The 57,671-nt window shown below is 59.9% G+C and carries 50 protein-coding genes and 1 pseudogene (2 of these 51 only partly in view); 22 read left to right on the top strand and 29 right to left on the bottom strand.

All coding sequences use genetic code 11. The annotated features are described in order from the left end of the window. Positions 1-915, top strand: partial view of a dienelactone hydrolase gene (locus GQX66_RS22895; protein WP_102718822.1) — the 3' portion only. Its footprint begins 123 nt before the window's first position; the window shows 915 of its 1,038 coding nt (coding positions 124-1,038); the start codon falls outside the window, past its left edge; the stop codon is at positions 913-915. A 4-nt stretch (positions 916-919) separates the two neighbouring features. Here the strand turns inward: GQX66_RS22895 and GQX66_RS22900 are convergent, their stop codons facing one another. Beyond that, positions 920-2,107, bottom strand: a complete 1,188-nt coding sequence (locus tag GQX66_RS22900; RefSeq protein ID WP_085745769.1) for an MFS transporter — start codon at positions 2,105-2,107, stop codon at positions 920-922. Between the two features lie 289 nt (positions 2,108-2,396). Continuing rightward, positions 2,397-3,983, bottom strand: a complete 1,587-nt coding sequence (locus GQX66_RS22905) for an ABC-F family ATPase (RefSeq protein WP_045121838.1) — start codon at positions 3,981-3,983, stop codon at positions 2,397-2,399. A 392-nt stretch (positions 3,984-4,375) separates the two neighbouring features. Between GQX66_RS22905 and lpxO the strand changes: the two genes are divergently transcribed. Then, positions 4,376-5,275 (top strand): lipid A hydroxylase LpxO, encoded by a 900-nt coding sequence (lpxO, locus tag GQX66_RS22910; RefSeq protein ID WP_102718826.1) that lies wholly within the window; start codon positions 4,376-4,378, stop codon positions 5,273-5,275. Positions 5,276-5,317: 42 nt separating this feature from the next. Here lpxO and GQX66_RS22915 read toward each other — a convergent pair whose 3' ends face one another. Further along, a complete protein-coding gene (locus tag GQX66_RS22915; protein WP_240871659.1) occupies positions 5,318-6,178 on the bottom strand; it encodes a Ku protein in 861 nt (286 codons plus the stop codon). A gap of 194 nt (positions 6,179-6,372) precedes the next feature. Here GQX66_RS22915 and GQX66_RS22920 point away from each other — a divergent pair, with 194 nt between their 5' ends. Together GQX66_RS22920 and GQX66_RS22925 are read left to right on the top strand one after the other, a co-directional pair. Continuing rightward, positions 6,373-6,714, top strand: a complete 342-nt coding sequence (locus GQX66_RS22920; RefSeq protein ID WP_102686228.1) for a hypothetical protein — start codon at positions 6,373-6,375, stop codon at positions 6,712-6,714. A gap of 50 nt (positions 6,715-6,764) precedes the next feature. Then, positions 6,765-7,910 carry a PQQ-dependent sugar dehydrogenase gene (locus GQX66_RS22925; RefSeq protein WP_085745766.1) on the top strand — a complete coding sequence of 382 codons (1,146 nt, stop codon included), beginning with the start codon at positions 6,765-6,767 and terminating at the stop codon, positions 7,908-7,910. Positions 7,911-7,915: 5 nt separating this feature from the next. Here GQX66_RS22925 and GQX66_RS22930 read toward each other — a convergent pair whose 3' ends face one another. Beyond that, positions 7,916-9,019, bottom strand: a complete 1,104-nt coding sequence (locus GQX66_RS22930) for a GNAT family N-acetyltransferase/peptidase C39 family protein (RefSeq protein ID WP_085745765.1) — start codon at positions 9,017-9,019, stop codon at positions 7,916-7,918. 92 nt (positions 9,020-9,111) lie between these two features. On the opposite strand from GQX66_RS22930, the gene GQX66_RS22935 reads away from it, so the two are divergent. Beyond that, positions 9,112-10,686: a RimK family protein gene (locus tag GQX66_RS22935; RefSeq protein WP_240871662.1), complete on the top strand. Its 1,575-nt coding sequence runs from the start codon at positions 9,112-9,114 to the stop codon at positions 10,684-10,686. Between the two features lie 7 nt (positions 10,687-10,693). Then, positions 10,694-11,617 carry a magnesium transporter CorA family protein gene (locus GQX66_RS22940; protein WP_240871667.1) on the top strand — a complete coding sequence of 308 codons (924 nt, stop codon included), beginning with the start codon at positions 10,694-10,696 and terminating at the stop codon, positions 11,615-11,617. Here GQX66_RS22940 and GQX66_RS22945 read toward each other — a convergent pair. Beyond that, positions 11,598-11,936, bottom strand: a complete 339-nt coding sequence (locus GQX66_RS22945; RefSeq protein ID WP_240871904.1) for a DUF2834 domain-containing protein — start codon at positions 11,934-11,936, stop codon at positions 11,598-11,600. The two genes, GQX66_RS22940 and GQX66_RS22945, sit on opposite strands and share 20 nt — an antisense overlap. Before the next feature lie 251 nt (positions 11,937-12,187). Here GQX66_RS22945 and ilvA point away from each other — a divergent pair. Beyond that, positions 12,188-13,177: pseudogene (gene ilvA, locus GQX66_RS22950) on the top strand (threonine ammonia-lyase, biosynthetic); the annotation flags it as partial. Between the two features lie 26 nt (positions 13,178-13,203). Here ilvA and eco read toward each other — a convergent pair. Beyond that, positions 13,204-13,689, bottom strand: coding sequence for a serine protease inhibitor ecotin (gene eco / locus GQX66_RS22955; protein ID WP_085745761.1), 486 nt, complete (start codon positions 13,687-13,689; stop codon positions 13,204-13,206). Positions 13,690-14,061: 372 nt separating this feature from the next. Between eco and GQX66_RS22960 the strand changes: the two genes are divergently transcribed. Next, positions 14,062-14,331, top strand: coding sequence for a DUF1652 domain-containing protein (locus GQX66_RS22960; protein WP_085745760.1), 270 nt, complete (start codon positions 14,062-14,064; stop codon positions 14,329-14,331). Here GQX66_RS22960 and GQX66_RS22965 read toward each other — a convergent pair. Together GQX66_RS22965 and GQX66_RS22970 are read right to left on the bottom strand one after the other, a co-directional pair. After that, the gene (locus tag GQX66_RS22965; RefSeq protein ID WP_064596409.1) at positions 14,328-14,726 is read right to left on the bottom strand and encodes a hypothetical protein; all 399 of its coding nucleotides are present in this window, start codon (positions 14,724-14,726) and stop codon (positions 14,328-14,330) included. The two genes, GQX66_RS22960 and GQX66_RS22965, sit on opposite strands and share 4 nt — an antisense overlap. A 90-nt stretch (positions 14,727-14,816) precedes the next feature. Continuing rightward, complete coding sequence (locus GQX66_RS22970) at positions 14,817-15,077, bottom strand: DUF2790 domain-containing protein (protein ID WP_085745758.1); 261 nt, start codon at positions 15,075-15,077, stop codon at positions 14,817-14,819. Here GQX66_RS22970 and GQX66_RS22975 point away from each other — a divergent pair. Both GQX66_RS22975 and GQX66_RS22980 read left to right on the top strand, forming a co-directional pair. Beyond that, positions 15,070-15,207 carry a hypothetical protein gene (locus tag GQX66_RS22975; RefSeq protein WP_240871668.1) on the top strand — a complete coding sequence of 46 codons (138 nt, stop codon included), beginning with the start codon at positions 15,070-15,072 and terminating at the stop codon, positions 15,205-15,207. The genes GQX66_RS22970 and GQX66_RS22975 overlap by 8 nt on opposite strands. 355 nt (positions 15,208-15,562) lie before the next feature. Beyond that, the gene (locus GQX66_RS22980) at positions 15,563-15,859 is read left to right on the top strand and encodes a hypothetical protein (protein WP_240871671.1); all 297 of its coding nucleotides are present in this window, start codon (positions 15,563-15,565) and stop codon (positions 15,857-15,859) included. A 61-nt stretch (positions 15,860-15,920) separates the two neighbouring features. Here the strand turns inward: GQX66_RS22980 and GQX66_RS22985 are convergent, their stop codons facing one another. Together GQX66_RS22985 and GQX66_RS22990 are read right to left on the bottom strand one after the other, a co-directional pair. Then, the gene (locus GQX66_RS22985) at positions 15,921-16,469 is read right to left on the bottom strand and encodes a hypothetical protein (protein WP_085745756.1); all 549 of its coding nucleotides are present in this window, start codon (positions 16,467-16,469) and stop codon (positions 15,921-15,923) included. Then, positions 16,469-18,454, bottom strand: a complete 1,986-nt coding sequence (locus tag GQX66_RS22990; RefSeq protein ID WP_240871674.1) for a type VI secretion system tip protein VgrG — start codon at positions 18,452-18,454, stop codon at positions 16,469-16,471. The genes GQX66_RS22985 and GQX66_RS22990 overlap by 1 nt, the downstream gene beginning before the upstream one ends. 362 nt (positions 18,455-18,816) lie before the next feature. Between GQX66_RS22990 and GQX66_RS22995 the strand changes: the two genes are divergently transcribed. After that, positions 18,817-20,118 (top strand): OprD family porin, encoded by a 1,302-nt coding sequence (locus GQX66_RS22995; RefSeq protein WP_240871676.1) that lies wholly within the window; start codon positions 18,817-18,819, stop codon positions 20,116-20,118. A 144-nt stretch (positions 20,119-20,262) separates the two neighbouring features. Here the strand turns inward: GQX66_RS22995 and GQX66_RS23000 are convergent, their stop codons facing one another. The 12 genes from GQX66_RS23000 to GQX66_RS23055 form a co-directional block, all read right to left on the bottom strand. After that, positions 20,263-20,883 carry a hypothetical protein gene (locus GQX66_RS23000; RefSeq protein WP_236188607.1) on the bottom strand — a complete coding sequence of 207 codons (621 nt, stop codon included), beginning with the start codon at positions 20,881-20,883 and terminating at the stop codon, positions 20,263-20,265. 44 nt (positions 20,884-20,927) lie between these two features. Beyond that, positions 20,928-21,866 (bottom strand): carbohydrate kinase, encoded by a 939-nt coding sequence (locus tag GQX66_RS23005; RefSeq protein ID WP_240871678.1) that lies wholly within the window; start codon positions 21,864-21,866, stop codon positions 20,928-20,930. Positions 21,867-21,879: 13 nt separating this feature from the next. Further along, positions 21,880-23,376 (bottom strand): xylulokinase, encoded by a 1,497-nt coding sequence (gene xylB / locus GQX66_RS23010; protein WP_240871679.1) that lies wholly within the window; start codon positions 23,374-23,376, stop codon positions 21,880-21,882. Between the two features lie 204 nt (positions 23,377-23,580). After that, the gene (locus tag GQX66_RS23015) at positions 23,581-25,053 is read right to left on the bottom strand and encodes a mannitol dehydrogenase family protein (protein WP_240871682.1); all 1,473 of its coding nucleotides are present in this window, start codon (positions 25,051-25,053) and stop codon (positions 23,581-23,583) included. A 16-nt stretch (positions 25,054-25,069) separates the two neighbouring features. Then, positions 25,070-26,173: a sn-glycerol-3-phosphate ABC transporter ATP-binding protein UgpC gene (gene ugpC, locus GQX66_RS23020; protein WP_240871684.1), complete on the bottom strand. Its 1,104-nt coding sequence runs from the start codon at positions 26,171-26,173 to the stop codon at positions 25,070-25,072. Between the two features lie 23 nt (positions 26,174-26,196). After that, positions 26,197-27,027 carry a carbohydrate ABC transporter permease gene (locus GQX66_RS23025; RefSeq protein WP_007957423.1) on the bottom strand — a complete coding sequence of 277 codons (831 nt, stop codon included), beginning with the start codon at positions 27,025-27,027 and terminating at the stop codon, positions 26,197-26,199. An 8-nt stretch (positions 27,028-27,035) separates the two neighbouring features. Continuing rightward, positions 27,036-27,962, bottom strand: a complete 927-nt coding sequence (locus tag GQX66_RS23030; RefSeq protein WP_039768250.1) for a sugar ABC transporter permease — start codon at positions 27,960-27,962, stop codon at positions 27,036-27,038. Positions 27,963-28,131: 169 nt separating this feature from the next. Next, entirely contained in the window at positions 28,132-29,442 is a 1,311-nt protein-coding gene (locus GQX66_RS23035; RefSeq protein ID WP_240871687.1) for a sugar ABC transporter substrate-binding protein, read from the bottom strand. 225 nt (positions 29,443-29,667) lie between these two features. Continuing rightward, positions 29,668-30,573: an AraC family transcriptional regulator gene (locus GQX66_RS23040; protein WP_011334055.1), complete on the bottom strand. Its 906-nt coding sequence runs from the start codon at positions 30,571-30,573 to the stop codon at positions 29,668-29,670. Between the two features lie 53 nt (positions 30,574-30,626). Beyond that, a complete protein-coding gene (locus GQX66_RS23045; RefSeq protein ID WP_240871905.1) occupies positions 30,627-31,502 on the bottom strand; it encodes a phospholipase in 876 nt (291 codons plus the stop codon). A 153-nt stretch (positions 31,503-31,655) separates the two neighbouring features. After that, on the bottom strand, positions 31,656-32,945 hold the full coding sequence (locus GQX66_RS23050; protein WP_240871688.1) for a glycosyltransferase: 1,290 nt from the start codon (positions 32,943-32,945) through the stop codon (positions 31,656-31,658). 165 nt (positions 32,946-33,110) lie between these two features. Further along, the gene (locus GQX66_RS23055) at positions 33,111-33,476 is read right to left on the bottom strand and encodes a response regulator (protein WP_085745746.1); all 366 of its coding nucleotides are present in this window, start codon (positions 33,474-33,476) and stop codon (positions 33,111-33,113) included. Between the two features lie 264 nt (positions 33,477-33,740). On the opposite strand from GQX66_RS23055, the gene GQX66_RS23060 reads away from it, so the two are divergent. From GQX66_RS23060 to GQX66_RS23080, 5 genes are read left to right on the top strand one after another with little or no spacing between them, the layout of a single operon-like run. Then, positions 33,741-37,232: a response regulator gene (locus tag GQX66_RS23060; protein WP_240871690.1), complete on the top strand. Its 3,492-nt coding sequence runs from the start codon at positions 33,741-33,743 to the stop codon at positions 37,230-37,232. Further along, on the top strand, positions 37,232-38,065 hold the full coding sequence (locus tag GQX66_RS23065; RefSeq protein WP_085603817.1) for a protein-glutamate O-methyltransferase CheR: 834 nt from the start codon (positions 37,232-37,234) through the stop codon (positions 38,063-38,065). The genes GQX66_RS23060 and GQX66_RS23065 overlap by 1 nt, the downstream gene beginning before the upstream one ends. Beyond that, positions 38,062-38,655 (top strand): chemotaxis protein CheB, encoded by a 594-nt coding sequence (locus GQX66_RS23070; RefSeq protein ID WP_085745744.1) that lies wholly within the window; start codon positions 38,062-38,064, stop codon positions 38,653-38,655. Before GQX66_RS23065 ends, GQX66_RS23070 begins: the two co-directional genes overlap by 4 nt. Next, the gene (locus GQX66_RS23075; RefSeq protein ID WP_085603811.1) at positions 38,649-39,863 is read left to right on the top strand and encodes a hybrid sensor histidine kinase/response regulator; all 1,215 of its coding nucleotides are present in this window, start codon (positions 38,649-38,651) and stop codon (positions 39,861-39,863) included. Before GQX66_RS23070 ends, GQX66_RS23075 begins: the two co-directional genes overlap by 7 nt. A gap of 44 nt (positions 39,864-39,907) precedes the next feature. Continuing rightward, positions 39,908-40,285 carry a response regulator gene (locus tag GQX66_RS23080; protein ID WP_007954537.1) on the top strand — a complete coding sequence of 126 codons (378 nt, stop codon included), beginning with the start codon at positions 39,908-39,910 and terminating at the stop codon, positions 40,283-40,285. Between the two features lie 13 nt (positions 40,286-40,298). On the opposite strand, the gene GQX66_RS23085 is transcribed toward GQX66_RS23080, so the two are convergent. The 3 genes from GQX66_RS23085 to GQX66_RS23095 form a co-directional block, all read right to left on the bottom strand. Further along, complete coding sequence (locus tag GQX66_RS23085) at positions 40,299-41,969, bottom strand: ATP-binding protein (RefSeq protein ID WP_085745743.1); 1,671 nt, start codon at positions 41,967-41,969, stop codon at positions 40,299-40,301. After that, positions 41,966-43,468 (bottom strand): ATPase domain-containing protein, encoded by a 1,503-nt coding sequence (locus tag GQX66_RS23090; RefSeq protein WP_240871692.1) that lies wholly within the window; start codon positions 43,466-43,468, stop codon positions 41,966-41,968. Before GQX66_RS23090 ends, GQX66_RS23085 begins: the two co-directional genes overlap by 4 nt. Before the next feature lie 126 nt (positions 43,469-43,594). Further along, complete coding sequence (locus tag GQX66_RS23095) at positions 43,595-44,650, bottom strand: tetratricopeptide repeat protein (protein WP_085745742.1); 1,056 nt, start codon at positions 44,648-44,650, stop codon at positions 43,595-43,597. Positions 44,651-44,842: 192 nt separating this feature from the next. On the opposite strand from GQX66_RS23095, the gene GQX66_RS23100 reads away from it, so the two are divergent. From GQX66_RS23100 to GQX66_RS23110, 3 genes are read left to right on the top strand one after another with little or no spacing between them, the layout of a single operon-like run. Continuing rightward, entirely contained in the window at positions 44,843-46,978 is a 2,136-nt protein-coding gene (locus tag GQX66_RS23100; protein WP_240871695.1) for an FUSC family protein, read from the top strand. Next, positions 46,968-47,168: a DUF1656 domain-containing protein gene (locus tag GQX66_RS23105; protein ID WP_085745740.1), complete on the top strand. Its 201-nt coding sequence runs from the start codon at positions 46,968-46,970 to the stop codon at positions 47,166-47,168. The genes GQX66_RS23100 and GQX66_RS23105 overlap by 11 nt, the downstream gene beginning before the upstream one ends. 4 nt (positions 47,169-47,172) lie before the next feature. Continuing rightward, positions 47,173-48,153, top strand: coding sequence for an HlyD family secretion protein (locus GQX66_RS23110; RefSeq protein ID WP_085745739.1), 981 nt, complete (start codon positions 47,173-47,175; stop codon positions 48,151-48,153). A 59-nt stretch (positions 48,154-48,212) separates the two neighbouring features. Here the strand turns inward: GQX66_RS23110 and GQX66_RS23115 are convergent, their stop codons facing one another. The 3 genes from GQX66_RS23115 to mexE are packed head-to-tail and all read right to left on the bottom strand — an operon-like array spanning position 48,213 to position 54,091. Next, positions 48,213-49,634: a TolC family protein gene (locus GQX66_RS23115; protein ID WP_102686206.1), complete on the bottom strand. Its 1,422-nt coding sequence runs from the start codon at positions 49,632-49,634 to the stop codon at positions 48,213-48,215. Then, the gene (locus GQX66_RS23120; protein WP_240871698.1) at positions 49,631-52,822 is read right to left on the bottom strand and encodes an efflux RND transporter permease subunit; all 3,192 of its coding nucleotides are present in this window, start codon (positions 52,820-52,822) and stop codon (positions 49,631-49,633) included. Before GQX66_RS23120 ends, GQX66_RS23115 begins: the two co-directional genes overlap by 4 nt. Before the next feature lie 15 nt (positions 52,823-52,837). After that, positions 52,838-54,091 (bottom strand): multidrug efflux RND transporter periplasmic adaptor subunit MexE, encoded by a 1,254-nt coding sequence (gene mexE, locus GQX66_RS23125; RefSeq protein ID WP_011334072.1) that lies wholly within the window; start codon positions 54,089-54,091, stop codon positions 52,838-52,840. 429 nt (positions 54,092-54,520) lie between these two features. On the opposite strand from mexE, the gene gcvA reads away from it, so the two are divergent. The 3 genes from gcvA to GQX66_RS23140 all read left to right on the top strand — a co-directional run bounded on the left by gcvA (position 54,521) and on the right by GQX66_RS23140 (position 57,121). Then, positions 54,521-55,426: a transcriptional regulator GcvA gene (gene gcvA, locus GQX66_RS23130; protein WP_240871700.1), complete on the top strand. Its 906-nt coding sequence runs from the start codon at positions 54,521-54,523 to the stop codon at positions 55,424-55,426. 75 nt (positions 55,427-55,501) lie between these two features. Continuing rightward, entirely contained in the window at positions 55,502-56,329 is an 828-nt protein-coding gene (locus tag GQX66_RS23135; protein WP_085745734.1) for a DMT family transporter, read from the top strand. Between the two features lie 30 nt (positions 56,330-56,359). Continuing rightward, positions 56,360-57,121 carry an SDR family oxidoreductase gene (locus GQX66_RS23140; protein ID WP_240871701.1) on the top strand — a complete coding sequence of 254 codons (762 nt, stop codon included), beginning with the start codon at positions 56,360-56,362 and terminating at the stop codon, positions 57,119-57,121. 37 nt (positions 57,122-57,158) lie between these two features. Here the strand turns inward: GQX66_RS23140 and GQX66_RS23145 are convergent, their stop codons facing one another. Then, a protein-coding gene (locus GQX66_RS23145; protein ID WP_240871702.1) for an AraC family transcriptional regulator crosses the window boundary here: on the bottom strand, positions 57,159-57,671 show its 3' portion. 456 nt of this gene lie beyond the right edge of the window; the window shows 513 of its 969 coding nt (coding positions 457-969); its start codon lies beyond the right edge, outside the window; the stop codon is at positions 57,159-57,161.

The raw sequence follows: 57,671 nt of genomic DNA on the forward strand, positions 1-57,671 counted from the left end.
CTCGACCTGCAACCGATGCGTGCCATCGCGTTCTATCCCTCCAGCGATCGCGAACACATGAGCCTGCTCGAAGGCTATTCGGTCGAGGCCGGCGAAGACACCAAAGTCGCCATCGGCCGCTTCCCGATGCTGATGCTGTCCCACGGCAACACCGGCACGCCACTGGCGCTGCACGATCTGGCCACGTCATTGGCACGCAAGGGCTTTGTGGTGGTGGCGGTGATTCACCCCGGCGACAACTCCAAGGATCACAGCCGCCTCGGTACGCTGAGCAACCTTTACGGCCGGCCGATCCAGATTTCCGAAGCCATTACCGCCACGTTGGGCGACCGCATGCTCGCGCCGTACGTGAATGCTGATCAGGTTGGCGTCATTGGTTATTCGGCAGGCGGCGAGACCGCGTTGATTCTGTCCGGCGCACAGCCTGATCTGGATCGTCTGCGCCGTTACTGCCAGGAACGCCCGGACGACCGCGACGCCTGCAACACCCAGGGTGAGTTGATTGTCGATCGCGACGATCTGCAACCGGTGGCCGATCCACGCGTGCATGCATTGCTGCTGATGGCGCCGCTGAGCCTCAAGTTTGGTCGTCACACCCTGGCCGATGTGCACGTGCCGGTGCTGCTCTACAGCGGTGACGGCGACAAACTGGTGGCCTTCGACAAAAACGCCGCCGCCCTGGCGCGCAAGCTGCCGACCGCGCCCGACTTCAAATTGCTGGCCGGGGCAGGGCACTTTGTGTTCATGGCGCCGTGCACCCAAGAGCAGATCCTCGCCATGCCGGCGCTGTGCACCGATGCCGATGGCGTGGATCGCGAAGACATCCATCGCAACTTGATTTCCGAGGCCGGGCGGTTCTTCTCCCACGCTCTGGGCAGGCCGACCCGCGCGGGGATGCAGACGGCGGATCAGTAAAGGCTCAGGCCATTGCCCGACGCTTGAGCCATAACGTCAGCGCCAGTCCGGTGACGGACAGCAGTGCAGCGATCAGGAAAATCCACGAATACCCCAGATTCAACGCCACCGCGCCCATCAACGGGCCGGCAATCGCCAGTGCGAGATCGAAAAACACCGCATAGGCACTCAGCCCGGCACCACGGCTGGAGTTGGGAACCTGCTTGATCGCTTCAACGCCCAGCGCTGGATACACCAGCGACAGACCGAATCCGGCCAGGCCTGCGCCGATCAAGGCGTACGCGGTCGAGGGTGCGAGCCACAGCAGCAACAGTCCGACGGTCTCGATGGCCATGCAGGCGATGGCGGACGCAAAACCGCCAAAACGTGCGATGGCTGAAATGAACAGCAGTCGCGACAGGATGAAGCACACACCGAATACCGTCAGGCAGTACGCCGCGCCGGTCCAGCCGCGATTGAGGTAATACAGGGTGATGAAGGTGGTCAGGGTGCCGTAACCGATGGAAGCCAGGCTCAGACTGGCGCCGAACGGTGCAATGCGTCCGAATACATTCCAGAACGGCAGGCGTTCGCCGCGCACCACCGGCACCGAAGGCTTGTTGCGGATCAGCAACAGGGCGCCAGCGGCCAATACCGAGAGCGCGATCCCGAGGCTGGTAAAGCCGTAGTCGGCCACCATCAGCACACCCAACGGCGCGCCGATGGCGATGGCGCCATAAGAGGCGATGCCGTTCCAGCCGATGGAACGGGCGGTATGTTCCGCCCCTACCTGACCCATGCACCAACTGATGGTGCCGACGCCGATCAATCCTTGCGCGATACCGAGCAGCAAGCGCCCGGCGATCAGGATGATCAGGCTCGTCAGCGGGAAGTCCTGCAGCAACGTAGAGACAAGCGTCAACAAGCCGCTGAGTACGATCCCCGACAAGCCGTAAACAATCGCCCGTTTGGTCCCGACGGTATCCGACATGCGCCCGGCCATGGGCCGACTGAGCAGAGTGGCCAGGTATTGCGAACCGATCACCAGCCCCGCGATCACGGCACTGAAACCCAGTTGTTCGTGCACGTAACCGGGCAGCACCGCAATCGGCAGGCCGATGCAGAGGAAGGCAATAAAGGTATAGAAAACGATGGAGACGATCTGCAGGGTGATCGCCATGGAGCTTTGCGGTGGCTGTTGCTGCGCAGACATGAGAACTCGTTCGCGGGCGGCGGTGGGAGAGTCCGCATCATGGCGTGGCGCTGAAATAAAAGAAAGCAGGCTAACTATCGTTTCCACGCACCACGCACCCACGTCCTCATGTTGATCGTTCCCACGCTCCGCGTGGGAATGCAGCCCGGGACGCTCTGCGTCCCATTCGAGAGCTGGAACACGGAGCCTCCCTTGAGGCATTCCCACGCAGAGCGTGGGAACGATCAGCAATGAGCAAAAAAAAGCCCTGTCACAAGGACAGGGCTTTCTGTTTACCGCTCGATTCGACTCAGAACACTACGCCTTGGCTGCGCAGGTAATCGTCGTAGGTGCCGCTGAAGTCGGTCACGCCGTTCGGGCTCAGCTCGATGATGCGGGTGGCCAGGGACGATACGAACTCACGGTCGTGGCTGACGAAGATCAGCGTGCCCGGGTAGTTTTCCAGCGCCAGGTTCAGCGCCTCGATCGATTCCATGTCCAGGTGGTTGGTCGGTTCGTCCATCACCAGTACGTTTGGCTTTTGCAGGATCAGCTTGCCGAACAGCATGCGACCTTGCTCACCACCGGAAATCACCTTCACCGACTTGAGGATCTCGTCGTTGGAGAACAGCATGCGACCGAGGGTGCCACGGATCACTTGCTCGCCCTGAGTCCACTGACCCATCCAGTCGAACAGGCTGACGTCGTCTTCGAAGTCGTGGGCGTGGTCCTGAGCGTAGTAGCCCAGCTCCGCGCTTTCGGTCCACTTCACTGTGCCTGCGTCCGGGGTCAGTTCGCCCATCAGCGTGCGCAGCAGGGTGGTCTTGCCGATACCGTTCGGGCCGATGATCGCCACGCGCTCGCCGGCTTCAACGGTGAAGCTGAAGTTCTTGAACAGGGTCTTGCCGTCGAAGCCCTTGGACATCTGCTCGATGGTCACGGCCTGGCGGTGCAGCTTCTTGGTCTGTTCGAAACGGATGAACGGGCTCACGCGGCTCGATGGCTTGACTTCGGCCAGCTGGATCTTGTCGATCTGCTTGGCACGGGAAGTGGCCTGCTTGGCTTTCGAGGCGTTGGCCGAGAAGCGGCTGACGAACGTTTGCAGTTCGGCGATCTGGGCTTTCTTCTTGGCGTTGTCCGACAGCAGTTGCTCGCGGGACTGGGTCGCCGCGGTCATGTACTCGTCGTAGTTGCCCGGGAACAGACGCAGCTCGCCGTAGTCCAGGTCGGCCATGTGGGTGCAGACGCTGTTCAGGAAGTGACGGTCGTGGGAAATGATGATCATGGTGCTGTTACGCGCCGTCAAAATCGTTTCCAGCCAGCGGATGGTGTTGATGTCCAGGTGGTTGGTCGGTTCGTCGAGCAGCAGCACTTCCGGATCGGAGAACAGTGCCTGGGCCAACAGAACACGCAGCTTCCAGCCCGGAGCCACTTCGGTCATCGGGCCGAAATGCTGTTCCAGCGGAATACCCAGACCCAGCAGCAGTTCACCGGCGCGGGATTCGGCGGTGTAGCCGTCCATCTCGGCGAACTCGGTTTCCAGCTCGGCCACGGCCATGCCGTCTTCTTCGCTCATTTCCGGCAGCGAGTAGATGCGGTCACGCTCGGCCTTGACCTTCCACAGCTCTTCGTGACCCATGATCACGGTGTCGATCACGGTGAATTCTTCGTAGGCGAACTGATCCTGGCGCAATTTACCCAGGCGAATGTTCGGCTCCAGCATGACCTGGCCACCGGACGGCTCGAGGTCGCCGCCGAGGATTTTCATGAAGGTCGACTTGCCGCAACCGTTGGCGCCGATCAGGCCGTAGCGGTTGCCGCCGTTGAATTTGACCGAAACGTTTTCAAACAGCGGCTTGGCGCCGAACTGCATGGTGATGTTAGCTGTAGAAATCAAAGGTTTTTCCTGCGAAGCGTGCTGAGTAGCGAGGGTGCAGCCGGAGCGCTTGGCCCGAGTCGAAGTGCGCTGAGGCGGGACAATCCCGTCATCAACCAAGGGGGGCGCGTAAAGTTTGGCGGCGATTGTACTGGTCTGGCTCTTTAAACGATAGGGCGGTGACATCCCGATTGCCGTTTGGCGCGATCGCGGGACAGTTTTTCACAGACGAGTGTTCACTATTGGTTACAAACTGTGGCTAAAATGCCATCCATTCACCCAATGCCTTGTCCGGCATGGGCTCAAGGATGCGCCACCGGGACGTTTTTTTTGATTTCAGACCACTGCCACAGACCTTGGGCCACAGCCCTGAAGGCGCGCAGTTTGCTCACTTCTGACGTGTGACGATTTCCGTGAAACTCATCATTGCCGCTGTATATGTCATTTCCATTGCATACGTTCATCTGCGTGGTCGCGTGCGCCACAAGCTCGGTCGACAACTTAGCGATCACTCTTCGTTTCTGGCACCGATCAACTGCTTCCTTTATCTGTTCTCGAAAAAGCCCAACACGCCGTATCTCGATCCGAAGGATTTTCCCGACCTGACTCCGTTACAGACCCACTGGGAAGAAATCCGCGAGGAAGGCCGCAATCTGCTGCGCGCCGGCGAGATCAAGCGCTCGAATCAGTACGACGACGTCGGTTTCAACTCGTTCTTCAAGACCGGCTGGAAGCGTTTCTACCTGAAGTGGTACGGCGACAGCCACCCGTCGGCACTGCAACTGTGCCCACGTACTACCGAACTGGTGCAGAGCATCGGCTCGATCAAGGCTGCGATGTTTGCAGAATTGCCGCCGGGCTCGAAACTGGTGCGTCACCGCGATCCTTACGCCGGTTCCTACCGTTATCACCTGGGCCTGGAAACGCCGAACGACGCCGGTTGCTACATCAATGTCGATGGCGAGAACTATCACTGGCGTGATGGCGAAGCGGTGATGTTCGATGAGACCTTCATTCATTACGCAGAAAACACCACCGACCAGAATCGCATCATTCTGTTTTGTGACGTCGAACGTCCGATGAAGTATCGCTGGGCAGCGGCGTTCAACGGCTGGTTCAGCCGTACCGTGATGTCGGCGGCCGGTGCACCGAACGACGCGGGTGACCGCACCGGTGGCATCAACCGATTGTTTACCAAAATCTACAAGATTCGACTGCGCGGCAAAGAGCTGAAGAAGCGCAATCGCAAGCTCTATTACATGGAAAAGTGGGCGATCTTCGGCGGACTGCTGGCGATCTTTATTCTGATCTGACGCATCGGGCGACTGTTGAAAGGCAGTCGCCCGATTTCATTTTCACGACGCTCTTTTGGTCTTCTTCGCTGGTGTTGCCTTGCTGGCGGTCTTCTTCGCCGGTTTGGCCGGGGCTTTCCCGCCGAGGCTGCGCTTGAGCAGTTCGGTCAGGTCGATAACATCGGCCGATTTGCGCTCTTCCTCACCGGAAACGGTTTCAACGTCTTCGATCTTGCCTTCATGGGCCTTTTTGTCCACCAGCGCCATGATCTTGTTCTCGAACTCGTCTTTGTAGTCCTCGGGCGTCCAGTCTGCCGTCATGTCTTCCACCAGCCGCTTGGCCATGTCCAGTTCACCCTTGGCCAACTGCGGTTTGGTCACTTCGCTGCCCAGTGCCAGCTCATCAAGGCTGCGCACTTCCTGAGGCCAGCGCAGTTTCACCAGCACCAATGCCGACTCCAGGGGCATCAACGCGGCCAGATACTGACGCGTGTGTAAAACCACACGGGCGAGGGCGACCTTTTGGGTTTTGCTCAGGGTTTCACGCAGAAGGGCGTAGACCTTGCCGCCGCGCTTGTCCGGGGCCAGGTAATAGGGCGTGTCGATGTTCTGCAACGGAATTTGCTCGCTGTCGACGAAGGCGAAGATGTCGATGGTCTGGGTCGAAACCGGGTGTGCCGAACGGATCTCTTCCTCGCTGAGCACCACATAGCGGCCTTTTTCGAACTGCACGCCTTTGACGATGTGCTCCTTGGTGACTTCCTTGCCGGTGACCTTGTTGACCCGTTTATAGCCGACCGGGTCCATGCTGCGGCTGTCGAGCCAGTCGAAATCGACGCCTTGGGACGAGGTCGCCGAAACCAGCGCAACGGGGATGTGCACCAGACCGAAACTGATTGCGCCTTTCCAGATTGCCCGAGCCATGGTGCTGTTCTCCGAGTGATGTTCGGGTGACCCGTGGCCCGGCGTAAAAGTTTCCGTTGTTTGCAGGGGGCGGCGGTAAACGGCAGGTCAAGCCGTGTTACATCTTGTTTAGCGGTGACGGGTTAACAAATCCGAACCCTCGGCGTAGCGTGGACTCGAAGGCTCTAATCCACGTGCATCGAAAGAGGCCGTTCATGAACCGTTTCCTGCTTGGCATTGCATTGCTCGCCCTCACTGGTGGTCTGGTTCACGCAGAGGGCGCAATCACGCATTCACCGTTGTTGCTGGCGCAAAGTCCGACCGGCAACAGCAACAACCCCTACAACAGCCCGATCCGCCGGGCCAACCCCAACAGCATGCAGGGCACCCAACCCAGCGCTCCGCCTGTTCGCGGGCCGAACACGGTGCCAGTGCCACGCCCGCCGACCCTGGAAAACCGCGGCATCGGCAATGGCCAGCCGCTGCGCTCCGTCCCGAGCACGCCACCCACCTTCATCCCCAATCCTCCAGCCCGTGACAGCGGGAGCAACCGTTGAATGGCAGAACCGCTTCTGTCAGCCCTTCACACGAACAAAAGGAATCGTGCATGTTGCGTAAAACCCTTCTGGCCGGCCTGTGTGCCAGTGCACTGATCACTAGCCCGGCGTTCGCTGCCGCTCCCAAAGAGCTGCAAAGCGAGCAGGGCACCCTCGAGGTCACAACGATTACCCAAGGGCTCAAGCACCCATGGGCCTTGGCGTTCCTGCCGGATCGCCAGGGCATGCTGGTGACTGAGCGCCCCGGTAACCTGCGTGTGGTAGGCGCTGACGGCAAACTGTCCGCGCCGATCACCGGTGTGCCGGACGTCTGGGCCAAAGGGCAGGGCGGATTGCTCGATGTGGTGCTGTCACCGGACTTTAAACAGGATCGCCTCGTGTACCTGTCCTATGCCGAGGGCGGCGGAGCGGGTGACAAAGCCGGAACGGCGGTCGGGCGCGGGCGTCTGTCGGACGACCTGAAAACCCTGAAGGACTTCAACGTGATTTTCCGTCAGGAACCGAAACTGTCGGTCGGCAACCACTTCGGCTCGCGACTGGTGTTCGACCGCGACGGTTACCTGTTCATTACCCTGGGCGAAAACAACGACCGTCCGACCGCGCAGGACCTGGACAAGCTGCAAGGCAAGGTTGTGCGGATCTACCCCGACGGCAAGGTGCCGGATGACAACCCCTTTGTCGGCCAGTCCGGCGTGCGCCCGGAGATCTGGTCTTACGGCCACCGCAATCCCCAGGGCGCCGCGCTCAATCCGTGGACCGGAACCCTGTGGGAAAACGAGCACGGCCCGCGCGGCGGCGACGAGGTGAACATCATCGAGCGCGGCAAGAATTACGGCTGGCCGCTGGCGACCCACGGCATCAACTATTCCATGCAACCGATCCCGGAAGCCAAGGGCAAAACCGCAGAAGGTACGGTAGGGCCGCACCATGTCTGGGAAAAATCCCCGGGCGTCACCGGCATGGCCTTCTACGATGCCGATCGCTTCAAACCCTGGCAGCACAACGTGTTCATCGGTGCGCTGGTGACGCAGGAGCTGATCCGTTTGCAGTTCGACGGCGACAAGGTGGTGCATGAGGAACGCTTGCTGGGCGAACTGAAGCAGCGGATCCGTGATGTGCGCCAAGGGCCGGACGGTTACCTGTATGTGCTGACCGATGAGTCCGATGGTTCGCTGTACAAGGTCGGACTCAAATAAATGCGTCATGCGGGCGAGCGGGCGTAAAGCACCACCGCTGCCCGCAACTTGCCGCGACCGAAGCGGCACATCTTCTCGAACTCCCCATGGCTGACCGGCACGTGCTGGCAGTCCATGGGCTGACGATGCTGACTGTGATCGACATCCGGGTCGTGCAGGTAGACGAAGTCTTCATCGCAGTCGGTGACGATCACCCAGTGCGGCGATTTGGACCGGGTCAGGCGATAGCTGCTGATCAGCACCAGGGGCTGACCGCCGTTGGTCAGCAATGCGGGCAAGTCCAGCGTTACGCCAATGACCTGATCGACGTCTGTGTCGTTCAGTTGCGCCATGAACTCGTCATGGACCAGGCGCATGACGTCTTTTTTATGCGCATCGCGCACGCCATCGAGAAACAGCGGCCCGCTCATGCTCAGTTGCAAACGCACTTTGAAACCCCGGCGCCAGGCTGCCAGTGCCAGACCTTGCGGGCTGCAACCGCCATGGCCAGCCGTCATGAACACCGTGGTTGCCTCGCGCCACAACTGCAATTCCTCGCGCCGCTCCAGCAAACGATCGGCCTGCAACGCACCCATGGCCATCAGCAGGCAGGCCGGGCCGCAGGTGAAGTCGGTAGTTTGTCGGTAATAGGGGACCTTGATGTTGCGTGAGTCGCGGTGCTGGAGAATGCGTTTCTCCAGACGCAGTGCGTCGGCGTGATCCTCGTAGTAGTCATGGATCAAGGCAAAGCGTCGGTAACCGTTGCGCTCGTACAGGGCGATGGCGGTGGGGTTGTCGGTGCGCACTTCCAGCCGCAGGTAGGCGCAGTCGTGATCGAGCGCACAGGTCTCGATCCGCTGCAGCAATTGCTTGCCCAGACCGCCGCCGCGCGCCTCGGGGGCAATCGCAATGGAATACAGTCGGGCCAGCGAGGTGCCGCGATGAAACAGCACCAACGCATAACCGGCGAGTTGGCCCTCACGTTCGGCCACCCACAATTGCCCGTTGGCCCGGGTGATCATCCATTGGAAACTGCGGCGGGTGAGCCGATCCGTGGTGAAACAGTGCATCTCCAGCGTGAGCAACGCTGGCAAATCTTCAACCACCGCCAGGCGAAAAACAGCATTCATATGACCACCGTAAAAGTTGCGTAACGAAACGGGACTTTCGAAAAACTTCGTGCTTAATAGAAAAGGTCTTGTTCTCCAACGGATCAATTTCTATGTCAGCGGTACAGGGTCATTGGCGCGAAGTATCCAGTCAAAATTTGCCACCGGCAACTTATTTAAAACCGCAGATCAGGACTTCCAGTCAAGTGTTGATCATCGTCGAACGCGAGGAAGACTGGGCCTCGTATTTCCCCAGCGAAGACATCCTGACGGCCCAGGAATACCTTGAACAACCACCCGACAGCGAGCCGGGAAAACGGGTGCAGGTGATCAACCTGTGCCGCAGCTACAAGTATCTGGGGCACGGTTATTACTGCTCGCTGCTGGCTGAAGCGCGCGGGCACAAGGTGATTCCTTCGGTGCGCACCATTAGCGAACTGACGCGAAAATCCCTTTACGGTCTGGCGCTGGATGACCTGGATAAAACCCTGGAAAAAGCCCTGAGCCATCATCTCTACAGCGACACCGAAGGTTTTACGCTGACACTTTATTTCGGCAAAACCCATATCGAGCCGTTGCAGGATCTGGCCCGGCAATTGTTTGAAGTATTTCCGTGCCCGATTCTGTTAGTTGAGTTTCGCAGAACTAACGGATGGCATATCGAAGGCATAAAGTCCGGTGCCTTGCACAAGTTGCGTGACGATCAGGAAGATCAGTTCGCCAATGCGCTGGACGGTTTCAGCCGCAAGATCTGGCGCGTACCGCGTTCGCCGCAAGTGGCGCGTTATGATCTGGCGATCCTGCACGATCCGCAGGAGGCGTTGCCGCCGTCCAACGCCCGCGCACTGGAAAACTTTGTGCGGGTCGGCAAGGGCATGGGCATCGATGTCGAGCTGATCGAACGCAAGGACTACGCAAGGCTGGCCGAGTACGACGGCCTGCTGATCCGCGAGACCACCAGCGTCGACAACCACACTTATCGCTTCGCCAAGAAGGCCGAAAGCGAAGGTCTGGTGGTAATGGACGACCCGACGTCGATACTGCGCTGCACCAACAAGGTCTACCTGACCGACCTGCTCAACAGCCATCAACTGGGCATGCCGGCTACGGAAATCCTGTACAAGGAGCGACCCGAAGACTTCGAACGGGTCGGCGAGCGCCTCGGTTTTCCGCTGGTACTGAAGATCCCTGATGGTTGCTTCTCCCGTGGCGTGATCAAGGTCGAGAGCCAACAGGCCTTGCTGGAGGCCACCGACGAGCTGTTCGAACATTCGGTGCTGTTGCTGGCCCAGGAGTTTTTCTACACCGAGTACGACTGGCGCATCGGCGTGCTCAACCGCAAACCGATCTTCGCCTGCCAGTACTTCATGTCCAAGGGCCATTGGCAGATCTACAACCACAAGGCCAAGGGCCAGGACGTCAACGGCGAATGCCGCACGCTGGCGATTCACGAAGCGCCGCGCGCGGTGGTGGAACTGGCGGTGAAGACCGCCAACCTGATCGGCGACGGCTTGTACGGGGTTGACCTCAAGCAGGCCGGCGACAAGGTGGTGGTAATCGAGGTCAACGATAACCCGAACCTCGACGCAGGCATCGAAGACGCCTACCTGCAGGACGATTTGTATTCACTGGTACTGGAAGAATTCGTGCGGCGTCTCGAACTCAAACGCCGCGGGCAGGCCTGGTGACCGGCCGATGATCAACAGCTTTGCACTGAATCACGGCGGTTTGCAGCGGGTCGAGCGACTGGACGCCAAGGTGATGCTGTTCAGCGACCCCGACGCCGCCGAGCGCGACTTGCTGCACAGTCACTTCAAACTCGATGAACACGCGCTGGCCTCGGCGCTGGATCCGGACGAGGTGTCGCGGATCGAGTTTCACCCCGATCACTTGTTTCTGATCTGGAAACGCCCGGAGAATTATTCCGGCGGCGGCAGCCTGGCGTTCGAGGTGTCGTCCTGCGGATTGCTGTTCTCACCGGGCCAGTTGCTGGTGATCGCCACGGACGACACGCCGCTGCACGGTGTCGGCACACGTCAGCCACTGAACACGCCGCTGGACGTGTTGCTGGATCTGCTGTTCAACAACATCCATCACTACCTCGGGCATCTGAAGGTGATCAAACTGGTCGCCCGGGAGTTGCAGCAGAAATTCAACGCCTCGATGCAAAACCAGCATCTGGTGCAGATGTTCAACCTCAGCGAGAGCCTGATCTATTACATCAACGCCCTGCACAGCAACGGCGCGGTGCTGACGCGGTTGCGCAATCACGCGGAAAAACAGCATTTCGGCAGCGAAGCCATCGGCCTGATCGACGACCTGATCATCGAAAACAACCAGTGCTACAAGCAGGCGGAAATCTATTCGACGGTGTTCTCCGGGCTGATCGACGCCCGGGGCAACCTGATGAACAACAGCATGAACAACCTGCTGCGCAAACTGACACTGATCAACGTGGTGTTCCTGCCGCTCAACCTGATTGCGAGCATCGGCGGCATGTCGGAATTCAGCATGATGACCGCCGGCACGCCGTGGTGGGTGTCGTACCCGTTGTTCCTGGCGGCGATGCTGCTGGGGGCGGGCGGGATGCTGTTCGGGCTCAGGCGTCTGGCGAAATGACCGGGGCCGGGCGTTTGCGATCCTGCAGGCCCCGAACAACCAGGTACAACAACGGCCCGACTGAAACAAACACCGCCGTCAGCAACAGATACGGCACCACCGACCAGCCCGACTGCCCACGCTTGCGCGCGTCCTTGTACATCCAGACGCCCGCCAGGGTTGCCAGCAGATAGAGATCGATCACCACTTGCGCGGTGTCGGGCCGCGACATCAGGCTGATGCCGAAGTCGATCAGCGACTGCTCGGCTTGCAGCATCACGGAAACGGTATAGCCGCCGAAAGCAATCAATGCAGTGAGGGGCAGGGCGATGGACATCAGGTATTCCTTCCTTGGGCAGATGAGCGAAAGGCCAGCCTACAGACCCGCCACAAAATTCGCCATTGACTTGCCTGCAGCGCCCGGGCTAATTTCGGGGCCATGACTTCCACCGTACTGCGCTGCCAGCCAAGCATTATTACCGCCATTCCTCATTTGGCGGGCTAGCTCACGACTGCAGCACCCAACCCGCCCTAGAGGCGGGTTTTCATTTTCTGTCTCCGGGGTTCCGAATCAAACGTCAGGAGACGACCATGCGCTACAGCCCCGCCCAGCAAGCCCTGCTTGAGCAGTACGTGAAAAAGATCCTCGCCGCGCCGGTGTATGAACTGGCGGTGCGCACGCCGCTGCAACCGGCGCCGGCGCTGTCCGAAGCGCTGGGCAACCGGATCCTGCTCAAACGCGAAGACCTGCAGCCGACGTTCTCCTTCAAGATCCGTGGTGCCTACAACAAGCTGGTGCAGTTGAGCGACGAGCAGAAGGCGCGCGGCGTGATCACGGCGTCGGCGGGCAATCATGCGCAAGGCGTAGCGCTGGCGGCGCGGGAGCTGGGCATTGCCGCGACCATTGTGATGCCGGCAACCACGCCTGAGTTGAAAGTGCTGGGGGTCAGCAGTCGCGGGGCTGAGGCGCTATTGCATGGTGAAAGCTTTCCCTTTGCCCTGGCCCACGCGCTGCAACTGGCTGAGCAGACTGGGCGAACGTTCGTTTCGCCTTTCGACGATCCAGATGTGATCGCTGGCCAGGGCACGGTTGCGATGGAAATCCTGCGCGAGCATCAGGGCGCACTGGATGCGATCTTCGTCCCAGTGGGCGGTGGCGGGTTGATCGCCGGCATCGCGGCGTATGTGAAATACCTACGACCGGAGGTGCGGATCATCGGTGTCGAGTCGGAGCACTCGGCCTGCCTGAAAGCTGCCCTGCAAGCGGATGAGCGAGTGGTGTTGCCCAACGTGGGCACTTTCGCCGATGGCGTGGCGGTGGCGCAGATCGGCGCTTACGGGTTCGAGGTTTGCCGCTTCTGCGTGGATGAGGTCATTACCGTCAGCAACGATGAGCTCTGTGCAGCCATCAAGAATATCTACGACGATACCCGCTCGATCACCGAGCCTTCAGGTGCATTAGCGGTCGCGGGCATCAAACAGTACGTGGCGCAAACCGGCGCACGGAATCAGACATTCATCGCCATCGATTCTGGCGCCAATATCAATTTCGACAGCTTGCGACACGTCGCCGAGCGAGCGGCGGCGTGCGGCGTTGTGGCTTGAAGTTACTCGGGAATGGCCACGCCAACCTTGTCCGAGGCCGACCAGATGCGGAAGCGCACTTCGACGTCCTGCGGTGCGTAGATCACGATCGGCAGCTTGCTGTTGTAGCGCACGGTGAAACCGTCACCGATCACCGGCACGAATGCGCGTTTTTTCTGGGTGCCGGGCGGGCAGGCCATCAGCGTGCTCATCGGGCCGCTGACTTTTTCCAGGCGGTAGAACGGATAGCCCCAGCCTTCGAGGTTTTTCTCTTCGAGGGTGCCGCCCAGGCGTTGGCGGTTGCAGTCGACTTCGAGGGTCTTGCCAGCGAGGATTTCGACTTTGAAGTTTTCTTCCTGGGCCTGCTGCGGCAGGTGGATGACTTGGCGAGTGAAGCCCGCTTCGGCCTTCGGATAAGGCGCGGTGTCTTCAAGTTTGGCGGCATGGGTGAGGGTGGACAGGCTGGCGAGCATCAGGCCGGCGGTCGCGTAAACAGTGAAATTTCCCATTGAAGCCTCCTGGCGGGTGTACGTTGTTTAACGGGCATTCTCACTGCCAAGGGCGATGAATGCAAACCGCCAGCCGCATGCAAATTGCAGTGCCTGCACGAGCGAATCTTGCATTTTGCAACTGGCCAGTGGCCTGCCTTTTTCCCAAGCCTTTGATTTGCAAGGAGGTGAATGCAACCTGATGAAAGGCACGTTTTATGCGTTGATTTGGTGCGGCGCACCGAGTTCGGGCGCCTACACTCCAATGGGCATTTCGCAGTACAGCCGCTTGTCACAACCCAAGGATTCAGCGGGGACACACCCGTGGGAAGCCGTGGCAACGGTCGACGTGAATACTTGATTGGCAGTCTCACAGTAAGGAGAGGTTTCGCCATGTTTCTGTCTGCCTTGGAACTCCGCAACATCATAGAAAGCAGTTTTCTACCGAAACGCTGCCAATGCACGCTGTCCCCGGATCTGTCGATGACCGTCAAAGTGTATGGCGATCACCAAACCGATCAGGTTGAGCTGCAGGTGAGTGGCATCGATGCCAGTCATTTGAACAGCTGTCGCGAAATCAACGGCCTGATCGCCGGGTTGCGCTCGGATCTTGCGCAACAAACGGCAATCCATCATTCAGTGCCGCGATCCCGAGTCGTCTAACCGACTGTTTCACCCAGTTCGACCGTCACGCGCCGGGCCTGCAAGAAGCCAAGGCCCAGCGCGAACTCGACCAGCACCGCGAGCAGAATCCCGGGGCCGGCGTGGCCGTTGAGCCATTCAGCAAACCCCAGCACCGCCAGGCCAAAACAGCCGACGATAAAGCCGTTGCTCAGCGCATTGCGCGCGATCGACACCGGCGCGTTGCGCACCAGATAAAACATCACCCCCAAGGCTGCAAACAGCACCGCACTGCGCCGTGCGACGAATCCAGCTGCCTCCGAATACTCGATGCTCCAGATCGCCAGCAACATCTGTGGCGCCAGACCCCACGCCAAGGAAAGCAGAAAACACAGGCAGAAGGTGAGGGTCGAGAGCGTGCGAAACGACAACTGCATGGCGAATCCTTGCGGCAGTGAGGAGGGCCCCGAGCATACTCTTCGAGACCCGTGCTCGCCTACCGCAAAGCCGCAAATCAGAGCTTTCTGTCAGTTCTGGAAGCTGCACGCGTCAGATAATTTCCGGTAACTGATTTCTTCCGGTTTCCCGGTGCTGTCGAGGTACTTCATGTCGGCGGTGATGACCTTGCACTCCTGCGTCTGCGGCTCGGTCAGGGAAACCACTTTGGCGACATGCAGCGGCATGCCGTATTCATAGGGAACAGCCTTGGAGGTGTCATTGGCCTGGGCCAGCCCGGCAAACGCGGTGCAGGCGAGGGCGGTGGTGAGCAGGAACGGACGAATGTTCATGATGGACTCCGGTGCGACGGTAATTGAGTTCGGCATGTTGCAAGCCAAACCTGCCGCACTGGGCGTCAGCCAGGGGCTGAGGGCGTGCGGTTCAGTAGAGTTTTTGACCGCGGCGTTAAGCGATGGTTAACCGGGCTGAACGCCGGCTGTCTGGGCGGGGATCGATTCGTGGGGGAGTCTCGGCGGATTCCTACAAGGGTGGATGCCTTGTCTGCTTTCGGGGGCTGGAGCGGGGCGGTTATGGTTTGGCGTCGCTGCAAAATCAGCGGCTTAGGTTTGGTCACCTGAAAAACTCGACACATCTGTGCCATGATTCGCGCCGCGGACACTCACGTCTTCGGAGTACATTGCTGTGGCGGCTGTGTGCAGGGGCGCCTTCGGGCGAGCTGATCGGGTTTCTCAGTTGACCAAGCCTTGCATACAGTCCGCCTCCCATCGTTTGGTCACGGTGTCGGCGGGTCATTGAAGCCTATCGAGTAATGACAATGCCAATCCTGAAACCAAGCTCCGCCCGCTATCTCCCACTCAACAGCGGCGTCACCGACAGCGCGCCGCTGGTCATCGACACCCAAGCCAACCCGAAAGACCTCTTCGAAGCCGCCGTGCAACGCATCCGCGCCGCAGCCGACCTGCTCGAAACCCTGCACTGCCTGTGCTTCAAACACGCCGACGTCCAGGACATCCCCCACATCACCCATGCGCTGTACCTGCTGACACAGGATGGCAGTGATTTGCTTCAGGTTGCGCAGCAGAAAATGTTGAACTGGACCGCACCGGTCTGACGTTTCACCAGCGTTCAACGGGGGACGCGATGGTCCCCCGTTGAAGAAAAAACCTCAGCGACTACGGGTAAGGTTTCAGCTCAATCAGCGATTCGCCGGTTGCAGGAACGGGCAGCTCATCCGTTTCGAGGTAAGCATCCGACGGACCGTAAATCAGGTACTTGTGGACGCTTTCATGTCCGACGTTCTCGAATATCACTTGAGGGCTTTTCGAGCCGCTCAATACCCAGCGAGGACGGTTCCTTTCGGCAAACTCCACACGGTGTATCCGTCTGTCGCTTGTATCTCGAAAGAACAAGATGCCTTGTTGGTAGTTGGAGCTGAACTCGCCGGTAATCAGCAAGACATTCACGTCGTTGCCTATAGACACGCACTGCCAATCGACACGGCTGCCATTAGACGCGTCGGCATCCGCATACAAGAATCTGGTTTCGTGTTTCTGACTGATTTTGTAAACGTGAGAGTCGGAGAGGGGATGGCCCCGCAGCAGGGACACTCTGCTGTCGGAGCCGGCGAGATTACACTCAGCCACCGTCGTGAACGGTGGCTGATCGGCAAAGACATGAAGGCTTGATGCGATGAGTCCAGCCGCGATGACTGCGTTGCGCATCAAGCCGACTTCACAACCTGCTTCGGCGAAACAACGGTGCCAGGCTTGTCGTTGGCGGCCGGTGCTGGAATGACCGGCGGTAGAATCGCGATCCCGGTGCCGGCGCCTGGCGCGCCGCCGGTGTTGGCCTTCACCTCGGCACCGCTGATGGTCACACCACCGGCATCAACCTTGACGAAACTGCCGCCAGCCTTGGCCGTGAGTTCCATGCCACCTTCGATAACCACTTTGTCGCCAGCGTGGTAGTGAATCTCCGTGCCTGCTTCCACGAACTGCCCGGTGCCGACCTTCACATGTTGGGTCACGCCGACAGTCAGGTGATCGTTGGCGCGCATTTCGCTCTTGCGATCCAAGTGGGTGATGCGGTGTTCCTCGACCTTGAATTCACTTAAAACATTGGCCTCGACGGTGTCATGCCGTTCGTTGCCGACGCGGATCTTCTGGTCGTGCTCGATGTTTTCGTCCCAGTCGCGCTGGGCGTGGATGTAGATCTGCTCGACGCCTTTCTTGTCTTCGATACGGAACTCGTTGTAGCCCTTGCCGCCCGGTGAACTCAGGGTTTTGAAGGTGCTGCGGGTCTTGTTCGCCGGCAAGTCGTAAGGGACGACGTTTTCCTTGTGGTACAGGCAGCCGGTGACCAGCGGCTGGTCGGGATCGCCTTCAAGGAAGGTCACCAGCACTTCCATGCCGATGCGCGGGATGGCGATGCCGCCATAGGCAGCGCCGGCCCAGCCGCTGGCGACGCGTAGCCAGCAAGTAGTCTTGTCGTCGGCCTGGCCGTCGCGGTCCCAGTGGAATTGCACTTTCACGCGGCCGTACTGGTCGCAGTGGATTTCTTCGCCGGCGGGGCCGGTGACGATCGCGGTCTGGCTGCCGAGGACTTTCGGTTTCGGGTGCTCGAGGGCAGGGCGGTAGTGGGCGTCCCACGGGGTGGCCACGAAGCTGTTGCGGTAGCCCTGGTGGAAATCGCTCTTGTGGTCGGTGACGTCGCTGGTGACGTTTTCGCCCAGCACTTGTGGCTGCTTGCCTTCGTGGAAGATTTCCAGCAGCAGCCACAGGTCGTTCCATTCGGCGCGCGGGTGTTCGGCCAGGGTCATGAAGTGGCCGCTGGTCAGGGTCGGTTCGTCACCCTTGCCTTCGGCGAGTTTGTAGTCGCTGCGGTGGCGCTCCAGCGCACGGGTCGAGAGGAACTTGCCGCGCTCGCGCGTGGTGAAACGGCCGGGGTAGTCGTAGTCTTCCAGGTCCGGCATGAACGCGGATTTGGCCGCGCCTTCAGGCAGAATCTTCGGTTTCTCGAAATCATAATCGCGGCGGCTGACGCGGCTGGTGCGGGTTTCCAGGCGCAGGTTGAAACGCTTGATCACCGGTTTGTCGGCGGCCATGCCGGAGTCTTGCTGGTAGTTGACCGGTTTCAGCTTGCGGAACACGGTCTGGTCGTCGCCGAACACCAGTTTGTGGCCGCTGCTGCTGTGCTGGAAGTGGAAGTGGATGCCTTCCTCCTCGCACAAGCGCTGGATGAAATGCAGGTCGGACTCGTCGTACTGCACGCAATAGTCACGTTCCGGGTACTCGGCGCTGAGCTGGAAGCTGTAGGCGTCGGCCAGAATGCCGCGATCTTCCAGTACCTGAGCAATGATCTTCGGCACCGTCAGTTGCTGGAAGATCTGCTGGTCATGGTTATGCCGCAGGTAGGCCAGTTGCGGCACCAGACTGATGCTGTAACGGGTCAGGGTCTTGCCGGAATCGCCTTGCTCGATGCGATACACCAGACCATGAATCTTGCCCTCGCCGGTGGCGCCGAAGGTCAGGCAGCCGGGCTTGTGCAGGAGTTCTTCAAGTTTGAGGTCGGGGCGGGCGCTGACCAGTTCGATGTCGAAACGGAACGGCTCGTTGAGGGCTTCGCGACCGGTGAAGCTGAGGACTTGCAGGTCGGCGGAAGCGCCTTCGAGCGTGAGGGTAATGTGGGTAGCGTTGGCGTCCAGCATGCCTTGATTTCCGTCCTTTGGATTAGCGTGGGCGGATGGTGCAGGATTAAATCGCCTCGTTCAAGGCGCAAATGCCGTAGAGGCAGTGGTCAGAACCCATAGGGAAAACCCTTAGGCCCACGGTTTGGCCCAGTAAAACAGGCACTTGCGGACGAACCAGTCTGTCGCGAACGCCGAATACCGCGTCCGGGAACAACCAGTCAGTTTCAGACTAAAGTCGCCTGTAGCACGTCAAAGCCATCTGCCATCATTGCCGTTCACCCCCGCGTGTTCACTGCCTCCCGGTTCTTCACTGGTCCGGGACGGGAGCTATTTCTGGTTGTTTGCGCCTCTGCGCAATCGTTGTTCTGTTGGAGTTTTCAATGCGTCCCCCATTTCCCCTCATCACCCCGCGCCAGTCGCTTGGCTTCGGAGCCTTTGTGCTGTGCGCCGGTTTTACCGCACAGGTCCAGGCCAGCGGTTTTTTCGAAGACACCACGGCGAAGATCGAATCGCGCACGGTGTACTTCAACCGCGATTTCCGTGACGGGCACACCTCCAGTGATCAGGGCGCGTCCAAGCGCGAAGAGTCGGCGCAGGGTTTCATTCTCAATCTGCAATCGGGCTACACCGAAGGCACCGTGGGTTTCGGGATCGATGCGCTGGGCATGGCGGGTTTCCAGCTCGATTCCAGCCCGGATCGCAGCAACAGCGGCCTGTTGCCGTCCAGCGGCGACAACCCGCGCGGTTCAAAAGGTCAGTACGCGAAGATGGGTCTGACCGCCAAGGTCAAAGTCTCGGATACGGTGCTGAAATATGGCGCGCTACTGCCGGATCTGCCATTGCTCAAGTACAACGACGGCCGTCTGCTGCCGACCATGTTCAACGGTGCGATGCTGACCTCCAAAGAGGTGAAGAACCTGACCTTCATGGCCGCGCGTCTGGACAACTACACCGCCCGGGACTCGACCGATTCGCAAGACATACGCGTGCACTGCAAGAACAAGCGTTATGCGTGCAACACCACCGCCGATCATTTCGACATGTACGGCTTCGACTACAAGATCAACGATCGCCTGACCGCGCAGTATCACTACGCCGAACTGGAAGACATCTATCGCCAGCACTTCGTGGGTCTGTTGGCCAATCAGCCGCTGGGTGACGGTGTGTTGAAAGCCGATCTGCGTTTGCTGAAAAGCGCCGACAGCGGCGATGCGAAAGCGGGCTCAATCGACAACCGCGCGTTGAGCGGCATGCTGTCTTACGGCATCAGCGGTCACACCTTCAGCGCTGGCTGGCAGCGTATGAACGGTGACAACTCGATGCCGTATCTGGATGGCAGCAACCCGTATCTGGTGAACTACGTGCAGGTCAACGACTTCGCCGCCGCACAGGAACGTTCCTGGCAGCTGCGTTATGACTATGACTTCAAAGCGATCGGCATCAATGGCCTGAGCTTCCTGACCCGTTACGTGAACGGCGATCACATCAAGGTCCCGGGCAGCGATCAGGAAGGCAAAGAGTGGGAACGCGACAGCGAGTTGAAGTACGTGATCCAGACCGGGACGTTCAAGGATGTCAGCCTGCGGTTGCGTAATGCGACTTACCGCACCAACTACGAGAAGTTTGCCCGGGATGTGGATGAGACCCGTTTGATTGTGAGTTACAACTTTTCGGTGTTGTAACCCATAGGCCGGCGGTGTCTGAACTGACGCCTTCGCGGGCAAGCCCGCTCCCACAGGATCTACGTCGTTCTCTAAAGTTGTGGTTACCGTAGATCCCTGTGGGAGCTGGCTTGCCAGCGAAGGCGTCCTAAAGAGCACCGAGAGTCAGAGCCAATGCCAGAACCGGCTCCAGAACCCGCGATTCAGATCATCCTTGCACGCCGCGTATTGCTGACCGTACATGTCCGAGCGGTTCTGCACCTTGCGCGCCACCGGCATCAGCCACGCCTTGCTGGCATAAGTCTTCTGGCGGAAACCGCCCCAGCCTTCGTGGTAATTGAGGTATTGGTTGTAGGCGTCGTACTTGTACACGCCGTTGATCGAGGTGGTCTTGTCCATGTACCAGCCGACGAAGTCGATGGCGTCGTCGAAGTCCTCGCGGTCGGCGCCATATCGGCCGGTGCTTTTCTGGTAGTCGGACCAGACTTCATCCTTGGCCTGCGCATAACCCGAGGCTGTCGTGACGCGACCCCATGGGATCACCCACAGCAGGTATTTGCGCGGCGTCTTGGCGTCATAGCGGTAGCCGGACTCCTGATACATGATCGCGAACGGCACCTGGATCGGTACGCCCCAGCGCTTTTGCGTGACTTGCGCCGCGTCGTACCAATCACTTTTTTCGCGGAAAATCTCGCAGAGGTTTTCCGGCGAACGCGGCGGCGATGTTCCGCAACCGGTCAACAGTGCCGCCAATACCAACAGTCCAACCGTGCGCCGCGAATTCAAAAGCCGTCATCCCGTCGTGCAAAAAAGGGCGCCAGTCTACGCGGTCAGGTCAACTGGTGGCGATAAGGCAAATCCGGACCTGTTTTACTGCATGTAAGGGCGGCGGCCTGTACGGCAAACCTGAGCATGCCGTCGATCTGCTCGCGGCTGAGGTGCTGAACGCCTTCCACCGAATCGAGCTCATGCTCGGTCAGCCAGGTGATCAACGCGGCCTGGAAGGTATCGCCGGCGCCGACGGTGTCGGCGATTTTCACCGAGCTCGCCGGCACCGACCATGAACCGTGAGTGCGGCTGAACACGGTCGCGCCTTCACCGCCACGGGTCAGGAACACGACCTGGCAGCGATACTGCAACCAGCCTTCGATGACGCGCGCCGGATCCTGTTCGGGGTACAGCAGGCTCAAGTCTTCGTCGCTGACTTTGATCAAGTCCGCCAACGGCACCAGCGTAGCGATTCGTTCGCGCCACAGGTCGATGTTCGGCTCGGGGTTGAGGCGCACGTTCGGGTCGAGGCTGATCAGGCGTTTGCCGCTTTCACGCTGCACCAGCGCAAGCAAGGTATCGGCAATCGGCTGCACCACCAGTGAGAAGGAACCGAAGTGCAAACCACGCACTTCAGGGCCCAACGTTGGCAGGTGCGCCAGGCTCAACTGGCGGTCGGCGCAACCCTCGCCACGGAAGCTGTAATGCGGCGAGCCATTGGCGCCCACCGCGACCATCGCCAGGGTGGTCGGCGCGGCGAAATCCACCAGGTAATCCGGGCGTACGCCTTCATCCTGCAGCACTTGCTGCAAGCGCCGGCCGAGGTAGTCGGTGGACAACCCGCCAAACAGCGCCGAATCCACGCCCAGTCGGCGCAAACCCACCGCCACGTTGAACGGTGAACCACCGGCAATTGCCTTGAAATTGACTTTCGATGCCTGTCCGCCGGCATCGTCTTCGCTGAAGAAATCGAACAGCGCTTCGCCACACACCAGGTACATAGTTGTTTGCTCTTTATAAGGTTGCGACATGCAGTCGATAGCGTTCATAGGCCTGCTGGAACGCCTCGACATTCGCGGCAACCGGCAGGGTTTCACTGTTCAGGTCGAGCTTCACGCAGCGTTCGCACAGGTCGGCCAGGGTGTCTTCGTGGCCGTTCGACCACGACTTGCACCACGCCGCCTGAATCGCCGCGCCCAGCGCTGCGGCTTCGCTTTGCTCGGTGCAGATCACCGGGGTGTTCATGATGTCGGCGACGATCTGCCGCCACACCGCGCTTTTCGAACCGCCGCCGATCAGGCAAATGCTGCGGCTTTGTAAACCATTCTGGCGTAGCAGATCCAGTCCATAACGCAGGCCGAAGGTGGTGCCCTCGACGGCGGCGCGGCACAGATTGGCTTGCGTCAGGTTATCGATGGTCAGGCCGTGCAGGCTGCCGGTGGCGTGGGGCAGGGGCGGCACGCGTTCGCCGTTGAGGAACGGCAACATGCTTACGCCTTCTGCGCCGATCGGGGCCTGGTCCACCAAGGCATTGAAGGCGTCGAGATCGAGGTTGAACAGTTCGCGGATCGCGCCGGTGGCGTTGGTCAGGTTCATGGTGCAGATCAACGGCAGCCAGCCGCCGCTTGACGAACAGAAGGTCGCGACCGACGCGTCCAGGCTGACCTTCGGTGCCTCGGCGTAGGCGTACACCGTGCCGGAAGAACCGAGGCTCATGGTGATCGCCCCCGGCTGAATATTGCCGGTGCCGATGGCGCCCATCATGTTGTCGCCGCCACCGCTGGACACCAGTGCGTTGGGGTTGATGCCCAGTTGTTCGGCGACCGCCGGCAGAATTGTGCCGACCGTTTGATGGGCATCGATCAGCTCTGGCAGCGCGGATTGCAGACGACCGCTGGCGTCGATGTCGCGCAGCAGCTGCAGATCCCATTGACGGGTGCGCACGTTGAAATAGCCGGTGCCGGACGCATCGCCGTATTCGCTGCATGCACGACCGGTGAGCCAGAAATTCAGGTAGTCGTGGGGCAGCAGAACTCGCGCGATGCGCGAGAACACATCCGGATGCTGTTCCTTGGTCCACAACAGTTTGGAGACGGTGTAGCCCGGCGCAATGACCACGCCGAGACGTTCCAGCGAGCCTTGTTCACTGCCCAGGTGAGTCAGCAGGCGATCGTTTTCAGGCGTGGTTTCGGTGTCGCACCAAAGCTTGGCCGGGCGTAGGACCTGGCCTTGATCGTCGAGCAGCACCAGGCCGTGTTGCTGGCCGGAAACGCCAATGCCCTGGATCGACTGGCCGTCGACATTTGCCGCCAATAAAGCGCGGCGGGTGGCGAGGGCGAAGGCTTCCAGCCATTGCGCGGTGTCTTGCTCGCGACGGCCGTTGGCGCCGCTGATCATCGTGTGGGCGGCGGCGCCCTGGCCGAGAACCTGACCGCTGACAGCGTCGAGGATGATGGCTTTGGTGCCTTGGGTGCCGCAGTCGATGCCGAGGAATAGTTGTTGTTTGTGCATGGTGTGAACCTGTTGGTTTTTTGGCGACTTCTAAAGCCACCCCTCACCCCAACCCTCTCCCCAGAGGGGAGAGGGGGAAAGGGAGCAGATTTGTGTAGGTTTCAATTCCTGAGTTCGGCTCCGGACTTTCAGGTCGATGTAGCTCGAATAAACACCTCAGTCGGCTCCCTCTCCCTCCGGGAGAGGGCTGGGGTGAGGGGCTTTTCAGGCCAGAATACGCTCGAGAGTCCGAGTGACGCCTTCTTCACGCAAGCTATTCAGGCACCACTCGAACGCCGCAACAAACTCTGGCGAACGCGGTATCGCCACCCCGAAAATCTCCTCGACCCCCAATAACCGCTCAGTGATCAAAGCATCCTCTGCCACCAACCCCTGACAGAACGCGGCCCGAGGATCCGGAATCGAATAAGTGTCACCATTCTCATCCACACCCTTCAAGTAAAGCGCCCAGGCCGCCACCACCAACGCTGCCCGTTTGGTCTCCTGCCCATCGGCAATCAACCGATTGATCGTCGGAATAGTGAACTTGGGAAACTTCGACGACCCATCCGAGCAAACCCGCTCAAGCTGATCGGCAATCGCCTGATTGGAGAACCGCGCCACCAGCGTGTCCTTGTACTCGGTCAGGTCGATCCCCGGCACCGGCGCCAGTTGCGGGGTCACGTCCAGGTCCATATAGGCGCGCATGTAGCGCACGAACAGCGGGTCGTTCATGGTCTCGTGAACGAAGCGGTAACCCTTCAAAAAGCCCAGATAAGTCAGGGCCAGGTGACTGCCGTTGAGCAGTTTGATCTTCATCTCTTCGTAGGGCGAAACATCATCGGTGAACTGCACGCCGACCTTTTCCCAGGCCGGTCGGCCGTTGACGAACTTGTCCTCCAGCACCCATTGCACGAAGGGTTCGCAGACCACCGGCCAGGCGTCATCAACGGCGTGTTTGTCCGCCAGTTGCAGGCGATGCGCGGTGCTGGTCATCGGCGTGATGCGGTCGACCATGGCGTTGGGGAAACTGACGTTGGCGTCGATCCAGTCGTGCAGGTCCGGATCCAGCAAAGCAGTAAAGGCCAACAGTGCCTTGCGGGTGACGGCGCCGTTGTGCGGCAGGTTATCGCAGGACATCACCGTGAACGCCGGAGTGCCCGCCGCACGCCGCTTGGCCAGTGCGGCACAGAGGAAACCGAACACGGTTTTCGGCTGTTGCGGGTAGGTCAGGTCGTGCTGAATCTGCGGCAGGTGCGCCATGAACACGCCGTTGCTGTCGTCGATGCAGTAACCGCCCTCAGTGATGGTCAGCGAGACGATGCGGATCTGCGGATCCGCAAGCTTGTCGATCAGCACCTGGGCGCTGTCCTCAGCCAGCAGCATGTCGCGGATCGCGCCGATGACGCGGACTTCGGTGTCGTCGCTGTCGCCCAGTTCGAACAGGGTGAACAGGTAATCCTGCTCCTTGAGGTCGTCACGCGCGCGGCGGTCTTCGGCGCGCAGGCCGACGCCGCAAATCGCCCAGTCCAGCGCTTCGCCGGTGTTCATCAGCGCATCGGTGTAATACGCCTGATGCGCGCGATGGAAGCCGCCGACGCCAATGTGGGCGATGCCCTGGCGGGTGTCGCTGAGGCTGTAGGCCGGAAGCTTCACTTCGGGGGCCAGGCGGTTGAGGTTTTGCTTGTTCAGTTTCATCGGGTCAGTCTCGAAATCAGGCGGCCGCGCGCAGCGGGCGGGTCAGCGCCACGCCGTCGGCATCGAACAGATGGCAGTGGGCAGCGTCCAGGTGCAGGTTCAATTGTTCGCCGTAACGGCTCGCCAGATCACCGCGCACGCGCATGGTCAGGGCTTCGCCGGCGTTGGTCTTGACGTGGCAGAAGGTGTCGCTGCCCAGCCGCTCGCTGACGTCGGCGGTGACTTGCAGGGTGCAGTCGCCCGCTTGCGCCAGTTCCAGATGTTCCGGGCGAATGCCCAGGGTCACGGCGCTGCCGACGCTCAGGTTCGACGCGTTGAACGGCAGGGTGATGCGGGTACCGGCCTCCAGCGAGACTTCGCAGCTCGCGCCATCGATCCGCATGATCTGGCCTTTGAGGAAGCCCATTTTCGGCGTGCCGAGGAAACCGGCGACGAACAGGTTGGCGGGATTGTGATACAGCTCCAGCGGCGAGCCGACCTGCTCGATCTTGCCACCATTGAGCACCACGACCTTGTCGGCCATGGTCATGGCTTCGACCTGATCGTGGGTCACGTAGATCATCGTCGCTTTCAAATCTTTGTGCAGGCGCAGCAGCTCCAGGCGCATCTGTACCCGCAGGGCGGCGTCGAGGTTGGACAGCGGCTCGTCGAACAGGAAGATTTTCGGGTTGCGCACGATTGCCCGGCCGATGGCAACGCGCTGACGCTGGCCGCCGGACAGTTGTTTCGGCTTGCGTTCGAGCATCGGGCCCAGTTCCAGAATGCGCGCCGCTTCGCCGACTTTCTTCTCGACTTCAGCCTTCGGTACGCCGGCCAGATCGAGGGCGAACGACATGTTTTTCTTCACGGTCATGTGCGGGTACAGCGCGTAGGTCTGGAACACCATCGCCAGATCACGCTTGGCCGGGCTGACTTCGGTGATGTCTCGTCCGTCCAGTTCGATGGTGCCGCCGCTGACTTCTTCAAGACCGGCGATCAGTCGCAGCAGGGTGGATTTGCCGCAGCCCGACGGGCCGACGAACACCACGAATTCCTTGTCGTTCACCTCAAGGTCGATGCCCTTGATGATGGAAAAACCTTCGAAGCCTTTTTGCAGATTCTTGATTTTCAGGTTGGCCATGATGGCGCTCCTTTTGCGAATTCTTATTTGACGGCGCCGAACGACAGGCCGCGCACCAGTTGTTTCTGGCTGATCCAGCCGAAGATCAGGATCGGCGCGCAGGCCAGGGTCGAGACGGCCGACAACTTGGCCCAGAACAAGCCTTCGGGGCTTGAGTAGGAAGCGATCAACGCGGTCAGTGGCGCGGCTTTGGACGAGGTCAGGTTCAGCGACCAGAACGCCTCGTTCCAGCACAGGATCAGCGACAGCAGCACGGTCGAGGCGAGGCCACCCTTGGCGATCGGCAGCAGCACGCGGAGCATTTCCTGGGCGAGGGTGGCGCCGTCGAGGCGGGCGGCTTCGAGGATGTCCTTGGGGATGTCCTTGAAGTAGGTGTAAACCATCCAGACCACGATCGGCAGGTTGATCAGCGTGTAGATCACGATCAGCGCAATGCGCGTGTCGAGCAGGCCGAAACTCTTGGCCAGCAGGTAGATCGGCATCAGCACGCCCACCGGCGGCAGCATCTTGGTGGAGAGCATCCACAGCAGCGTGCCCTTGGTGCGCTGTGTTTCGTAGAACGCCATCGAGTAGGCCGCCGGCACCGCGATCAGCAGGCACAGAGCCGTGGCGCTGAAGGAAATCACCACCGAGTTCCAGGCGAAACTGAAGTAGTCGCTGCGCTCGTTGATGTGTAGGTAGTTCTCCAGCGTCGGCGTGAAGATGAATTGCGGCGGCGTAGCGAAGGCGTCGATTTCGGTCTTGAAACTGGTCAGCACCATCCAGAAGATCGGGAAGAAAATGATGATCGCGATGGCCCAGGCCAGCGTGCCGAGCAGCAGGCTTTGCAGCCGGCGGGATTGTTGAAGAGTCATGGCAGGCCTCAGGCTTTGTCAGTCAGGTTTTTGCCGATCATCCGCACCAGAATGATCGCGGCGATGTTGGCGATGACCACGGCGATCAGGCCGCCGGCCGAGGCCATGCCGACGTCGAACTGCACCAGCGCCTGGTTGTAGATCAGGTAGGCGAGGTTGGTCGATGCGTAGCCGGGGCCGCCGTTGGTGGTAGTGAAGATTTCGGCGAACACCGACAGCAGGAAGATGGTTTCAATCATCACGACTACGGCAATCGGGCGTGCCAGGTGCGGCAGCGTCAGGTGCCAGAAGATCGCGATCGGGCCGGCGCCATCGAGGCGGGCGGCTTCTTTCTGTTCCTGGTCGAGGGACTGCATGGCGGTCATCAGGATCAGGATCGCGAAGGGCAGCCATTGCCACGAGACAATGATGATGATCGACAGCAGCGGGTAGTGAGCGAGCCAGTCCACCGGCTGCGCGCCGAACAGTTTCCAGATGTAGGCGAGGATCCCGGACACCGGATGGAAAATCAGGTTCTTCCAGATCAGCGCACCGACCGTGGGCATGATGAAGAACGGCGAAATCAGCATCACCCGCACGATGCCGCGACCGAAGAACTCGCTGGCCTCCAGCAGCGCACTGATCAATACGCCGAACACCACGCTGATCAGCAGCACGCTGCCTACCAGCAGCAAGGTGTTGGTGGCGCCGGGCATGAAGCCGGAGTCGGTCAGAAAGTAGGTGAAGTTTTCCAGCCCGACAAATTCGTTGGTGCCCGGGTCGAGCAGGTTGTAGCGGATCATCGAGAAATAGACGGTCATGCCCAGCGGCACGATCATCCACAGCAGCAACAGGGCCACCGAAGGGCTGACCAGAAACCAGCCGGGATTGGCCACACGGCTTTTGCGCCGGGGCTGCGATAGGTCGATGTGGGCTTTGGCAGTTGAAGTATTCATGGCGTTTACGACCGAGTCATACAGACCTATGGAGATCCCATGTGGGAGCGACGGTGCGACGATTCGACTTGCTCGCGAAGGCGTCGTGTCAGACAACAAAATGTTTCACTGATACACCGCTTTCGCGAGCAAGCCCGCTCCCACAGGAGGCAGGAGCAAGCTTTGCGAGTTACTTCGGATAACCCGCGCGCTTCATCTCGCGTTCGGTGGTTTGCTGGGCGGCGGTCAGCGCCTGGTCGACCGTGGTCTGGCCGATCAGTGCGGCGGAGAACAGCTTGCCGACCTGTGTGCCGATCCCCTGAAACTCGGGAATGGTCACCAGTTGAATGCCGATGTAAGGCACGGGTTTGAGGGTCGGTTTGCTCGGGTCGGCCGCTTTCAGCGATTCCAGCGTGACCTTGGCAAACGGCGCGGCGCTCATGTACGCGTCGCTGTAGGTCGAGGCGCGGGTGCCCGGCGGAACGTTGGCGATGCCGTCGGTCTTGGCGACCAGTTCGCCGTACTCTTTGGAGGTAGCCCAGGCGCTGAATTGCTTGGCGGCTTCCTTGGCCTTGGAGCTGGTCGGAATCGCCAGCGCCCACGAGTACAGCCACGCCGAGCCTTTGTCGGTGACCTGATGCGGCGCGTAGGTGAAGCCGACGTGATCGGCGACCTTGCTTTGGGTTTTGTCGGTGACGAACGAGCCGGCGACGCTGGCATCGACCCAGATCGCGCATTTGCCGCTGTTGAACAGGGCGAGGTTCTCGTTGAAACCGTTGCTGGAGGCGCCCGGCGGGCCGGATTTCTTCATGGTGTCGACGTAGAAGTTCAGCGCGTTTTTCCATTCCGGACCGCTGAATTCCGGTTTCCATTGCTCATCGAACCAGCGCGCGCCATAGGCGTTGGCCACGGTGGTGATCAGCGCCATGTTTTCCCCCCAACCAGCCTTGCCACGCAGGCAGATGCCGTACTGCTCCTTGTCCTTGTGGGTGAGCTTTTCGGCGAAGCCGGCGATCTGCTCCCAGGTCGGACGCTCCGGCATGGTCAGGCCGGCGTCCTTGAACAGGTCGGTGCGGTAGTAGGTGATCGAGCTTTCAGCGTAAAACGGCAGGGCGTACAGCGAACCCTTGACTGACAGGCCTTCGCGTACGGACGGGAACACGTCATCTAGGGCGTAGCTGGCCGGCAGATCCTTCATCGGCTCCAGCCAACCCTTGGCACCCCAGAGTGCGGCTTCGTACATACCGATGGTCAACACGTCGAACTGACCGCCCTGGGTGGCGATGTCGGTGGTCAGGCGCTGACGCAGAACGTTTTCTTCCAGCACCACCCAATTGAGCTTGATGTCCGGATGCTCGGTCTCGAAGGTTTTCGAGAGCTTTTGCATGCGGATCATGTCGCTGTTGTTGACGGTGGCGATGGTCAGGGTCTGGGCGCCAAGGCTGACGCTGCTGAGGGTCATGCAGGTGAGGGCCAGCAGAGCTTTTGCAGTGGGTTGCATCGTGCACTCCTTTTCTGCACCCGGCGGGGGCAGAAGGACAGTTATTGTTTTTGTGTTCTTCCGGCGGGGGAAGAATGTGCACTGATTACAGCCTTCTGACGCAGGGCTGACAAATCATCCCTAGCACTTGAATCGATACTTTTTTGCACTCGGGATTGGCGCGATAAACGCAGGGAAGGGCGTTTCAGCAGGGCGATGGGCGCGAAACCGTACAGATTTTCCTGTTCAGCCGTGGTTTTGCTCGGTCAGGCGCTGCACCACCAGCCGCCGGTAATGCGAAGGCGTCATGCCTTTGAGCTGCTGAAAGCGCCGATTGAAATTGGAAATATTATTGAAGCCCGACTCAAAGCACACTTCGGTCACCGGCTTGTCGCCATCAGCCAGCAACTCGCAGGATTTACTGATGCGCAGGCGATTGACGAATTCGATGAAGTTGCGCCCGGTCGCCTGCTTGAACACGCGGCTGAAATAGGTGGGTTTCATGCCCAGGTGCTCGGCGACCTCCTCAAGGGGTAGTTCGCGGGCGTAGTGGGCGAAGATGTAATCCACCGCGCGGTTGGTGCGGTCGATGTTGTGCTCGTCGGCCAGTTGCGGGGTGGTTGCGCCGGACAGCAGTTGGTAGTCGTCGCAGGCCGCCAGCAATTCCATCAGGATGAAAAAATGCCCGAGACGGGTGATGCCGGTTGAATCGGCGATGCGTTGCATCAGGGTCATGGCCTGACGGATTGTCTGCGGGGAGCGGAATTCGATGCCGTACTGCGCACGCTCAAGCAGTGGCGCCAGGGTCTTGAGTTCGGCGAACACCTGATGACCGCTTTCGAACAACTCATCGGTGAAGTTGACCAGCATGTCGCGTTTCTCGACCACCTCGTCTTCGGCCACCTGGCTGATCCAGTTGTGCGGCAGATTGGGCCCGGTCAGGAACAGCGTCTGCGGGTAGAAGTTGCCGATGTAATCGCCGATGAACACCTTGCCCGAACTGGCGACGATCAGGTGCAGCTCGTATTCCTTGTGAAAGTGCCAGCGCACCAGCGGGCAGGGGAAACCATGCTGGCGATAGATGATGGATAACCCGTTGTGGTCATCCATCAGTTCATAGGAAGGGTCGGTGACGCGGGCTGTTCGGGTCATGGTCGGATGCTTTTTTTGTTATCGCCCGGCGATCATGCCTCTTTGCGCGGCCGTTACGCCAGTAGGCGATCAGCAGGGCGCAGGTGCGCCTTCGTCTGATTCACTGCCCGGCAGAACGACACGATGTTGGTTTCTTCGATGAAGTCGACGTTGATCACGTTGCACTTCATTGCCCAGTCACTGTTGTTCGGGTCGAACCAGTCGTTCAACTCCTTATGAATATCGACCGGCCCGCCCAGCGCCGTGTAACTGGTGGCGGACAACGACCAGGGTTTCCAGGAGCCCGGTGGGGACTTCAGGACATTGCCGATGAATTGCTTCAGTTCCGCCGTTCCGGTCAGGTCGTTACCCGACCATTGATGGTTGATGTAATCGATGAACACGCTGCGATCCAGTTGCCAGTGCGAACGGGCGGCAACGAATATACGTTGCTCATTGTTGATTTGTTTAAGCTGGCCGAGGCTGGCACTCAGATTTCGACTCGGAATCAAACGGTGGCCGAGAAAGTGAATCATCATGTTATTGAAATAGACATAATCGAAGTCGTTGCCATCCAGACTATGGAAGTCAAGAACAATGAACTCATCCGGGTTTTGTTTCAGGAAACTTTCCAGGTCGGTGATCAGGTTACCCAGGGTTCGGGAGTTGCGGTGCCCGCCATGGTGAGCACGAAACTTGCCGACGCCTTCTGCCTTGGAGTCGTAGATCAGGCGAATGTCCAGCACCCTTGCGCCATGGTGTAGCTGAGCGTGGAACGAATCATGCTGGCAGGCGAGCCAGTGGCGGGGTGGGCCGAAAACTGGATAATCGGCGCGCCAGTCGCTGCCGGCGTTGTGGGTTCCTGGCAGCGTCAACTCAGAAATGGAAAGAGAATCGATGGAAGGTGTCGCCGCCATCCAGTCATGGGTGGCGAAGTTGTTGTTGTCGATCATGTATGCATCCTGCACTAGTTGATTGATTGCACCACTTTCAAATGATAAGAGTGGTGAAGGCAGGATGTTTATAGTGTTTAATTTGTTTATTTGCCAACGATGGATTGATGCAATTTATTGGCTCTTGTGTTTATACATTTCGAGAGCGAATTACTTGTTCAGGTTTTTTGCTTCAATCCACTGCGCCATGTATTGCGTACTTTTATGTGAATGATGTCGCAGCATGCTGCCGGTGAAATTGTTCTTTCTTAGTTGGGCAAGATTTTTACGGCAGTCCAACAGTTTATTGATTAATGCCGGACCATGTATCGCTTGCTGATAAACGTCCTCGAGTAGCGTTTGCCCATGGGACCGGGCCGCTTGCCAGGCAATGTCATCGCTATAAAGCTTCACTGCGGCATTGGCCAGATCCTGCGCGGTGCGGCAGATCGCCCCCGGCCATGGCTGATCGGTATGCATGCCTTCAGCCCCGATCGGCGTGGTGACACTCGGTGTGCCGCAGAGCATGGCATCAATCAATTTGCCCTTGATTCCGGCGCCAAAACGCAAGGGCGCCAGGCAGATGCGCGCATCGGACATGACCTGCAACGCATCCTCGGCCCAGTTCATGATGTGAAAACCCTGCGCGGCATTGTGCAGTGCTGCTGCCTTGGGCGGCGTGTAGGCGCCGTACAGATGCAATTGGGCTTTTGGCAGTTGCTCGCGGATCAGCGGCCAGACGGTGGATTTCATCCACAACACGGCGTCCCAGTTCGGCGCGTGACGGAAGTTGCCGATACTGAGGAAATGCGCGCGCTCCTCGAAGGGTTTCGCTGGCGTACTCGGTGGCTCGACCATCAAGGGACACCAGTGCAACAGCTCGGGCGGCAGCTTGAACTGCTGCACCAGCAACTCGATTTCCACCTGCGAGATCATCAGGTTCAGGTCGCAGCGATACAGGGCGGCGATCTCGCGTTTGGCCAGATCGGTGTCCGCCATCAGCTCGAACTCTTCAGCCAGCGCCGGGGCAAATAGCTCAGCGAAGTCGTTGGCGTCATCGCTGAGCTTCAGCCGGTTCTTCAACCGCTGATGCCGTGCATGCCGCAAGCTTTGCAGGTCCGAGGTTTCCAGTACCCGCAGGGCATCGGGGCAATGTTTCTCCACGCGCCAGCCGAATTGCTCTTCGATCATGAACTGGTCGAACAACACGATATCCGGCATCAGTTCGCTGATGAATGTGTCGAAACTGCTGTTGTTCAGTTCGATCGGGACTTCGCGGATGCCCAGCGCGGTCAGGTCGGCGCGGTGTTCGCCAGTGCCGGCCGGGCTGGCAAAAGTGATTTGCCAGCCCTGTTGCAGGAACGTCTCGAGAATCTGCATCACATGCCCGCTCGCAGCGGAGGAGCGGGGTTCCGGCCAGACGTAACCAATGACGAGGACTTTGGTTGCGGGCTGACTCATGAGAAACGGTTCCTGAAACGAAGAGACGGAAAAAAGGCGCGCGGATTAGACCATAATCCACGTGTCGGGTGATCCGTGTTTATTGGGTGTGCATCGGGCAAGACCGAGCAAGAAGACCACCGGCAGGGCGCGTGACAGCGTCATTCAGGTATTGAAGTCTCGCGTTCAGGATTGCCCGAGTACGGATTTGACCTTGTCACGCAGTTGATCAATGGAAAAAGGCTTGCCGATTACGTGCATGTCCTTCGGTACTTCAATCGTTTCTGCATAACCGCTGGCAAACAGAATCGGCAGGGCGGGGCGAATGTTGCGGGCTTCGGTGGCCAGTTGACGGCCATCCATGATCGGCAGGCCGACGTCGGTCATCATCAGGTCGATGTGCTGGTTCACGTCCTTGAGGATTTCCAGCGCCTGTTCGCTGCCGTCCGCTTCCAGGACCTTGAACTCCAATTCCTCCAGCACGTCGACGATCAGCATGCGCACGATGGCATCGTCTTCTACTACAAGGATGGTGGACACAGGGCTGGACATAATGGCGGCTCTCAAGAATGGGGGACGGGGCACCGGTCGATCAAAAATGCCGGGCTCTTGCATGAGTAAGTGGCGCATAGCCACAAGTTCCCGAATGGATACAAAAAAGAATAGGCGCAAACGGGGGGGGCAAGGATAACCGTTGGCCTTGGATTAGGCGCAGGCAATTGTAGGAAAACAGTACTAAAGCTGTGAGAAAAATGGATCCATGGTGCCGTTTTGGGGCAAACTCCCTGGTTTTCACCAGTTCGACAAGGCTGCCACATGTCCTCTCCGTCTTCGGTTGATGAGCAACGGTTTCGCAAACTCTTGAGCCGCAACGTCAGTTTGCCGTTGGGCGTCGGCGTGATCAGTGCGGTGTTTTTCATCTCATTGATCACCTATTTGTTGTCCGTGATTCAGTGGGTGGAGCACACCGACCGGGTGATCAATAACGCCAACGAAGCGGTGAAACTCACCGTGGATCTGGAAACCGGCATGCGCGGGTATCTGCTCAGCGGCGACGAGCACTTCCTCGACCCGTACGAGACGGCCAAGCCCCGCATCGCCGTGGCACTGAATACCTTGCTTGAACTGACTGCCGACAATCCGGCTCAAACCGACCGCCTGCGTCGTCTTCAGGCGCTGCAAACCGAGTGGGCGACGTATGCGCAGTCGATGATCGATCTGCAACGCGCGAGCGGTGATTACAAGTCCGCGGTCAAAGCGGGGAAGGGCAAGCGCCTGACCGACGAAATACGTAAACAGTTCGAAGATGTAATTGAAACCGAACAGTTGCTGCGTGCTTCACGCAACGAAGACGTGCGCCGCACCACGATCTGGAGCATCAGCCTTTATCTGCTGTTCGTGGCCGGCATCAGCGGTCTGCTGGCCTATGTAGGCCGGCGCGATCTGCTCACCCTGTCCCAAAGTTATGGCGCGACCCTGGCCGCACAGGAAGCCAGCGCCCATCGTCTGGAGCAGCAAGCCTGGCTGCGCAACGGTCAGACCCAGCTTGCCGAGCAAGTGCTGGGGCAACTGACGCTCAACCTGCTGGGACGCAACATTCTGCAGTTCTGCGCCCAGTACCTTGGCACCGCTGTGGCCGCGCTGTATGTGCGCGAAGAACACGGCGGCCTGAAACGCGTGGCGACTTATGGTTTCTCCCGCGAGCAGGAGCAACAGGATCATTCGATCTACAGCGATGAAGGCCTTGTCGGCCAGTCTGCCCAACAAGCGCGACTGATTCGTCTCGATTCGGTGCCGTCCGACTATTTCAAGGTCAGCTCCGGTCTGGGTGAAGGTCTGCCGCACAGCGTGCTGGTGGTGCCGACCAGCGATGACGATCGGGTCAACGGCGTGATCGAACTGGGTTTCCTGCGGCCGCTTACCGACCGCGATGTTGCACTGCTGGAACTGATCGCCGGCAACATCGGCACTTCCATCGAAGCGGCGCGTTATCGCCAACGTTTGCAGGAAGTATTGGCCGAAACCCAGCAGCTCAACGAAGAGTTGCAGGTGCAGCAGGAAGAGCTGAAAACCGCCAACGAAGAACTGGAAGAGCAGTCGCGGATCCTCAAGGAATCCCAAGCGCATCTGGAAACCCAGCAAGTCGAGCTGGAGCAGACCAACGAGCAACTGGCCGAACAGGCCCAGACCCTGGCCGAGCAGCGCGACGCCATGGATCAGAAGAACACCGAGCTCAATCAGGCCCAGGTGCAGCTCGAAGAACGCGCCGAAGAATTGCAGCGTTCGAGCAAGTACAAGTCCGAATTCCTCGCCAACATGTCCCACGAGCTGCGTACACCGCTGAACAGCTCGCTGATCCTGGCCAAGCTGCTGGCGGAAAACCCGCAGGACAACCTCAGCGCCGAGCAGGTCAAGTTTGCCGAGTCGATCTATTCCGCCGGCAACGACCTGCTCAACCTGATCAACGACATTCTCGACATTTCCAAGGTGGAAGCCGGCAAACTCGAAGTGATGCCGGAAAACACCAGTGTCGCGCGCCTGGCCGATGGCCTGCGCAGCGTGTTCGAACCGTTGGCGGCGGACAAGAAACTGACGTTCACCGTCGAATTGCAGCCCGATGCGCCCATCACTCTGTTCACCGACCGCCAGCGTCTGGAACAGATAATCAAGAACCTGTTGTCCAACGCCGTAAAATTCACCGAGCAGGGCACGGTCAGCCTGACCATCGCCGGCCAGGCGGACGATCGCATCGCTTTCATTGTGCGCGACTCGGGGATCGGGATTGCGCAGGATCAGCAGGAAAGCATTTTCGAAGCCTTCCGCCAGGCCGACGGCACCACCAACCGCAAATACGGTGGCACTGGCCTGGGCCTGTCGATTTCCCGGGATCTGGCGACCTTGCTGGGTGGCTCGATCAGCGTCAGCAGCGCGCCGGGGCAGGGCAGCGCCTTTACGCTGATATTGCCGCAGCAATACAACGAACCGGGTGATACGCCGGTTGCACCGCTGACCTTCAGCCCGCCGGCCTCTGCGCCGGTCATCGCGCCTGTCGCAGCGGTTTCGCCTTTGGCGCCCGTAGACATCCCGCGCTTCAACGACGACCGCAACAAGGCACCGTTCACTACCCGCTGCATTCTGGTGGTGGAAGACGAGCCGAATTTCGCTCACATCCTCTACGACCTGGCCCATGAACTGGGCTATCAGTGCCTGGTCGCCCACGGCGCCGATGAAGGTTACGACCTGGCGAAAGAATTCGTGCCGGACGCGATCCTGCTGGACATGCGCCTGCCGGATCATTCGGGCCTGACCGTTCTGCAACGCCTGAAAGAACACGCCGAAACCCGCCACATCCCGGTGCACGTGATTTCCGTGGAAGACCGCGTCGAAGCGGCGATGCACATGGGCGCCATCGGTTATGCGGTCAAGCCGACTACCCGCGAAGAGCTCAAGGACGTGTTCGCCCGTCTCGAGGCCAAGCTGACCCAAAAGGTCAAACGCGTGCTGCTGGTGGAGGACGACGATCTGCAACGCGAAAGCATCGCCCGTCTGATCGGTGATGACGACATCGAAATCACTGCTGTCGGCCTGGCGCAAGACGCACTGGAACTGCTGCGCACAACGATCTTCGATTGCATGGTCATCGACCTGAAGCTGCCGGACATGCTCGGCAACGACCTGCTCAAGCGCATGTCGACCGAGGATATTTGCTCGTTCCCGCCGGTCATTGTCTACACAGGACGCAACCTGACCCGCGACGAAGAAGCCGAACTGCGCAAGTATTCGCGCTCGATCATCATCAAAGGCGCCCGCTCGCCGGAACGCCTGCTGGACGAGGTCACACTCTTTCTGCACAAAGTCGAATCGCAGTTGTCCCATGAACGGCAGAAGATGCTCAAGACCGCCCGCAGCCGCGACAAGGTCTTCGAGGGTCGCAAAGTGCTGCTGGTGGACGACGATGTGCGCAACATCTTCGCCCTGACCAGTGCGCTGGAAACCAAGGGTGCAGTCGTGGTGATCGGCCGTAACGGCCGTGAAGCGATTGAAAAACTGAATGAAGTCGAGGACATCGACCTGGTGCTGATGGACGTGATGATGCCGGAAATGGATGGTTTCGAAGCCACCATGGAAATCCGCAAGGATCCGCGCTGGCGCAAGCTGCCGATCATCGCGGTGACGGCCAAGGCCATGAAGGACGATCAGGAGCGCTGCCTGCAGGCGGGCGCCAATGATTACCTGGCCAAGCCCATTGACCTGGATCGCCTGTTCTCGCTGATTCGCGTGTGGTTGCCGAAGATGGAACGCATTTAGTGGAACGTAGTAATCCCGTTGAACGAAACAGTGAAATCGAACTGCGGCTGTTGATTGAGGCGATTTATCTCAAGTACAGCTATGACTTTCGCGATTACTCCGGCGCCTCGATCAAACGCCGGGTGCAACACGCGCTGAGCCAGTTCGAGTGCGCGACCATCTCGGCCTTGCAGGAGAAAGTCCTGCACGACCCGACGGCGTTCATGCAGTTGCTGCAATTGCTGACGATCCCGGTCAGCGAGATGTTCCGCGATCCGTCGCACTTCCTGGCGATCCGTCAGGAAGTAGTGCCGCTGCTCAAGACCTATCCGTCGATCAAGATCTGGATCGCCGGCTGCAGCACCGGCGAGGAGGTCTACTCGATGGCGATCCTGCTGCGCGAAGAAGGCCTGCTCGACCGCACGATCATCTACGCCACCGACATCAACCCGCGCTCGCTGGACAAGGCCAAGCAGGGGATCTTTTCGATGGAGAACGTGCGCGCCTACACCGCCAACTATCAGCAGGCCGGCGGTCAGCGCTCGTTTGCCGACTACTACACTGCAGCCTATGGCTACGCGATTTTCGACAAGAGCCTGTGCGAGAACGTGACCTTCGCCGATCACAGCCTGGCGACCGATAGTGTATTCTCCGAAACTCAATTAATTTCGTGTCGTAACGTGTTGATTTACTTCAACAAAAAACTTCAGGATCGAGCGTTCGGGTTGTTCCATGAATCATTGTGCCACCGTGGATTCCTGGTCTTGGGCAGCAAGGAAACTTTGGATTTTTCCGGCTACTCCAACCAGTTCGAACCGCTGGTGAAACAAGAACGGATCTACCGTAAATCATGAACAGTGCAGCGGATTTGCCTCGTGTCGGGGCGATTGTGGTCGGAGCTTCCGCCGGTGGCGTTGAGGCTTTGCTGACCTTGCTTGGTTCACTGCGTGCCGGGTTCGGTCTGCCGATCATCATCGTCCTGCATTTGCCGGAAGAGCGCCGCAGCCAGCTCGCCGAGGTGTTTGCCCGGCGAGTGGCGCTGCCGGTCGCAGAGGCCATCGACAAGCAGGACATCACCCCCGGCACCGTGTATTTCGCGACGCCGGGTTATCACTTGTCGGTAGAACAGGATTTCAGCCTGTCGCTGAGCCTTGAAGACCGCCTGCATCATTCGCGGCCTTCGATCGACTTTCTGTTCGAATCCGCCGCCGATGCCTACGGGCCGGCGCTGGCCGCCGTGTTGCTGACCGGCGCCAACCACGATGGCGCACGGGGCCTGGCGCAAGTCAAACGCCTGGGCGGCCTGACCATCGTGCAGGACCCCGACGAGGCGCAGGTCGCCACCATGCCTCGCGCGGCACTGAAAACGCATCAACCGGATTACATCCTTCCCATAAACGGCATCGGCCGTCTGCTTGTCGAGCTGGAACGAATCGCATGCTGAGTAATATCCAGGCAAAACTGCTGATCGTCGACGATCTGCCCGAGAACCTGCTGGCCCTCGAAGCGCTGATCAAACGTGAGGATCGCACCGTCTACAAAGCATTGTCGGCGGACGAAGCACTGTCGCTGCTGCTGCAACACGAATTCGCCATGGCCATCCTCGACGTGCAGATGCCCGGCATGAACGGCTTCGAGCTGGCCGAGCTGATGCGTGGTACCGAGAAAACCAAAAACATCCCGATCATCTTCGTCAGCGCTGCCGGCCGTGAACTCAATTACGCGTTCAAAGGCTATGAAAGCGGTGCTGTGGACTTCCTGCACAAGCCGCTGGATATCCATGCGGTGAAGAGCAAGGTCAACGTCTTCGTCGACCTGTACCGCCAGAGCAAGGCGATGAAGCAACAGGTCGAAGCCCTGGAGCAGAGTCGTCGCGAACAGGAAGCGCTGCTGCAGCAACTGCAAAGCACCCAGGGCGAACTGGAGCAGGCGGTGCGCATGCGTGACGATTTCATGTCGATCGTCGCCCACGAAGTGCGCACGCCGCTCAACGGCCTGATCCTCGAGACCCAACTGCGCAAGATGCACCTGGCCCGGGACAACGCCGCCGCGTTCACCCTCGACAAGATGCACGCCATGGTCGACCGCGACGAGCGCCAGATCAAAAGCCTGATCCGGCTGATCGAGGACATGCTCGACGTGTCGCGGATCCGCACCGGCAAGCTGTCGATCCGACCGAGTCGCTTCGATCTCGCGCAACTGGTGGGCACTCTGCTGGAGAATTTCGCCCAGCAGATCGAAGCTGCCGAGACCGAAGTCAGCTTCACCGCGACCGAGCCGGTGGAAGGGCAGTGGGATGAATTCCGTATCGAGCAGGTGGTGTCGAACCTGCTGACCAACGCGTTGCGTTATGGCGGCAAAAGTCCGATCCAGGTTCGGGTTTATCGCGAAGGCAATGAGGCTCGGGTCGAAGTTCAGGATCAGGGCATCGGCATCAGCGAGGAGAACCAGAAACGCATTTTTCAACAGTTCGAACGGGTCTCCGCCAAGACGGTGGTGGCCGGCCTCGGGCTGGGTCTGTTCATTTCCGAGCAGATCGTCGCCGCCCATGGCGGCTCCATCGTCGTCGAAAGCAAGATCAACGAGGGCGCCCTGTTTCGCGTTTGTCTGCCGCTCCAGGAAAACGGCAAAACAAACGCAACCTCTGAGTGACCACACGGTCGTATCAGCAGCTATTGACCGAACAAAGGCTTCCCATGAGCGTAGATGCACAAGATGTAGTACTCGTCGTCGAGGACGAACCGGTGATCCTGATGGTCCTGACCGATTATTTGTCAGGCCAGGGCTATCGCGTATTGCAGGCCGAAAACGGCGAGCAGGCGTTCGAGATTCTGGCGAGCAAGCCGCATCTGGACATGTTGATTACTGATTTCCGCCTGCCTGGCGGGATCTCCGGCGTGCAGATCGCCGAGCCTGCCGTCAAATTGCGCCCGGATCTGAAGGTGATCTTCATCAGCGGCTATCCGCAGGAAATCCGCGAGACCGGCAGCCCGATCACTCGTCGGGCACCGATCCTGGAAAAACCGTTCGATCTGGATGTGTTGCAGGAGAAGATTCAGGAACTGCTGGCCTGAGGCGTCAACCGCCTCAGCTCTTGATCATTTCCCGCACCTTCGCCGTCAACAGATCGAAGGTGAACGGCTTGGTGATCATCTGCATGCCAGAGTCGAGGAAGCCGCCGCGCACCGCCGCGTGCTCGGCATAACCGGTGATGAACAGGACCTTCAAGTCTGGCCGGTATTGCCGGCCGATTTCCGCCAGCTGCCGACCGTTCATGCCCGGCAGGCCGACGTCACTGATCAGCAGATCGATGCGTTGCTCCGAATCCAGAATCGGCATGGCACCGTCAGCGTCGCCGGCCTCGACAAACCTGTAACCCAATTCACTCAATACCGCACTGACCAGCACGCGCACGGCCGGGTCGTCCTCGACAATCAATACGGTTTCGCCTTCCACGGCGTCCGGCGCCTGCTCCATGTCAACCGGTGCGTGAGGCAGTGATTCACCCTGGAAGCGCGGCAGATAGAGTTTGACTGTGGTGCCCTCATCGATTTTGCTGTCGATCGACACATGACCACCGGATTGCTTGCTGAAGCCATAAATCATCGACAGACCCAGCCCCGTGCCCTGGCCGATTGGCTTGGTGGTGAAAAACGGGTCGAACGCGCGATTGATGACACTTTCCGGCATGCCGCAGCCATTGTCAGTCACGCTCAATACGACGTAATCACCGGGCTCCAGATTGCTATAGGTCGCGGTGTAGTCGCGATCCAGCACCTGATTCTTCGTCTCGACCACCAGATTGCCGCCGTCGGGCATTGCGTCGCGCGCGTTGATGACAAGGTTGAGCAGGGCGCTTTCCAATTGATTGGGGTCGGCCTCGGCCACCCACAATTTTTCGTGCAGACGCATGTCCAGCTGAATGCTTTCGTTGAGGCTGCGTTGCAGCAGCTCGCCCATCGACTGCACCAGATCGTTCATATGCACGGCTTTGGAGTCCAGCGACTGGCGACGGGAAAACGCCAGCAGCCGATGGGTCAGGCCGGCGGCGCGGTTGGCCGAAGTCACACCGAGGTCGATCAGGCTGTCGAGATCATCCAGGCGGCCACGGGCCAACCGACGGCGTAGCAATTCAAGACTGCCGATGATGCCGGTCAGCATGTTGTTGAAGTCGTGGGCGATACCGCCGGTGAGCTGGCCGACCGCTTCCATCTTCTGCGACTGTCGAAGGGCTTCCTCGTTGTGCCGCAGCTGTGCGGTGCGCTCTTCGACTTGTTGCTCGAGGGTTTCGAGGGTCGATTGCAGGCGCCGTTCGCTATTGCTCAGATCGATCAGGCGATCGCGGGCTTCGTATTGTCGTCGTCGCCCGCGCAGGGCGGTGGAAATGAGGCTGACCAACGTTGCCGGATGAAAAGGGCGTTCAAGGAACGTCACGTTGCCCAGTAATTTGCTGAGCTGCGACGAGGGCCCTTGTTCGGATCCTCCGTGATGGGTGAGCAAGACAATTGGCAAGTCAGACCACGCCGGTTGTTGCTCCAGGTACAGCAGCAGGCCTTCGAGTTCCGGACCATTCAGGGCCTCGGCCGCGATCAGCAGCAGCCCGGCGCCAGGCTCGAGTTCGGTGCACAGGGTGGCCAGATCGGGCGTGATCAGGCCACCGTATCCGGCCTCGTTGAGGATCATCAGCGCCACTTGGCTGTCGCGACCCTGGGGCGCAAGAATCAACGCCCGTTCCGACAGCGGTACGGTGAGGGTCACAAGTTGTCATCCTTGAGCAGCGGGTTACTCGCGCCGAGGTAGGTGGGGACTCCGCGCAGCACACCCTGGAAGGCTTCCAGCGGTTCACCGATGGTCATGCCACGCGTTGAAATACGGTACTCGCGAATGGTTGATTCGTGGCTGCCGGTACGTTTCTTGATTATCGAAATCGCCCGGCGTACCTTGCCGAGGGCTTCGAAATAACGCAGCAGAATCACTGTGTCGGCGAGGTAGGTAATGTCTACCGGGGCCTGCATGTCGCCGACCAGTCCATGCTGGGCGACGGTCATGAACGTCGCGGCGCCCTTGCGGTTCAGGTACAGCAACAGTTCGTGCATGTGCAATACCAGCGCGTTCTCTTCCGGCATCGCGGCCTGATAGCCGTTGATGCTGTCGATCACAACGGTCTTGATGTCACCTTCATCGACGCAGCGTCGCACCCGGTGGGAAAACTCGCCAGGAGAAAGCTCGGCAGCATCCACCTGCTCGATCAGCAGATTGCCGGTGGCCTGCAGGGCCTTGAGGTCGATGCCGATGTTATTCATGCGCTCGAATAGCAGGCCCAGTTCTTCGTCGAAAATGAACAGCGCGGCCTTTTCACCACGCGCCACGGCGGCTGCCGCGAAAATCATGGTGATCAAGGATTTGCCGGTCCCCGCCGGGCCCAGAATCAGCGTGCTGGAGCCAGTCTCGATACCGCCACCGAGCAGGGCGTCCATTTCCTTGATGCCGCTGGACAGTTGCAACCGCGGGTAATCGCCCCGGTGCTCCGCCGCCACCAGGCGCGGGAAGACGTGCACGCCATCGCCCATGATGGTGAAGTCATGGAAGCCGCCACGGTATTTCTGGCCACGATACTTGATCACCCGCACGCGACGTCGTTCGGCGCCATAGTTGGGGGTCAGTTCTTCGAGGCGGATCACGCCGTGAGCGACACTGTGCACGGTTTTGTCGAGGGATTCGGTGGTCAGGTCATCCAGTAGCAAAACCGTGGCGTCGTAGCGCACGAAATAATGCTTGATCGCCAGGATCTGTCGACGGTAGCGCAGGGAGCTTTGCGCCAGCAGGCGGATTTCCGAGAGACTGTCGAGCACGACCCGCGTGGGTTTGAAGCGCTCGACCACTTCGAAAATCTGCTTGGTCGCTTCGCCCAGTTCAAGATCCGAGGAGTACAGAAGGCTCTGATGATGCTCGGCGTTGAGCAGGCTTTCGGGCGGCGTCAGCTCGAAAATTTCGATGTTTTCGTTCAGTTCCCAACCGTGGGACGCCGCGCCCTGGCGCAATTCGCGCTCGGTTTCGGACAGCGTGATGTACAACGAACGTTCGCCGGCACGGGCGCCGGCCAGCAAAAAATGCAACGCGACTGTGGTTTTACCGGTTCCAGGCTCGCCCTCCAGCAAGAAAACATGACTGCGGGACAAACCACCAGCCAGGATATCGTCGAGACCCTCGATGCCGGTGGCGGCTTTTGCACTGATCAACGCGTTCGATGTAGACAAAAAATGCCCTCTCATGACTAGGGGAAACGCGGCAGCGGGCGCCGGACGCCGTTTGGCACTGCCTGTTTACTTGACCTTTTGCCGTGACGACGGTTCCGATTTTCTTGCGGGATGTCGAGAAGGCCGCTAGAGGCCTTGCTGCAAAGAGGGATCGTCCGGGTTCATCTGTTCGAGCTGCGCCAGCAGAATCTGCACGTTCTGCAACTGACCGCTTTCTTTCCAGTAGTTGATCAGCAACACCCGCGCCTTACGATCGGCAGGATGACGCTGGACGATTTCCTGCAACTGCTTTTGCGCCGCTTCCAGTTCTTCGGCGCTGTGCAGGGTCGTGGCGAGGTCGTAGCGATAGTCCTTGTTATCGGGCTCGAGCTCCACGGCTTTGGACAAACCGAGCAGGGCGTACTCGCGTTGATCGTGGTGCAGCAGCCAGAGTCCCAGCGCATGTTGCAGATAAGCCGAGTCAGGCTGGGCCTTCAATTGTCGGGCGAGCAATTGTCGCGCGGCGTCGCTCTGACCCTGACGATCGAGCACTTCGATCTGCATCACCAGCGCCGGCAGGTTGCCGGGGTCGAGACGCAAGGTCTGTTCCAGCGCTTCCTGTGCCTGTTTCAACTCGGCGTTGTGCAGATACAGGCGCGCCAGTTGCACGTAGTTGGCGGCGCTTTCCGGCTGACTCTTGAGCGCCTGCTCCCACACATCGATGCCTTGCTGGAGCGGGGCGAAATACAGGCCCAGTTGATCCGGCGACAAGCCGAGCAGGGCGTTGATTGCCGCAAAACGAACGTTCTGATCTTCATCCTCGAGCAACGGGCCGAGCAGCAGGCTGCGCTGGCCACCGGGCACCAGACCGGTCACGCTCCTGATGGCTGCCATTCGCACGTCGGGAGATTCATGCTGCAGATCGGCATCCGCCAGTTTCAAGGCTTGCGGACTCGGGTAATTGGGCAGTTCGGCATGCAGCCAGACCCGCCGCTTGGCGGACAAATCCGGACGTCCCAGCTGTTGATACAGAACCCGCGCGGCCCCCGGCTGACCGGCACGAGCGGCGTCCAGCGCTTCACTGTAACCATGCCTGATCGCTTCTGGCACAACCGGCACTGTGCTGCGAAAAGACAGCCAGCCAACGAGCAGGACCAACACAAGGCCGAGGCTGATGAGCAAATAGCGGCGAGACTGAGGCATGCGAATTTCCGAAACTTTCGTTTTGTAGCGAAGGTCGCAAGCTTCTGTCAGCTCGCGTCGTGAGTCAAACCCTCTGCCCGATATGGCCTACTACAGGCGTTGAATCGACCTACAGCTTGTGTCGACTCTGTTTGCCGTCATGCCCTCCATGCAGTGTCTACGCTTGCAGAAGTTGTTTCGAAGAGGCTACCCATGCAATCCCTGCTTGTTTATTTCAAGGCGGTGATCCACCCCAGCCAGGCCGTGCTGCTGTTTGGTTTACGCACCATTGCCGCCGGATTGCTGACCTTGTACCTGGCGTTCCTGTTCGACCTGGATCAGCCGAAGTGGTCGATCATGGCCGTGGTGATCATCAGCCAGCCACTGGCCGGGATGGCGCTGGCACGCAGCTTCGGGCAAATCATCGGGACAACCCTTGGCGCGGTGGTGGCGGTGGTGCTGATGGCGATCTTTCCCCAGGCGCCGTTGCCGTTCATCACGACCCTGGCGCTGTGGCTGGCCCTGTGCACGGCGGGCGGCACGTTGCTGCGCTACACCAGTTCCCAGGCGTTCGTGTTGAGCGGGTATACCGCCGTGGTGGTGGCGCTGCTGGCGATTCCGGATCAGGACGGCACCTTTCTGCTGGCGGTGACCCGGGTTACCGAAACCTTGCTGGCGGTGGCGTGCGTATGCGTGGTCAGCCTGCTGACGGCGCGGCCCGAGGCGGTATCACGCAACTATTTCGCGAAGGTTGATCAGGTGATCAAGCTCGCCGCCACCCATGCCGCCGCCGTGCTGCGCACCGAAGAAAGCGAAGCGGACTTTCAGCGTCGGCAAATGCAGCTGCTGGGGGAGATCAGCGCCCTCGAAGGCCTGCGCCGGCACTTGTATTTCGATGCTCCACGCCTGCGCAGTGCCAACAATCTGGTGCTGTTGCTGGGCAATCAGCTGATGCTGCTGACTTCGCGCCTGACCGCATTACGTCACCAACGGGAATTGCTCACCGAACGCTGGGAGGGCGATCTGCCGCTGGATATCCAGCAACTGCGGGCCGAGGAGCTGGCACTGCTTGATCAGCTCGCACAGCAAGGACGCTCACTGCCAGCCGAGGTGCGGCACCAGTTCGTCGCTCTGCAACAGCAATTCGAAGCGCTGGCCTACAAGGCCGAACAACTGACGGAAGACATGAGTGCAACCCTGCGCTCGCTGGCCTGGGCATTGCGCTGGGAACAGGCGCGGCTGTTGCAGCAACTGGAGCAGATTCTCGAACTGAGCGATGCGATACAGGAAGGCCGGGAGGCCAGCTGCATGTTCCGTGGCCAGTCCAGCCCCTTGCACCTGGATTTCACGCTCGCGACGATGAACGCCATCCGCGCATTCAGCGCGTTACTGGTGGCCGGACTGATCTGGATCGAAACCGCCTGGGACGGCGCGCGGGGCGGGATGATTCTGGTGGGGATTCTGTGTTCGTTGATGGCGACGTTTCCGCGCCCGTTGATCGCCGCACAAAGTTACGCCCGAGGGCTTGGACTGGCCCTTGTGGTGTCGGCGTTCTATCAGTTCATGCTAGTACCGGCGATCAGTGATTTCGAAATGTTGGCCTTGTTGCTCGCGCCTTTGCTGTATGTGATTGCGGTCGGACTGTCCAGCCCGGCCACCGCCGGTATCGGCATGGGCCTGGGGCTGTCGAGTTTCCTGATGCTCGGTCCGCAGAACGTCGGCACCGGGCAGAACACCGCCATTCAATGGTTCGAATTCGCCGGGGCCTATGTCAGTGCGGCGATGCTGGCTTTGATTGTCTACGCCTGGATCTTCCCTTTTCGCCCGGCCTTTCGAATCAGGCGCTTTTATAACGAGGCGCGGGAGCAGGTCTATCAACTGATAAAAAGCCCGGCTACCGACGAAGAGCAATTCGCCTTCGAAAGTCGAATGGTCGATCGCCTGACTTCAATGCTGGGCGTGTTACCCGCCGCCAACGATCGGGACATGCAGCGCCTGTATGAAATCAGTCTCGCCTGCGTGGCGCTGGGCGTGGCCATGCACCAACTGAGGCAACAGGCACAGAACAACGCCTTGCTCACGGACGCTTTTGGTCGGCAGCTGTCGACGGCATTGCGTCAGACCGGTCGTTTCGTCGCCGGCCGACCGGATGTGCGCCTGACACCGTTGCTGACTACGCTGCATTCGCTCGGCGATGAGCTGGATGCCTTGCATGTCGCCACCCATGAACACCTATGGTCGGTGTTTCGCATGCAAGTGGCCCTGTTGATCGTGGTGTCGTTTCTGGAGCGGCATGGCGAACATTTGCAGCCCGACCGTTCTGAAGGAGAGTCCGTCCTTGCCCATTGATTTCGAGATCGGCGGCGTTTACTTGCCTCCTATCGCCCAGGCCTTGTTGCTGGCCATACCGGTTTTTCTGCTGCTCGACTGGGGTTTGCGCCGGCTTGGCGTCCTGCGTTTTGTCTGGCATGAGGCGCTGTTCGAGGGCGCCTTGTACGCCTGCGTGTGCGCCACACTGATTTTGCTGATGGGAGCCTGAAACCTTGAAGACGTTGCTCACTCGATTGACGACCTTGGCAGTGGTGCTGCTGGCAATCGTGCTTGGCTGGTTTGCCTGGGAACATTACACCCGAGCTCCGTGGACGCGGGATGCGCGGGTGAGGGCGGATGTGGTGACGCTGTCGGCGGATGTTTCGGGCCGCATCGTCACACTGGCGGTGCAGGACAATCAGCATGTCGACAAGGGCCAGTTGTTGCTGGAGATCGACCCGGCTCGTTACAGCCTCGCGGTCGAGCATGCGAAACGCTCGGTGGAGGTCTCAAAGGCCACGCTCGGGCAGTCGCAAGCGGCGATTGTCGCCAGCGAAGCGTTGCTCAAACAGCGCCAGAGCGAAGAACGCCGGCGACGCACGCTCAAGCAAGGGTTCGCGATTTCCGGGGAGGAGTGGGAGAAGTCCAGTACTGACGTGGCGGTTGCCCAGGCCGATCTGTTGCGCAATCAGGCCAATCTCGGTCTGGCTGAAGCCAACGTGCAACTGGCGATAGCTGCATTGACCCAGGCCGAACTGGATCTGCAACGTACCCGAGTCGAAGCGCCGGTCAGCGGTTACGTCACCAATCTGCTGACCCGTCAGGGGGATTACGCGGTGGCCGGTAGCGCCCTGCTGGCACTGGTGGACAGCGGCTCCTTTTATGTCAGCGGCTATTTCGAGGAAACCAAACTGCCACGGATCGAGGAGGGTGATCGTGTGCGGATCGAATTGATGAGCGGGGAAAAATTCGGTGGAACCGTGCAAAGCATCGCCTTCGCCATTGCCGACCGGGAAAACGCCCCGGGAAGTCGATTGCTGGCCAACATCAACCCCAGCTACACCTGGGTGAAATTGGCGCAACGGGTACCGGTGCGGATCGGCATCGACCCTGATTACGCAGGCAAGGATCGATTGAGAGCCGGCACCACGGCGACGGTCACAGTGCTGGAAAACCGAGAAAGACAGGTACAAAAAAGCCCCGCGACCGAATGATACGCGGGGCAAAAAATTTGGTTGGTTGCGGCCAACCAAAGGAGCTCTTTAAAAACCTTTTACTTGCTGGCGACCGCCTCTGGCTGCCAACCGCCACCGAGGGCCTTGTAGATCGCTACGATGCCGCGATACAGATCCACTTCGGCCTGGGCCTGACTGTCCTCGGCGTTCAAACGTTCACGCTGGGCGTCGAGCAACACCAGGAAGTCGGTGGTGCCTTCGCGGTAGCGAATTTCGGCGAGGTCGGCAGCCTTGCGGCTTGATTCGCTCTGGCGGATCAGCGAGATCAGCCGTTGCTGACGTTTGCCGTAATCGCTGAAGGCGTTTTCCGACTCTTCCAGCGCGAGCAATACTTGCTGCTCGTAGGTCGCCAGTGCGCCTTCGGCATCGGCATCGGCGCCGCGCAGACGGGCCCGCACGCTACCGAGGTCGAACGCTGCCCAGGTGATGCTTGGGCCCAGTGCCCAGGCGTTGGCCGCCGAGGAACCGATCTGCGAACCACGCCCGGCCGTCCAGCCGAGGAAACCGCTGAGGCTGACCCGTGGGAACAGGTCGGCCTTGGCCACACCGATACGCGCCGTGGCCGAAGCCAGTTTGCGTTCTGCGCTGAGGATGTCCGGACGACGCTGCAGCAGTTCGCCCGGATCACCGATCGGCAAGGCCTTGGCAATCGCCGGCAGGTCTTTCGGGCTCAGGTCGACGGTCAGTTTGTCCGGACGTTCACCCAGCAGGGTGGCGATGCGGTTTTTCTGCCGGGCCTGTTCTGCCTGCAACTGCGGCACGCTGGCTTCGACCGACGCCAGACGGGCATCGGCCCGTTCAACATCGAGCTGATCGCCAACGCCGGCGTCACGCAGGCTGATGGTGATCTTGCGCGACTCCTGCTGGTTGTTCAGGTTGGCCAGGGCGATCTTTTCCCGAAGCTGGGCACCGCGCAGTTGACCGTAAGCGTCCACCAGTTCGGCAATCATGGTGACTTGCAGTTGGTACAGATCGGCTTCGGCCGCTTGCTGGTCGGCGTCGCTGGCTTCCAGATTGCGCTGGATGCGTCCAAACAGGTCCAGCTCCCACGCCATGTCCAGACCCAGGTCGTAGCGTTCGCTGTTGACCCGTTTGGTGGTCTGGCCCGGAATCTGACCTTTGGCCAGGTCGCTGCTGGCGCGGCTGGTGATGGTCGGCATTGCGTCGTTGCTGACGTCGTCGCGGATTGCCCGGGCGGCTTTCCAGCGGGCGAATGCCACGCGCAGTTCACGGTTGCCTTGCAGCGATTGGGTCACCAACTGGTTGAGAGTCGGATCGTCGAACTGCTGCCACCAGATGCCTTCGAATTTCGAACGGTCGAAGTTCTTCTGGCCGGCGGCGCCATCGGTGGCGGACGTGATGTTCGCCGCCTCCGTCGTCGGGGTCTTGTAGTCAGGGCCGACGGCGCAGGCACTCAGGGCCAGCACCAGCAGGCTCGGCAGGAAGACTTTCAGACTCATGGGTGCGCCTCCAGTGGCTTTTGAAGATTGTTCGCCTTCGCCGCTTTGCGCGCTTCGCTGCGCTCCACGAAGTTGCGGATCAGCACGTAGAACACGGGGGTCAGCAGCAGACCGAAGAAGGTCACACCGAGCATCCCGGAGAACACCGCCACACCCATGGCATGACGCATCTCGGCACCGGCACCGCTGGAGAACACCAGTGGCACCACACCCATGATGAATGCGAACGAGGTCATCAGGATCGGCCGCAGACGCAGACGGCAGGCTTCCAGTACAGCGGCCAGCGGATCGAGGCCTTCTTCCTGCTTATCTTTGGCGAACTCGACGATCAGAATCGCGTTCTTACACGCCAGGCCAACCAGTACGATCAAGCCGATCTGGGTGAAGATGTTGTTGTCGCCACCAGAAATGATCACACCGGTGATGGCCGACAGCAGGGTCATCGGTACGATCAGGATTACCGCCAGTGGCAGGCTCCAGCTTTCGTATTGAGCCGCGAGTACCAGGAACGCCAGCAACACGCAGAGCGGGAACACGAACAGCGCAGTGTTGCCGGACAGAATCTGCTGGTAGGTCAGGTCGGTCCACTCGTAGGTCATGCCGTTCGGAAGTTCATCCTTGAGCAGTTTCTCGATGGCTTTTTCGGCCTGGCCGGAGCTGTAGCCCGGAGCTGCCGCACCGTTGATTTCAGCGGTGATGAAGCCGTTGTAGTGCATCACGCGATCCGGGCCCGAGGTGTCGCTGACCTTGATGAAGGTCGCCAGCGGGATCATTTCGCCTTTGTTGTTGCGTACTTTCAGCTGGCCGATCTGGTCGGATTCGAGGCGGAACTGCTGCTCGGCCTGAACGTTGACCTGATAGGTACGACCGAAGCGGTTGAAGTCGTTGGCATACAGCGAACCCAGGTAGATCTGCAGGGTGTCGAAGATGTCGCTGACGGCCACGCCGTGGGTCTTGGCTTTTTCCCGGTCGATGGCGGCATCGACCTGCGGCACGTTCACGGTGTAGCTGGTGAACAGGTTGGCCAGTTCCGGAACGTTATGGCTCTTGGCAATAATGTTCATGGTTTCCTTGTACAGCTCTTCGTAGCCCAGGTTGCCCCGGTCTTCGATTTGCAGGCGGAAACCACCGATGGTGCCCAGTCCCTGTACCGGCGGCGGCGGGAAGATCGCCATGTAGGCTTCCTGAATCCCGGCGTACTGGCCGTTCAGGGCACCGGCAATCGCACCGGCGGACATGCTCGGGTCTTTACGCTCGTCGAACGGTTTCAGGGTCACGAACACGATGCCGGCGTTCGGGCTGTTGGTGAAGCCGTTGATCGACAGGCCCGGGAACGCTACGGCGCTTTCCACGCCCGGCTGTTTCAGTGCCAGGTCGGACATGCGCTTGATCACATCTTCGGTGCGGTCGAGGCTCGCGGCGTCCGGCAGTTGCGCGAAGGCCACCAGGTATTGCTTGTCCTGGCCGGGTACGAAACCGGTCGGCGTGCTGGAGAAACCGAAGAAGGTCAGCACCATCAGGCCTGCGTACAGGAAGAGGGCGATGCCGCTGCCACGGATGACCCGGCGCACGGTGCCGACGTAGCCATGGCTGGCGCGGTCGAAGAAACGGTTGAACGGACGGAACAGCCAGCCACCGAAGATCTTGTCCAGCACTCGCGAGAAACGGTCTTTCGGTGCGTCGTGACCTTTAAGCAACACAGCGGCCAGCGCTGGCGACAGGGTCAGCGAGTTGAAAGCCGAGATCACGGTCGAAATGGCGATGGTCAGAGCGAACTGCTTGTAGAACTGACCGGTGAGGCCCGAGATGAATGCCGCCGGTACGAACACCGCACACAGCACCAGCGCCGTGGCAATGATCGGGCCGGTCACTTCGCCCATGGCCTTTTTGGTCGCATCGAAGGGGTTGAGCCCCAGTTCAATGTTCCGCTCGACGTTCTCGACCACCACGATGGCGTCGTCCACCACGATACCGATCGCCAGTACCAGGCCGAACAGCGACAGGGCGTTGAGCGAGAAACCGAACAGGTGCATCACCGCAAACGTACCGATCAACGATACCGGCACCGCCACCAAGGGAATGATCGAGGCGCGCCAGGTCTGCAGGAACAGAATCACCACCAGTACCACGAGAATCAGTGCTTCGAAGAGGGTATGAACCACCGCTTCGATGGAGCCGCGCACGAAGATCGTCGGGTCATAGACGATGCTGTAGTCCATGCCTTGCGGGAAGCTTTTCTTCAGTTCTTCCATCTTGCCGCGAACTTCGTTCGAGATTTCGATGGCATTGGAACCAGGACGCTGGAAGATCGGGATCGCTACGGCCGGCTGGTTGTTCAGCAACGAACGCAGGGCATATTGGCTGGAACCCAGTTCGACGCGGGCGATGTCCTTCAGACGAGTGATTTCACCGTTATCGCCAGCGCGAATGATGATGTTCTCGAACTCTTCCTCGGAGACCAGACGGCCTTGAGTGTTGACCGACAGCTGGAAGCTCTGGGCATTCGGCGCAGGGGGCGCGCCCAATTGGCCGGCGGCCACCTGACGGTTCTGCTCGCGAATCGCGGTCACCACATCAGTTGCGGTCAGATTGCGCGAAGCGGTCTTGTTCGGGTCGAGCCATACACGCAGCGAGTAGTCGCCCATACCGAACAGCTGCACGTCACCGACACCGCCGAGGCGAGCGAGCTCATCCTTGATGTTGAGGATCGCGTAGTTGGACAGGTACAGCATGTCGTAGCGTTTGTCCGGCGAGGTCAAGTGCACAACCATGGTCAGGTCGGGCGAAGCCTTGTCGACGGTGATACCGATGCGCGTCACTTCTTCTGGAAGTTTCGGCTCGGTCCGGGTCACGCGGTTCTGCACCTGCACCTGCGCGTTGTCCAGGTCAGTGCCCAGAGCGAAGGTAATGGTCAGGGTGATCTTGCCGTCAGCGGTGGACTGCGAGGACATGTACAGCATGTTCTCGACGCCGGTGATGGCTTGCTCCAGCGGAGCCGCCACGGTTTCACCGATGACTTTTGGGTTGGCGCCCGGGAAGTTGGCACGCACCACCACGGTCGGTGGCACGACTTCCGGGTATTCGCTGATCGGCAACTGGAACAGCGAAATCGCACCGGCGATCAGGATCAGCAGCGACAGCACCGCTGCGAAGATCGGCCGTGAAATGAAGAATTGGGAAAAATTCATCGGAGTTGTCGTCCCTTAACCGCGTGGGGTCGCAGCAGCCAGTTTCACAACCGAACCCGGCGCGCCTTTGGCAGGTGCGACTTTGGGCAGGTTGCTGGCTTCCAGCGCTTGTCGTTGTTGAGCGAGAGCGGCAATGGTTTGCTCGCTGGCCATCGGGATCACTTCAGGCGAAACCGGGGAGCCAGGACGAACCCGTTGCAGACCCTTGACGACGATCGTGTCGTCCTTGTTCAGGCCGCTGCGCACGATACGCAGGCCTTCGATCTTCGGACCGAGTTCGACGGCGCGGTAGGCGGTCTTGTTGTCGCCATCCATCACCAGCACGAACTTCTTGCCGAGGTCGGTACCGACTGCTTCGTCGTTGATCAGCATGGCGTTGTAGGTGCCGCTGCCGACCAGTTTCAGGCGTGCGTACAGACCCGGGGTGTAGCTGCCGTCGCTGTTGTCGAACACCGCGCGACCACGGATGGTGCCGGTCTTCGGGTTGACCTGGTTGTCGATAAAGTTCATCTGGCCCAGGTGCGGGTTGCCGTCTTCATTGGACAGGCCCATGTACACCGGGGTGGTCGCGCCGCGCTGACCTTGACGGGCGAGTTGAGTGTATTTGAGGAACACACGCTCATCGGCGTCGAAGTACGCGTAAACCTTGTCGGTGGACACCACGCTGGTCAGCGGGGTGGTGTCCGCAGTCACCAGGTTGCCCGCGGTGATCTCGGCGCGGCTGACGCGACCGCTGATTGGCGCAGTGACGCGGGTGAAGCTCAGGTTCAGTTTGGCCAGGTCCAGTTGCGCTTGCAGCGCGCCAACAGCAGCACGGGCTTCTTGTGCAGCGCTGGTGCGCGAGTCGGCCAGTTCGGCGGAGATCGCGTTGCTGGCACGCAGGCGTTCGCCACGGCCGGCTTCGTTTTCACTGCGGGTGGCATTGGCGCGGGCCTGGGCAACCAGGGCTTCGAGGCGGCGGACCTCGGCCTGGAACGGACGCGGGTCGATCTGGAACAGCAGGTCGCCTTTCTTGACCAGCGCACCTTCGGTGAAGGCCACTTCGTCGATCTGGCCGGAGACCCGCGGACGGATTTCAACGGTTTCCGGCGCCTCGAGGCGCCCGGTGAATTCGTCCCACTCGTTGACCGGTTGTTCCAGCACCTTGGCCACGCTGACCTTGGCAGCGGGCATGGTGGCGGCGGTTTCCGGAGTCTTGCCGCACGCGCTCATCACCAGCACGGCCAACAGAGCCAACGGGAAGCGCAAATGTTTGAGTGATTGTTCCATGGATGCATCCGCCAATGTATTGAAGATGGGCGGATGATGCTCGGCGGGTAGATGGCAAACGAATCGAATGACACGAAGGTAACTATCATTCGGAATGATATAAGCCCGAGGAAAGCCCTCTAGCATGCACCTTTCGTTAGGAGGCTATCAATTGGCTTGATGACAATTCTGTGTTGCGCGATCGGCAACTGTCGCAGGCGAAATTGCGCGGTGAGGATTATGCGGCGATTAAATATTCCGCTGAAGTTACCGAGCCTCGACATCCTTGCGGAGCATATGGCGCTTGTTTACAAAGACCTCGCCTGGCTGCTGGAGCAATACGCCAACATCAAGAGTCCTGTTACCCGGAACAGGCAACCCACAACATTTCGCTCTAACATGACCTGATACTCATGCCTCGATGTTTTGCCATTCCCGGACCCTGTGTTTATGAGAGATCTACCCCCGACCGCGACCTTGCGGGCTTTCGAAGTATCCACCCGGCACCCGACGTTCACCGCCGCCGCGCAGGAACTGCATGTGACCCAGAGCGCGGTCAGCCATCAACTGCGACACCTGGAAGAACTTTGGGGCTTGCAGCTGTTTGAACGGGGCAAGTCGTTACGCCTCACACCTGCGGGCGCTACGCTGGCGCCGATTGTGCGCGAGTTCTTCATGACCCTTACGGCGACGCTGGCCGATTTGCGCGAGCAAAAGGGCAGGGTGCGGCTCAGCGTCAGCACGACCTATTCCTTTGCGTTGAAATGGTTGCTGCCACGCTTGCCGAACCTGGCCCGCCAGCACCCGGAACTGTTGGTGTCATTGGACACCACGGACAAGATCATCCACTTCGCCCGCAGCGAAGCCGATGTCGCGATTCGCTTGGGCAAGGGCGACTATCCCGGTCTGTATTCACAGTTTTTGTTCGGTGAGCAGGTTTTCCCGGTGGCCAGTCCCGAACTGCTGCAACGCGTCGGAATGCCCGGCAATCCCGCCGATTTGTTGCAGTTGCCGCTGCTGGCTCGCGACGGTGCCGAACTGGCGCCGAAATGGGAAGCGTGGTTCCAGTCCGTCGGGCTGGCGTTTTTGCCGCTGCGGGAAAGCGTCAGGTTTGGCGATACCAATATGACGGTCGAGGCGGCTTTGCTCGGCCATGGCATTGCTCTGGTGCGCAGCGGGCATGTCGAGAAGGAAATCGACGATGGCCGTCTGGTGCGGCTGTTCGATGTGCCGTTTCAGTCACCGCTTGCCTACTACTTCGTCTGTCCCAAGGGCGTTGAGGTACAGCCGCACATTGTGAGTTTTCGCGAGTGGTTACTCAGCGAGGCAATTAAAGTGCGCGGCGAGCTCGTTTGAAGCATGAAGAATCGCTCATGGCACAGTGAGGAGTCTTCTCTGTAATCCGGCCGTTCGGGCTGCCTAAAATGGCCAATGCCTACTCATCTCGTCCTCCTTGTCCTGTTCGCCGCGCTGCTGCACGCCAGCTGGAACGCGCTGCTGCGCGGCGGTGCCGATCGGCTCTGGTCGATGACGGTGATGTGCGTTGCCATCGCCATAGTCTGTGCAGTCGCCGCGATGTTCATGGTGGCGCCTGCACCTCGGAGCTGGGGATATGCACTGCTGTCGGCATTGCTGCACGTTGGCTACAACCTGTTTCTGGTGCGCAGTTACCGGGTCGGCGATCTTGGGCAGATTTATCCGATTTCGCGCGGTTCTTCGCCCGCGTTGATCACGCTGGGCGCCGCATTGTTTGCCGGCGAAACCATCACCCCCGGCGAATTGCTCGGCATTGCGCTGGTGTCAGGCGGAATCATTTCGCTGGCTTTTCGGGGACGCAGGCTGTCGGTGCCCAGCCTGCCTTACGCATTGGGAACCGGCTGCTTTATCGCGGCTTACAGCGTGGTCGATGGCATTGGCGCGCGGCTTTCCGGTGCACCGCTGGCCTACACGGTGTGGATGAGCGCCTTGTGGGGCGTGCTGATGCCGGTGGTCTACATCGGTTTGCGCGATGCCCGCAGCCTGTTTTCGATCCGGCCCGGAATGTTCGCTGCGGCAATGGGCGGGCTGGTCTCTCTGCTTGCCTATGCAATCGTTATCTACGCGATGAACGAAGCCCCGCTGGGCGCGGTGTCAGCCCTGCGTGAAACCAGCGTGCTGTTTGCGGCGCTGCTTGGCTACCTGTTCCTCGGCGAAACACTTACCGTCCGCCGGATGCTGGCCTGTGTGGTGATCGCCAGCGGCGCGATCATCATCGGCTGATTCGGCTTTATTTGCTCAGGAGTAGTTTTCATGGTCAACGTCTCGCAGGCTCCGCTGATTCTGATCACGGGTGGCAGTCGTGGAGTAGGCGCCGCCACCGCCCGACTCGCTGCTGCCCAAGGCTACGATGTCGCAATCAGTTACGTTGCCAATGAGTCCGCCGCGCTGGCGGTTGCGGCGGATGTCGAAGCGATGGGGCGCAGGGCGTTGGCGATGCGCGCCGACAGTGCCGATCCCGAGCAGGTCGCGAGTCTTTTTACCGCGATCGACCACACGTTCGGGCGAATCGATGTCCTGGTCAATAACGCTGGGGTGCTGGCGCAACAGTCACGTCTCGAAGACCTGGGTTTCGAACGCATGCAACGCATCTTTGCGGTCAATGCGCTCGGGCCGATTCTGTGCGCCCAGCAGGCCGTAAAGCGCATGTCCCTGCGGCACGGCGGTGCGGGCGGCGTGGTGATCAATGTGTCGTCGGCCTCGGCCCGTCTGGGCAGTCCGAATGAATATGTCGACTACGCAGCATCAAAGGGTGCGCTGGAAACGTTCACCATCGGATTCGCCAAAGAGGTCGCCCGGGAAGGAATACGCGTCAACTGTATTCGACCCGGACATATCTATACCGATATGCACGCCAGCGGCGGCGAGCCGGGGCGGGTCGATCGTGTCAAGGACTCTATCCCGATGGGGCGAGGCGGGCAGCCGGAGGAAGTGGCGCGGGCCATTTTATGGCTGGCTGGCGCAGAGGCATCATTTGTTACCGGTACATTCCTCGACGTAACGGGCGGTAAGTGAGACAGGGGCAAGGATCATCGATTCCTTGCGCTCGACTTCAAGTAATCGCGGGCTGCCTCGCCTTGCGACTCAAGCCCGGTGTCCTGCCCGTAATACGCTTGAATGCACGACTGAACGCAGCCTGGGAGGTATAACCCAAACGCTGCGCCACCTCTTCAATCGGCAGCCTTTCGAGCGTCAGCCACTGGCTTGCAAGCCGCATTCGCAGTTCGGTCACGTAGCGCAGCGGAGACATGCCAATCGTGACCTGGAAGCGCTCCGCGAATACCGAACGTGAGGTATTACAGTGCTCTGCCAACTGCGCAACGGTCCAGTCGCGGCCCGGTTGTTGATGGAGCGCAACCAGTGCACCGGCCAAGCGTGGATCGCGCAAGGCGGCGATCAGACCCGAAGCATTGCCGCAGGCGCATTCCACCCAGCCGCGAACGACCATGGCGGCCACCACGTCGGCCAACCGCGCGAGGATGCCGGCAAAGCCCACGCGGGCGGCGCTGACCTCGCGCTCCATGGTGGCCAGGATCGGTACCAGCCCGGGATAACGCTGGCCACC

This window comes from Pseudomonas sp. B707 (assembly GCF_022496685.1).
Classification (GTDB): Bacteria; Pseudomonadota; Gammaproteobacteria; order Pseudomonadales; family Pseudomonadaceae; genus Aquipseudomonas; species Aquipseudomonas paraglycinae.

Coding starts and splice junctions, on each gene's coding strand:
- GQX66_RS22900 (WP_085745769.1), bottom strand. CDS start 2,107: ATGTCTGCGCAGCAACAGCCACCGCAAAGCTCCATGGCGATCACCCTG.
- GQX66_RS22915 (WP_240871659.1), bottom strand. CDS start 6,178: ATGGCTCGGGCAATCTGGAAAGGCGCAATCAGTTTCGGTCTGGTGCAC.
- GQX66_RS22920 (WP_102686228.1), top strand. CDS start 6,373: ATGAACCGTTTCCTGCTTGGCATTGCATTGCTCGCCCTCACTGGTGGT.
- GQX66_RS22925 (WP_085745766.1), top strand. CDS start 6,765: ATGTTGCGTAAAACCCTTCTGGCCGGCCTGTGTGCCAGTGCACTGATC.
- GQX66_RS22930 (WP_085745765.1), bottom strand. CDS start 9,019: ATGAATGCTGTTTTTCGCCTGGCGGTGGTTGAAGATTTGCCAGCGTTG.
- GQX66_RS22935 (WP_240871662.1), top strand. CDS start 9,112: ATGTCAGCGGTACAGGGTCATTGGCGCGAAGTATCCAGTCAAAATTTG.
- GQX66_RS22940 (WP_240871667.1), top strand. CDS start 10,694: ATGATCAACAGCTTTGCACTGAATCACGGCGGTTTGCAGCGGGTCGAG.
- eco (WP_085745761.1), bottom strand. CDS start 13,689: ATGGGAAATTTCACTGTTTACGCGACCGCCGGCCTGATGCTCGCCAGC.
- GQX66_RS22960 (WP_085745760.1), top strand. CDS start 14,062: ATGTTTCTGTCTGCCTTGGAACTCCGCAACATCATAGAAAGCAGTTTT.
- GQX66_RS22965 (WP_064596409.1), bottom strand. CDS start 14,726: ATGCAGTTGTCGTTTCGCACGCTCTCGACCCTCACCTTCTGCCTGTGT.
- GQX66_RS22975 (WP_240871668.1), top strand. CDS start 15,070: ATGTTCATGATGGACTCCGGTGCGACGGTAATTGAGTTCGGCATGTTG.
- GQX66_RS22970 (WP_085745758.1), bottom strand. CDS start 15,077: ATGAACATTCGTCCGTTCCTGCTCACCACCGCCCTCGCCTGCACCGCG.
- GQX66_RS22980 (WP_240871671.1), top strand. CDS start 15,563: ATGCCAATCCTGAAACCAAGCTCCGCCCGCTATCTCCCACTCAACAGC.
- GQX66_RS22985 (WP_085745756.1), bottom strand. CDS start 16,469: ATGCGCAACGCAGTCATCGCGGCTGGACTCATCGCATCAAGCCTTCAT.
- GQX66_RS22990 (WP_240871674.1), bottom strand. CDS start 18,454: ATGCTGGACGCCAACGCTACCCACATTACCCTCACGCTCGAAGGCGCT.
- GQX66_RS22995 (WP_240871676.1), top strand. CDS start 18,817: ATGCGTCCCCCATTTCCCCTCATCACCCCGCGCCAGTCGCTTGGCTTC.
- GQX66_RS23005 (WP_240871678.1), bottom strand. CDS start 21,866: ATGTACCTGGTGTGTGGCGAAGCGCTGTTCGATTTCTTCAGCGAAGAC.
- xylB (WP_240871679.1), bottom strand. CDS start 23,376: ATGCACAAACAACAACTATTCCTCGGCATCGACTGCGGCACCCAAGGC.
- GQX66_RS23015 (WP_240871682.1), bottom strand. CDS start 25,053: ATGAAACTGAACAAGCAAAACCTCAACCGCCTGGCCCCCGAAGTGAAG.
- ugpC (WP_240871684.1), bottom strand. CDS start 26,173: ATGGCCAACCTGAAAATCAAGAATCTGCAAAAAGGCTTCGAAGGTTTT.
- GQX66_RS23025 (WP_007957423.1), bottom strand. CDS start 27,027: ATGACTCTTCAACAATCCCGCCGGCTGCAAAGCCTGCTGCTCGGCACG.
- GQX66_RS23030 (WP_039768250.1), bottom strand. CDS start 27,962: ATGAATACTTCAACTGCCAAAGCCCACATCGACCTATCGCAGCCCCGG.
- GQX66_RS23035 (WP_240871687.1), bottom strand. CDS start 29,442: ATGCAACCCACTGCAAAAGCTCTGCTGGCCCTCACCTGCATGACCCTC.
- GQX66_RS23040 (WP_011334055.1), bottom strand. CDS start 30,573: ATGACCCGAACAGCCCGCGTCACCGACCCTTCCTATGAACTGATGGAT.
- GQX66_RS23050 (WP_240871688.1), bottom strand. CDS start 32,945: ATGAGTCAGCCCGCAACCAAAGTCCTCGTCATTGGTTACGTCTGGCCG.
- GQX66_RS23055 (WP_085745746.1), bottom strand. CDS start 33,476: ATGTCCAGCCCTGTGTCCACCATCCTTGTAGTAGAAGACGATGCCATC.
- GQX66_RS23060 (WP_240871690.1), top strand. CDS start 33,741: ATGTCCTCTCCGTCTTCGGTTGATGAGCAACGGTTTCGCAAACTCTTG.
- GQX66_RS23070 (WP_085745744.1), top strand. CDS start 38,062: ATGAACAGTGCAGCGGATTTGCCTCGTGTCGGGGCGATTGTGGTCGGA.
- GQX66_RS23075 (WP_085603811.1), top strand. CDS start 38,649: ATGCTGAGTAATATCCAGGCAAAACTGCTGATCGTCGACGATCTGCCC.
- GQX66_RS23080 (WP_007954537.1), top strand. CDS start 39,908: ATGAGCGTAGATGCACAAGATGTAGTACTCGTCGTCGAGGACGAACCG.
- GQX66_RS23095 (WP_085745742.1), bottom strand. CDS start 44,650: ATGCCTCAGTCTCGCCGCTATTTGCTCATCAGCCTCGGCCTTGTGTTG.
- GQX66_RS23100 (WP_240871695.1), top strand. CDS start 44,843: ATGCAATCCCTGCTTGTTTATTTCAAGGCGGTGATCCACCCCAGCCAG.
- GQX66_RS23115 (WP_102686206.1), bottom strand. CDS start 49,634: ATGAGTCTGAAAGTCTTCCTGCCGAGCCTGCTGGTGCTGGCCCTGAGT.
- GQX66_RS23120 (WP_240871698.1), bottom strand. CDS start 52,822: ATGAATTTTTCCCAATTCTTCATTTCACGGCCGATCTTCGCAGCGGTG.
- mexE (WP_011334072.1), bottom strand. CDS start 54,091: ATGGAACAATCACTCAAACATTTGCGCTTCCCGTTGGCTCTGTTGGCC.
- gcvA (WP_240871700.1), top strand. CDS start 54,521: ATGAGAGATCTACCCCCGACCGCGACCTTGCGGGCTTTCGAAGTATCC.
- GQX66_RS23135 (WP_085745734.1), top strand. CDS start 55,502: ATGCCTACTCATCTCGTCCTCCTTGTCCTGTTCGCCGCGCTGCTGCAC.
- GQX66_RS23140 (WP_240871701.1), top strand. CDS start 56,360: ATGGTCAACGTCTCGCAGGCTCCGCTGATTCTGATCACGGGTGGCAGT.